At 59.5% G+C, this 57,671-nt stretch carries 45 protein-coding genes, 1 tRNA gene and 1 pseudogene (1 of these 47 running past the window's edge); 27 read left to right on the forward strand and 20 right to left on the reverse strand.

Annotated features, from left to right (window positions below; genetic code table 11):
* Positions 1–84 precede the first annotated feature (84 nt).
* Both IWX87_RS16465 and IWX87_RS16470 read left to right on the forward strand, forming a co-directional pair.
* Complete coding sequence (locus IWX87_RS16465) at positions 85–198, forward strand: DUF3024 domain-containing protein (RefSeq protein ID WP_196864610.1); 114 nt, start codon at positions 85–87, stop codon at positions 196–198.
* Positions 191–589: pseudogene (locus IWX87_RS16470) on the forward strand (DDE-type integrase/transposase/recombinase); the annotation flags it as partial. The gene IWX87_RS16465 and the pseudogene IWX87_RS16470, both read left to right, overlap by 8 nt.
* 185 nt (positions 590–774) lie before the next feature.
* Here the strand turns inward: IWX87_RS16470 and ppx are convergent.
* Entirely contained in the window at positions 775–2,280 is a 1,506-nt protein-coding gene (ppx, locus tag IWX87_RS16475; RefSeq protein WP_196864663.1) for an exopolyphosphatase, read from the reverse strand.
* Between the two features lie 644 nt (positions 2,281–2,924).
* Here ppx and pstS point away from each other — a divergent pair.
* From pstS to phoR, 7 genes are all read left to right on the forward strand, one after another.
* Entirely contained in the window at positions 2,925–3,968 is a 1,044-nt protein-coding gene (gene pstS, locus IWX87_RS16480; protein ID WP_196864611.1) for a phosphate ABC transporter substrate-binding protein PstS, read from the forward strand.
* A gap of 114 nt (positions 3,969–4,082) precedes the next feature.
* Complete coding sequence (gene pstC / locus IWX87_RS16485; protein WP_231374866.1) at positions 4,083–5,048, forward strand: phosphate ABC transporter permease subunit PstC; 966 nt, start codon at positions 4,083–4,085, stop codon at positions 5,046–5,048.
* Positions 5,045–5,917, forward strand: a complete 873-nt coding sequence (pstA, locus tag IWX87_RS16490) for a phosphate ABC transporter permease PstA (protein WP_196864613.1) — start codon at positions 5,045–5,047, stop codon at positions 5,915–5,917. The genes pstC and pstA overlap by 4 nt, the downstream gene beginning before the upstream one ends.
* Positions 5,918–5,972: 55 nt before the next feature.
* On the forward strand, positions 5,973–6,752 hold the full coding sequence (gene pstB, locus IWX87_RS16495; RefSeq protein WP_231374865.1) for a phosphate ABC transporter ATP-binding protein PstB: 780 nt from the start codon (positions 5,973–5,975) through the stop codon (positions 6,750–6,752).
* A 22-nt stretch (positions 6,753–6,774) separates the two neighbouring features.
* A complete protein-coding gene (phoU, locus tag IWX87_RS16500) occupies positions 6,775–7,479 on the forward strand; it encodes a phosphate signaling complex protein PhoU (RefSeq protein ID WP_196864615.1) in 705 nt (234 codons plus the stop codon).
* Between the two features lie 6 nt (positions 7,480–7,485).
* Complete coding sequence (gene phoB / locus IWX87_RS16505) at positions 7,486–8,211, forward strand: phosphate regulon transcriptional regulator PhoB (protein WP_196864616.1); 726 nt, start codon at positions 7,486–7,488, stop codon at positions 8,209–8,211.
* Positions 8,208–9,554 (forward strand): phosphate regulon sensor histidine kinase PhoR, encoded by a 1,347-nt coding sequence (phoR, locus tag IWX87_RS16510; protein WP_196864617.1) that lies wholly within the window; start codon positions 8,208–8,210, stop codon positions 9,552–9,554. Before phoB ends, phoR begins: the two co-directional genes overlap by 4 nt.
* Here the strand turns inward: phoR and IWX87_RS16515 are convergent.
* The 5 genes from IWX87_RS16515 to trxA all read right to left on the reverse strand — a co-directional run bounded on the left by IWX87_RS16515 (position 9,542) and on the right by trxA (position 15,054).
* Positions 9,542–10,909: an MATE family efflux transporter gene (locus IWX87_RS16515; RefSeq protein ID WP_196864618.1), complete on the reverse strand. Its 1,368-nt coding sequence runs from the start codon at positions 10,907–10,909 to the stop codon at positions 9,542–9,544. The two genes, phoR and IWX87_RS16515, sit on opposite strands and share 13 nt — an antisense overlap.
* Positions 10,906–12,672 (reverse strand): hypothetical protein, encoded by a 1,767-nt coding sequence (locus tag IWX87_RS16520; protein ID WP_196864619.1) that lies wholly within the window; start codon positions 12,670–12,672, stop codon positions 10,906–10,908. Before IWX87_RS16520 ends, IWX87_RS16515 begins: the two co-directional genes overlap by 4 nt.
* A 132-nt stretch (positions 12,673–12,804) precedes the next feature.
* Complete coding sequence (locus IWX87_RS16525) at positions 12,805–13,098, reverse strand: type B 50S ribosomal protein L31 (protein WP_196864620.1); 294 nt, start codon at positions 13,096–13,098, stop codon at positions 12,805–12,807.
* 93 nt (positions 13,099–13,191) lie between these two features.
* Positions 13,192–14,454 (reverse strand): transcription termination factor Rho, encoded by a 1,263-nt coding sequence (gene rho / locus IWX87_RS16530; RefSeq protein WP_196864621.1) that lies wholly within the window; start codon positions 14,452–14,454, stop codon positions 13,192–13,194.
* Positions 14,455–14,721: 267 nt separating this feature from the next.
* On the reverse strand, positions 14,722–15,054 hold the full coding sequence (gene trxA, locus IWX87_RS16535; protein WP_196864622.1) for a thioredoxin TrxA: 333 nt from the start codon (positions 15,052–15,054) through the stop codon (positions 14,722–14,724).
* A 168-nt stretch (positions 15,055–15,222) separates the two neighbouring features.
* Between trxA and IWX87_RS16540 the strand changes: the two genes are divergently transcribed.
* From IWX87_RS16540 to IWX87_RS16555, 4 genes are all read left to right on the forward strand, one after another.
* Positions 15,223–17,757 carry a PD-(D/E)XK nuclease family protein gene (locus IWX87_RS16540; RefSeq protein WP_196864623.1) on the forward strand — a complete coding sequence of 845 codons (2,535 nt, stop codon included), beginning with the start codon at positions 15,223–15,225 and terminating at the stop codon, positions 17,755–17,757.
* 275 nt (positions 17,758–18,032) lie between these two features.
* Positions 18,033–21,305, forward strand: a complete 3,273-nt coding sequence (locus IWX87_RS16545; protein ID WP_196864624.1) for an exodeoxyribonuclease V subunit beta — start codon at positions 18,033–18,035, stop codon at positions 21,303–21,305.
* 94 nt (positions 21,306–21,399) lie between these two features.
* Positions 21,400–22,032 (forward strand): hypothetical protein, encoded by a 633-nt coding sequence (locus IWX87_RS16550; RefSeq protein WP_196864625.1) that lies wholly within the window; start codon positions 21,400–21,402, stop codon positions 22,030–22,032.
* A gap of 245 nt (positions 22,033–22,277) precedes the next feature.
* Positions 22,278–23,585: a TIGR03862 family flavoprotein gene (locus IWX87_RS16555; protein WP_231374869.1), complete on the forward strand. Its 1,308-nt coding sequence runs from the start codon at positions 22,278–22,280 to the stop codon at positions 23,583–23,585.
* Between the two features lie 229 nt (positions 23,586–23,814).
* Here IWX87_RS16555 and IWX87_RS16560 read toward each other — a convergent pair whose 3' ends face one another.
* Both IWX87_RS16560 and argA read right to left on the reverse strand, forming a co-directional pair.
* Complete coding sequence (locus tag IWX87_RS16560) at positions 23,815–24,519, reverse strand: dienelactone hydrolase family protein (protein ID WP_196864626.1); 705 nt, start codon at positions 24,517–24,519, stop codon at positions 23,815–23,817.
* A gap of 236 nt (positions 24,520–24,755) precedes the next feature.
* Positions 24,756–26,105: an amino-acid N-acetyltransferase gene (gene argA / locus IWX87_RS16565; RefSeq protein WP_196864627.1), complete on the reverse strand. Its 1,350-nt coding sequence runs from the start codon at positions 26,103–26,105 to the stop codon at positions 24,756–24,758.
* Positions 26,106–26,315: 210 nt separating this feature from the next.
* Between argA and hrpA the strand changes: the two genes are divergently transcribed.
* On the forward strand, positions 26,316–30,263 hold the full coding sequence (hrpA, locus tag IWX87_RS16570) for an ATP-dependent RNA helicase HrpA (protein WP_231376561.1): 3,948 nt from the start codon (positions 26,316–26,318) through the stop codon (positions 30,261–30,263).
* 63 nt (positions 30,264–30,326) lie between these two features.
* Here hrpA and IWX87_RS16575 read toward each other — a convergent pair whose 3' ends face one another.
* From IWX87_RS16575 to lptF, 6 genes are all read right to left on the reverse strand, one after another.
* Positions 30,327–30,485, reverse strand: coding sequence for a DUF3309 family protein (locus IWX87_RS16575; protein ID WP_084181217.1), 159 nt, complete (start codon positions 30,483–30,485; stop codon positions 30,327–30,329).
* 89 nt (positions 30,486–30,574) lie between these two features.
* Entirely contained in the window at positions 30,575–31,738 is a 1,164-nt protein-coding gene (locus IWX87_RS16580; protein ID WP_196864666.1) for a pyridoxal phosphate-dependent aminotransferase, read from the reverse strand.
* Positions 31,739–31,776: 38 nt separating this feature from the next.
* The gene (locus tag IWX87_RS16585) at positions 31,777–32,721 is read right to left on the reverse strand and encodes a CysB family HTH-type transcriptional regulator (RefSeq protein ID WP_196864628.1); all 945 of its coding nucleotides are present in this window, start codon (positions 32,719–32,721) and stop codon (positions 31,777–31,779) included.
* Between the two features lie 63 nt (positions 32,722–32,784).
* A complete protein-coding gene (locus tag IWX87_RS16590; RefSeq protein ID WP_196864629.1) occupies positions 32,785–33,201 on the reverse strand; it encodes a sirohydrochlorin chelatase in 417 nt (138 codons plus the stop codon).
* 35 nt (positions 33,202–33,236) lie between these two features.
* Positions 33,237–34,370: an LPS export ABC transporter permease LptG gene (gene lptG, locus IWX87_RS16595; RefSeq protein WP_196864630.1), complete on the reverse strand. Its 1,134-nt coding sequence runs from the start codon at positions 34,368–34,370 to the stop codon at positions 33,237–33,239.
* Positions 34,367–35,488: an LPS export ABC transporter permease LptF gene (gene lptF / locus IWX87_RS16600; RefSeq protein WP_196864631.1), complete on the reverse strand. Its 1,122-nt coding sequence runs from the start codon at positions 35,486–35,488 to the stop codon at positions 34,367–34,369. Before lptF ends, lptG begins: the two co-directional genes overlap by 4 nt.
* A gap of 66 nt (positions 35,489–35,554) precedes the next feature.
* Between lptF and IWX87_RS16605 the strand changes: the two genes are divergently transcribed.
* The 4 genes from IWX87_RS16605 to IWX87_RS16620 all read left to right on the forward strand — a co-directional run bounded on the left by IWX87_RS16605 (position 35,555) and on the right by IWX87_RS16620 (position 39,191).
* Positions 35,555–37,075 (forward strand): leucyl aminopeptidase, encoded by a 1,521-nt coding sequence (locus tag IWX87_RS16605; protein WP_196864632.1) that lies wholly within the window; start codon positions 35,555–35,557, stop codon positions 37,073–37,075.
* Positions 37,072–37,512 (forward strand): DNA polymerase III subunit chi, encoded by a 441-nt coding sequence (locus tag IWX87_RS16610; protein ID WP_196864633.1) that lies wholly within the window; start codon positions 37,072–37,074, stop codon positions 37,510–37,512. The genes IWX87_RS16605 and IWX87_RS16610 overlap by 4 nt, the downstream gene beginning before the upstream one ends.
* Positions 37,509–37,853: a hypothetical protein gene (locus IWX87_RS16615; protein ID WP_196864634.1), complete on the forward strand. Its 345-nt coding sequence runs from the start codon at positions 37,509–37,511 to the stop codon at positions 37,851–37,853. The genes IWX87_RS16610 and IWX87_RS16615 overlap by 4 nt, the downstream gene beginning before the upstream one ends.
* A 207-nt stretch (positions 37,854–38,060) precedes the next feature.
* Positions 38,061–39,191: a branched-chain amino acid ABC transporter substrate-binding protein gene (locus IWX87_RS16620; RefSeq protein WP_196864635.1), complete on the forward strand. Its 1,131-nt coding sequence runs from the start codon at positions 38,061–38,063 to the stop codon at positions 39,189–39,191.
* Positions 39,192–39,760: 569 nt separating this feature from the next.
* Here the strand turns inward: IWX87_RS16620 and IWX87_RS16625 are convergent.
* From IWX87_RS16625 to IWX87_RS16640, 4 genes are all read right to left on the reverse strand, one after another.
* Positions 39,761–39,850, reverse strand: a tRNA-Ser gene (locus tag IWX87_RS16625).
* A gap of 65 nt (positions 39,851–39,915) precedes the next feature.
* On the reverse strand, positions 39,916–40,290 hold the full coding sequence (locus IWX87_RS16630; protein WP_196864636.1) for a DUF2237 family protein: 375 nt from the start codon (positions 40,288–40,290) through the stop codon (positions 39,916–39,918).
* Between the two features lie 39 nt (positions 40,291–40,329).
* Entirely contained in the window at positions 40,330–41,241 is a 912-nt protein-coding gene (locus tag IWX87_RS16635; protein WP_196864637.1) for an SPFH domain-containing protein, read from the reverse strand.
* Positions 41,242–41,314: 73 nt separating this feature from the next.
* The gene (locus tag IWX87_RS16640; protein ID WP_196864638.1) at positions 41,315–41,743 is read right to left on the reverse strand and encodes an NfeD family protein; all 429 of its coding nucleotides are present in this window, start codon (positions 41,741–41,743) and stop codon (positions 41,315–41,317) included.
* Positions 41,744–42,054: 311 nt separating this feature from the next.
* Here IWX87_RS16640 and IWX87_RS16645 point away from each other — a divergent pair, with 311 nt between their 5' ends.
* On the forward strand, positions 42,055–44,343 hold the full coding sequence (locus IWX87_RS16645) for an arginine/lysine/ornithine decarboxylase (protein ID WP_196864639.1): 2,289 nt from the start codon (positions 42,055–42,057) through the stop codon (positions 44,341–44,343).
* A gap of 87 nt (positions 44,344–44,430) precedes the next feature.
* On the opposite strand, the gene IWX87_RS16650 is transcribed toward IWX87_RS16645, so the two are convergent.
* Entirely contained in the window at positions 44,431–45,324 is an 894-nt protein-coding gene (locus IWX87_RS16650) for a DNA ligase (RefSeq protein WP_196864640.1), read from the reverse strand.
* 82 nt (positions 45,325–45,406) lie between these two features.
* A complete protein-coding gene (gene fabI / locus IWX87_RS16655; protein ID WP_196864641.1) occupies positions 45,407–46,204 on the reverse strand; it encodes an enoyl-ACP reductase FabI in 798 nt (265 codons plus the stop codon).
* 112 nt (positions 46,205–46,316) lie between these two features.
* On the opposite strand from fabI, the gene IWX87_RS16660 reads away from it, so the two are divergent.
* From IWX87_RS16660 to rbfA, 8 genes are all read left to right on the forward strand, one after another.
* On the forward strand, positions 46,317–48,143 hold the full coding sequence (locus IWX87_RS16660; protein WP_196864642.1) for an extracellular solute-binding protein: 1,827 nt from the start codon (positions 46,317–46,319) through the stop codon (positions 48,141–48,143).
* 15 nt (positions 48,144–48,158) lie between these two features.
* Complete coding sequence (locus tag IWX87_RS16665; protein WP_196864643.1) at positions 48,159–49,193, forward strand: microcin C ABC transporter permease YejB; 1,035 nt, start codon at positions 48,159–48,161, stop codon at positions 49,191–49,193.
* Between the two features lies 1 nt (position 49,194).
* Complete coding sequence (locus IWX87_RS16670; protein ID WP_370583940.1) at positions 49,195–50,355, forward strand: ABC transporter permease; 1,161 nt, start codon at positions 49,195–49,197, stop codon at positions 50,353–50,355.
* Positions 50,352–51,956 (forward strand): ABC transporter ATP-binding protein, encoded by a 1,605-nt coding sequence (locus IWX87_RS16675; RefSeq protein WP_196864644.1) that lies wholly within the window; start codon positions 50,352–50,354, stop codon positions 51,954–51,956. The genes IWX87_RS16670 and IWX87_RS16675 overlap by 4 nt, the downstream gene beginning before the upstream one ends.
* Before the next feature lie 203 nt (positions 51,957–52,159).
* On the forward strand, positions 52,160–52,768 hold the full coding sequence (gene rimP, locus IWX87_RS16680) for a ribosome maturation factor RimP (protein WP_196864645.1): 609 nt from the start codon (positions 52,160–52,162) through the stop codon (positions 52,766–52,768).
* Between the two features lie 22 nt (positions 52,769–52,790).
* Complete coding sequence (nusA, locus tag IWX87_RS16685) at positions 52,791–54,311, forward strand: transcription termination factor NusA (protein ID WP_196864646.1); 1,521 nt, start codon at positions 52,791–52,793, stop codon at positions 54,309–54,311.
* A 28-nt stretch (positions 54,312–54,339) separates the two neighbouring features.
* A complete protein-coding gene (infB, locus tag IWX87_RS16690; RefSeq protein WP_196864647.1) occupies positions 54,340–57,330 on the forward strand; it encodes a translation initiation factor IF-2 in 2,991 nt (996 codons plus the stop codon).
* A 78-nt stretch (positions 57,331–57,408) separates the two neighbouring features.
* On the forward strand, positions 57,409–57,671 hold the 5' portion of the coding sequence (gene rbfA / locus IWX87_RS16695; protein WP_196864648.1) for a 30S ribosome-binding factor RbfA. The gene runs 103 nt beyond the window's last position; only the first 263 of its 366 coding nucleotides appear in the window; its start codon is at positions 57,409–57,411; its stop codon lies off the right edge, out of view.

Raw genomic sequence — 57,671 nt, forward strand, 5'->3', positions numbered from 1 at the left:
AGTTGATTCGTTCAGAATTGTCGCCAGCGGTCAGCAGGAGTTGGGCAGCCGACTCCTTTCCAATCGAGTTGCACGCCAGAAGATTTGGGGCCAGCAGACCTGAAGTGGCACCGCTATGGGCCCAATGCTGGGGTCAACACGTTGAAAGAGTTCTTGTGTACTGTTGACCGTGATGAGCACGAATGCTTTTTTTGCTGACCGAGTCGTGGGCTGGCGCAATAGCAGTTCCATGCGAACAGACTTTGTTTTCTGCACGGGCACATTGGAGCAGGCCTTGTATGACCGCCAGCCTGAGCGCGCCGGCGCGCTGATTCACCATAACGACAGGGGTTCGAAATACGTGTCCATTCGGTACAGCGAGCGGCTTGCAGAAGCAGGCATTGTGCCCTCTATGGGCAGCAAAGGCGACAGTCATGACAACGCTTTGGCTGAAACCAGCAACGGCCTGAACAAGACCGTATTAATTCACCTTAGGGCGCCTTGGAAAACCAAGCAATCACTGGAACTTGCCACGCTTGATTGGGTGTCCTGGTTTAATCATCACCGACTACTGGAGCCTATCGGATACATTCCCCCTGCCAAAGCTTAAGAAAACTACTCTCAGCAATTAGCCTGTCAGGCCGTCATGTAGGTCTGAATTACCCCAACGGGCCTTCACGAAACTGAACTGACCCCCAGAAGTTGGACAAACTTCAAAGGGGTTTATGAGGAAGTACAAAACGGAGTTCAAGCTTCAGGTCGTTAATAGCTTTTTGGCCGGTGAAACCGCTCCAATCAACATTGCAATCCGGAAACGAGCAGTGACCAGGGTGTTTTTTGCCACGCCAGAACTTCTTCCTGGAGCAAATACGCAGATTGAGGAAAAGCTTGAACCCAACCTGCGCGGCACGTCAGGCAAAAGCGTCGACCTGGCTCGTCATCCCATTTGAGTTGCAGTCCCTTGAGATCTGGATCTCGCCTGGCATGGCACAAAATCACCGCCAGGCGCAAGCAAAGCAATTGCTGGACGAACAGCCTGTCATCGAAATCAGCTTCCAGCTTGCGCAACTTACCCCGGTGGCCAAGCACCAAAAGGCTCAGGCGGTGCATTTCATGCACTGCAAAGCCTGGTGCATCGGCGTTATCAAGAATGTATGCGCCGTGCTTGTGGTAATAATTGTGCGAAATCTGGCAGCCAACTTCATGCAGTTGCGCCGCCCAGCCCAAGTTGCGCTGGGCATGCTGTAAGTGGACATCAGGCATGCCAGTACTCGCCAGTTTGAACAGGTGCAACGCCACCTTGCTCAAGCGCGCCGACTGCACAGTGTCAGTGCTAAAGTTGTGGGCCAGCCTCTGCACACTCGTGCTGCGCACATCCGCAACGCCTTCATCACGGTCAACCAGGTCATAAAGCACACCATGACGCAGTGCACCTTGCGCAGCTACCATCTGGTCAATGTCCAGCAGGTCGAACACTGCCCTGAGTACACTGATTCCACCGCCTATGACGGGCCGTCGGTCTTCCTTCATGCCTTCAAGTTTCAGACGTTCGGCTGTTTGTGCCTTGATCAAGCGATCCAGCAGCCAATCGAGGCCTGCGCGCGTTACGACACCGGGCGGCCAGCCTGCAGCAGTGAGCATCTCGCAGACCGCGTTTATTGTTCCAGACGAACCATATGCCGTATCCCAAGCGCCTGAATGGTATGTGTTTATGGTTTCATCAAGTACCGCCTTGGCGGCAATTTGAGCCTGTTCGAAGGCGCTTGCAGTGAACTGGCCTTCAGGGAAATAGCGCATCGACCAGGCCACACTGCCTACTTGATATGACTCCAGGATATGGGCTTGCAGGCCCTGACCAAGAATCATTTCGGTCGAGCGTCCGCCAATATCGATCACCATGCGGCGCTCGTCTGACTGGGACAGCAAATGTGCGACACCTTGATAAATTAACCGGGCTTCCTCGCGGCCAGCAATCACGTCGATTGGAAAACCAAGCAGTTTCTGGCCGCGTTTGATGAAGTCGTCGCGGTTGACGGCTTCGCGCAGCGTCTGCGTGGCTACTGCGCGGACCTGATCTTTTTCGAATCCTGCCAGGCGCTCACCAAACCGAGCCAGGCAGTCCCAGCCACGTTGCATGGCGTCTTGTGACAGCCTTCGCTCGGCGTCCAGTCCGTTGCCCTGGCGCACAGTTTCCTTGAGGTATTCAATGCGATGGATACGGCCATGGTCTAACCTGCCGATTTCAAGGCGAAAGCTGTTGGACCCCAAGTCCACAGCGGCAAGCAGTGTTCCGTTTTGCATGTTCAGGTTTTTTGATGAAAAGTCAGCATAGCATTCAGGCGACGGCCATTTTTGCTCCGTCACGCGGGCATGAAGCGGGTTGTCTGCCGATCAGGGGGCCATCCGGTGTCAGGATGCGTCGCATGGCTGCAACCCATTGGCACCGCTTGATGATGCAAGACGGCAGGGGCATGATGATGTCTCAGTGATTGGGAATGCGTATTTATTTGCTATAAATTAAGTAGCTTAAAGTGTAATTCCATTAAGCGCTTAGCCCATAAATCATGATAAAAAGGTGTGTCTAAAACCGCCTCTGCCTGCTACGACTGTTCGTAGTCGTTAGACAAGCATGATGCCATTTGGTCGCCACAATGTCGTGTGTCTGCGTCAGCGCTTTACCGCACGTCACAAAGTTATTCGTCTTGAATATTAATAGCGCAGCTCGACTGCGTGACTTGTCACTGCGGTTTTACATCATTGCCATGAAGCAGGGCAGCCAAAAGTTTAGGCAGAATTCATGACCGCGCGATGACAAAAATTTGACAATTTCAAGATACGTATTTGTTGCGCCAACGCGCGCAAGGCGACTGCACGGCTGTCACAAATTTGTCACACAAGGCTTTTAAAGTGAAGACATCTTTCTTACCAACTGCAAAGGTGTTCTGATGAAATCGACTTTCAAAGCTTCCGTGACCCTGACCATGGGCGCCGCCCTGATGTCATTTGCTGCATTTTCAGCCGCACAGAATGTGACCGGTGCAGGCGCTACCTTCCCGGCGCCCCTGTACTCCAAGTGGGCTGCCGATTACAACAAGGCCACCAATATCAAGATCAATTACCAGTCAGTCGGTTCGGGCGCTGGAATTCGACAGATCGAGGCCAAGACTGTGGATTTTGGTGCGTCGGACATGCCGTTGAAGGACGAAGAACTGGCCAGCAAAGGCCTTATGCAATTTCCTACCGTGATTGGCGGCGTGGTTCCCGTGGTGAACATCAAGGGCATTGCGCCTGGCCAGCTGAAATTGACTGGTCAGGTGCTGGGCGACATCTACCTGGGCAAGATCACCCAATGGAACGATCCGGCCCTGAAGGCGCTGAACCCGGGCCTGGCTTTGCCTGACGCGGCCATTGCACCGGTGCGACGCGCCGACGGTTCTGGTACCAGTTTTATCTTCACCAACTACCTGAGCAAGGTCAATTCCGAGTGGAAGTCCAAGGTGGGCGAGGGCACGGCGGTCAACTGGCCTGTCGGTGCCGGTGGCAAGGGCAACGAGGGCGTTGCCGCTTTCGTTGGCCGTTTGCCGAACTCGATTGGCTACCTGGAATATGCCTACATCAAGCAAAACAAGCTGACGTATGCACTGATGAAAAATGCAGACGGCAATTTTGTGTCACCCGATGATGGCTCGTTCAAGGCCGCCGCCGCGGGTGCCCAGTGGGCCAAGAGCTTTTACCAGATCCTGACCGAGCAGCCTGGCAAGGACGCTTGGCCCCTGACCGGCGCCACGTTCATCTTGATGCACAAGGCGCAGGACAAGCCGGAGCAAGCCGCCTCGTCGCTGAAGTTTTTTGAATGGGCCTATAAAAATGGCGACCAGACCGCTGCCGCGCTTGACTATGTGCCAATGCCTGACAGTGTGAAAAGCGTTATTGCAAAATCCTGGGCCGAGGTGAAGGACACGTCTGGCAAAGCCATTGCCTATAAATAAGTAAAAAAAAAACGGTTTCGCGCCTTTACCAATACAGGGGTTTATTTCGTGTCCTCTACACTTCCGGCACACCGGGCCACTTTGGAGTTTCCGGCAACAGCAACCGGACGCGCCATGACCAATCCTCCCCCTGTCAGACCTTTAAAGCGAAGCCCGCTGCCCGACAAAATTTTTGGCTGGGCAGCGCTGGGCGCCGCATTGATCACGCTTGCTTTGTTGTTTGCCATTCTGTTGTCACTGGTCATTGGCGCCTGGCCGGCCATCAGCAAGTATGGCCTTGGTTTTCTGACCAGCAGCGTCTGGGACCCGGTTAAAAACGAGTACGGCGGGCTGGTGATGATCTATGGCACGCTGGCCACATCCTTCATTGCGCTGTTCATTGCAGTGCCGGTGAGCTTTGGCATTGCACTGTTCCTGACCGAGCTGTCGCCGGCCTGGCTCAAGCGTCCGCTGGGAACGGCCATCGAACTGCTGGCTGCCGTCCCCTCAATTGTCTACGGCATGTGGGGGCTGCTGGTGTTTGGCCCGATCCTGGCGACGTATGTGCAGCAGCCGCTGCAAGCCATGTTCAGCGACGTGCCTTACCTGGGCGCCCTGTTTTCAGGTCCGCCGGTTGGCATTGGCATTTTGTCTGCCGGCATCATCCTGGCGATCATGATCATCCCGTTTATCGCGTCGGTGATGCGTGACGTGTTTGAGGTCACTCCGGTGCTGCTCAAGGAATCAGCTTATGGCCTGGGCGCCACGACTTGGGAAGTGGTGTCCAAGGTCGTGCTTCCCTACACCAAGGCTGGCGTGATGGGCGGCATCATGCTGGGGCTTGGCCGTGCATTGGGCGAAACCATGGCGGTGACGTTTGTCATCGGCAACTTCAACCAGCTCGATTCCCTGAGCCTGTTCCAGGCAGCCAACAGCATCACGTCGGCGCTGGCCAACGAGTTCGCCGAGGCCGGCGAAGGCCTGCACCAGGCGTCATTGATCTATCTGGGGCTGGTGTTGTTCTTCATCACTTTCGTGGTGCTGTCGCTGTCCAAGCTGCTGCTGTCGCAGTTACAGAAAAATGAAGGAGTCAAGACATGAGCGCCGTCATGCAAAACCCTGCGCAGGCCGCGCGCCTGGCGCGGTTTGCCCAGCGCAAGCGCGTCAATCAGGTTGCGCTGGTGCTGTCGTTCGGGGCCATGTGCTTTGGCCTGTTCTGGCTGTTCTGGATACTGTGGGAAACCGTCAGGCTGGGTATCGGCGGCATCACGTTGGCCACCTTTACCCAGATGACGCCGGCGCCGAACGAGGAAGGTGGAATTGCCAATGCGATTTACGGCTCGTTTTTGATGGTGATGCTTTCGACCTTTGTCGGCACACCGATTGGCATCATGGCTGGCATCTACCTGGCCGAGTACAACACCAAGGGCTGGCTTGCGTCGGTGACGCGCTTTGTCAACGATATTTTGCTATCGGCGCCATCCATCGTCATCGGCCTGTTTGTCTATACGGTTGTAGTGTCGCGCTTTCATTCATTTTCAGGCTGGGCTGGCGTCATCGCGCTGGCACTGATCGTGATTCCGGTGGTGATCCGTACCACCGAGAACATGCTGCAGCTGATTCCACCGGGGCTGCGTGAAGCCGCCTACGCGCTGGGCGCGCCGAAGTGGAAAGTGATCACCCAGATCACCTTGCGTGCGGCCCGGGCTGGCGTGGTCACCGGCATCCTGTTGGCCGTGGCGCGCATTGCCGGTGAAACCGCCCCCTTGCTGTTCACCGCGCTGAGCAACCAGTTCTGGACCTCGAACCTGAGCGAGCCGATGGCCAGCCTGCCGGTGACGATCTTCAAGTTCGCGATGAGCCCGTATGAAAACTGGCAAAAACTGGCCTGGGCCGGTGTGTTCATCATCACTATGGCGGTGTTGGGCTTGAATATCCTTGCGCGCGTCCTGACGCGCAAAAAAGACTGATTGTCCGGCCAACCCCGGCCCGGCGTTGAACAAGCTCTCCAAGACTAGGCAAATGATGGAAACCCTGAACGCAATCCGCGAAAAATCAAAAATTTCAGTCAAGAACCTGAATTTTTACTATGGCAAATTTCATGCCCTGAAGAACATCAACCTGGAAATCCCCGAGCACAAGGTCACCGCCTTCATCGGTCCTTCGGGCTGCGGCAAATCGACGCTTCTGAGGGTTTTAAACCGGATGTACGCGCTTTACCCGGAGCAGCGCGCGCAGGGCGAAGTGCTGCTGGACGGCACCAACCTGCTCAGCTCCAAAGAGGACGTGGCACTGCTGCGGGCCAAGGTCGGTATGGTGTTCCAGAAACCCACGCCCTTCCCGATGTCGATCTACGACAACATCGCCTTTGGCGTAAAGCTGTTTGAAAGCCTCAACTCGTCCGACATGGACGAACGGGTCGAATGGGCCTTGCGCAAGGCAGCGCTGTGGAATGAGGTCAAGGACAAGCTCAACCAGAGCGGCTCCAGTCTGTCGGGCGGACAGCAGCAGCGGTTGTGCATTGCCCGGGGCATTGCCATCAAGCCCGAAGTGCTGCTGCTCGACGAGCCGTGTTCGGCACTGGACCCGATTTCCACCGCCAAGATCGAAGAGTTGATTTCCGAACTTAAAAACGACTACACCGTGGTCATCGTGACGCACAACATGCAGCAGGCGGCGCGCTGCAGCGACTACACCGCCTATATGTACCTGGGCGACCTGGTGGAATTCGGCGTTACCGAAGACATTTTCTTCAAGCCAAAGCGTCAGGAAACCGAAGACTACATCACCGGCCGTTTCGGCTGAACACACGCACAGGAACTGCATCATGGTTGACAAACATTTATCCACCCAGTTCGACAGCGAACTCAACGCCGTCTCATCCCGCGTAATGGAACTCGGCGGGTTGGTGGAATCGCAGCTACGGCTGGCGATTCATGCGCTGTCCCAGTACAGCGCCGAATGCGCCAACCAGGTCATCGAGACCGAGCTTCGCGTGAACAGCATGGAACTCGACATCGACCGCGAGCTGTCTTCGATCATCGCCCGGCGCCAGCCAACGGCGCGCGACTTGCGCCTGCTGATCGCGATTTCCAAAACCACTGCCAACCTGGAGCGTGCCGGAGACGAAGCCACCAAAATCGCGCGCATGGTCAAGTCCATCATGCAGAACGGCGCGTCGCGCACGCTCCCGTCGTCGGATTTGAGAGTCGCTGCTGACCTGGCTTCGGGTCTGCTGCGCAAGGCACTGGATGCCTTTGCCCGACTGGACACGACGGCGGCGGTGTCCATCTTGAAGGAAGACGACCTGATCGATGCCGAGTTCGATGGTTTCGTACGCAAGCTCATCACCTACATGATGGAAGACCCGCGTACTATTTCGGCCAGCCTGGACCTGTTGTTCATTGCCAAAGCCATTGAGCGCGTGGGCGACCATGCCAAGAACATCGCAGAATTCATCATCTACATCGTCAAGGGTGCCGATGTGCGGCACAGCCCGATGGAGCAGGTCGAGTCAGTCGTCAAGTCCTGAGCCACCATGAAGCACCTGCCCCGCGTATTGATCGTCGAGGACGAACCTGCCATTGCCGAACTCATCCAGGTCAATCTGAAGCATGGCGGTTTCATACCGGTACTGGCCTACGACAGTGTGGCCGCGCAGCGGGAACTCGACGCCGAATTGCCCGACGTGATCCTGCTCGACTGGATGCTGCCTGGCCAGAGCGGCCTGAGCCTGGCGCGTCACTGGCGCAAGCAGGAGCGCACCAAAAGCATTCCTATCCTGATGCTGACCGCGCGCGGCGATGAACCCGACAAGGTTGCCGGGCTGGACGCCGGCGCCGACGACTACATCACCAAGCCCTTTTCAACGCAGGAACTGCTGGCCCGCATCCGCGCCGTGCTGCGCCGGCGTGCGCCCGAAGCACCAGGCGACCGGGTGACCGTGGGAGCGTTGGTGCTTGACGCTGCCACGCACCGCATCGCCTGGCAAAGCCAGGAGCTCAAGCTGGGGCCGACTGAGTTCAAGCTGCTGCACCACCTGATGAAACATCCGGAGCGGGTTCACAGCCGCGCCAGCCTGCTTGACAAGGTTTGGGGCGACCATGTGTTTATCGAGGAACGCACGGTTGATGTCCATGTCAAGCGCCTGCGTGAAGCGTTGGGACAGGCTGGCGCCATGGTGGAAACCGTCCGGGGGGCGGGCTACCGGCTGACCGGTAGCATGGCCAAACCTTCTGCTGCTCTGGCATCCCCGGAGTCATGATCGGCCGCTGGATTGTCTGGATGGTTTTTGCGCTGGCGGGCGGGACACTGGGCTGGTGGCTGGCGTCGCGCGAAGGTCTGGCCTGGGGATTGCTGCTGGGCGCTGCTGTCTGGCAATTTATGGACAGTTTTTATGCCCGGCGACTGTTGAACTGGCTTCGCTCTGAGCAAAGCAACGAAATGCCAGTGCTGATGGCCGGTCCCCAGCCGCGACTGCCCGGTGTTTGGGGCGAGTCGGCCGACCGGGTACGCCGCCTGCTGAAAAACCGCCACCAACAATACCGCGAAAGCCAGGCCCGTCTGGATGAATTCCTGGCGGCCCTGCAGGCGTCGCCCAATGGCGTGGTGTTGCTGGACGCCGAAGGGCGCATCGAATGGTGTAACCAGACGGCGGCTCAGCATTTCGGTTTTGATGCCCGGCGCGATCTCCAGCAGCATATTGCCAACCTGGTGCGCGACCCGGCTTTCAGTGCCTACATGACGGCTGCCAGTTTCGCGCATGAAGTACAGTTTCCGGGAAACTTCAACACCGCCGGCCGGCCGGTCAGGCTGTCGGTGCATGTGCATCCTTATGGCAAGAACAAGAAACTGCTGGTGTCGCGCGACATTACCGCGCTTGAGCAGGCCGAAGCCATGCGGCGCGATTTCGTTGCCAATGTGTCGCATGAAATCCGCACACCGCTGACGGTGGTAGCCGGTTTCATCGAGACGCTGCAAAACCTGCCACTTAAAAAACCCGAGCGTGACCGTTGCCTGGCGCTGATGGCCCAACAGTCGCAACGCATGCAGACTTTGGTAGATGATTTGCTGACACTGTCGCGGCTGGAGGGTAGTCCGCTGCCTGGTACCCATGAATGGACCGCTGCCCACTTGTTGTTTTCGCAGTGCGAGCAGGAAGCCCGGGCGCTGTCCAGTGTGATGTCGCCGCAGGGGCATCAAATGGTGTTCGATGTCGGTCCAGCTTGCGACCTTGCAGGCATCGGGCGCGAACTCGGCAGCGCCTTGTCGAATCTTGTAAACAATGCCGTTCGCTACACGCCTGAGGCCGGTTTGATCCGCGTCACCTGGACGCTGCTGCCGGATGGACGCGGCAGCTTTTGCGTCAGGGATTCAGGACCGGGTATTGCCGCTGAACACCTGCCGCGGCTGACTGAACGGTTTTACCGCATTGACCGCAGCCGTTCACGAGAGACTGGCGGAACTGGCTTGGGGCTGGCCATTGTCAAGCACGTAGCGCAGCGGCATGGGGCTGAACTGCAAATCGAGAGCCAGGTGGGGCAGGGTTCACGCTTTTGCATCATTTTTCCTGCAGCCCGGGTGCGTCGGCATCTTCAGCCAGTCTGAAGTCTGTCTGGGTAGCTTTGCTGGCTGCGGCTTACCGCCTGCATCAGAATGCCCAGCAATGCCATGGCCACCAGACCAATGGCCACGGTGCTGGCAACCCAGAAACTGCTTGCGGCCTGTGTGGCCGGGTGCCCGGCCAGACCCACGTAAGCCAATTGGTAGCCGCCATACAGGCCGAGTCCCCAGAGGAGCAGCCCGTATAGCGCCAATGGTGCAATGGTGATGCGGTAGCAACGCAGCAAAAAGGCACACAGCGCTTGCAAGGCATCGGCGACATGGTAAAGCGCCACCCACGGCAATAACACGGATGCCAGGGCCACGACTGCAGGACTTGCTGAATACCAACTGGCCAGCGTGGGTGTTGCTATGTAAACAGTAGCTGAAAACGCAAGCGCAACAAGCGCTGTAAGCATAAAACCTATATAAACTGCATGTCTTGCCTGGTCTGGACGGTCCGCGCCCAGCCAGAAGGAAACGCGGGCGCTGCAGGCCACCGCTATGGACAGCGGCATCATGTACAGCACGGTAGCCACGCTGGCCGCAATCTGGTGGCTGGCTGACGCAACAGTACCCAAGCGGGCGATAAACAGAGCCATCAGGGTGAACGAAGTGACTTCCACCAGATAGGCCAGACCCCCGGGCAGGCCGAGCCGCAGAAAGGCGCCGAGTTGTCGCCAGTCGGGTCGTTCCATGCGCTGCCAGAGCTGGAACGGTTGGTAGATATCTTGTGTGCGCAGCATCACCACGGCAAGCACCAGCAGCACGTAGTTGACAACCAGGGTTGCCCAGGCGCAGCCGACCACTCCCATGGCCTCGACGCCAGCGCCGCCCGAGACCCACCAGATTGACAATGGAATCTTGATTGCCAGCGCGCTAATCTGCAGCCACGTCACCAAGCGCGGCTTGCCTAGTGACTGGTTGAACGTGGCGTAGAGCTTGAATAGGAGCGAAGGCGCGAAGGCAAAGGCCAGCACGCCCAAGTAGCGCTGGACTTCGTCCAGCATCGCCACCGGCACCTCAGCCCAGCGCAGCAGCGGTCCTGGAAACAGAAGGGCGGTCATGCCTATAAGGCTGATGACGCCACACAGATAGACGCTTTGGCGCAATGAAGGGCCAACGGCCGCAGGCCGCCGCGACCCCAGCATTTCAGCCCATATGGGGAGCAGCGCCTGCACAATCCCCATCAAGCCGACATACACACTGATGTAAATTGCCGAGCCGACAGAAAGGGCAGCCAACGCTGCTTCGCTGTGTCGCCCGGCAATCAAGGTGTCGGCAACGCCAAAGGCCATCACCGCCAACTGGCCGACCAGGATGGTTCCTGCATGGCGGCCGATGCGCCGCATCTCACTCATGGGCTGCGCGGGACAGCCGCTGTTGCAGGGGCTGCCCCGACGCTGACGCGCTTGTACACCAGCATGTTTTCGGTCTTGTCGGTTGGTTTGCGCACCGTCGCCTGGAACGCCCAGTCGGGCAAGTTGACGGCGCTGCCCAGACGCGCCTGGGCGTTGACGTCCACCACCAGGTAAGGGCAGCTTGCTTGCGGCGTTGCCTGGCGCAGTTCAAGCTTGCCGTGGTATTGCAGGGCCGCCGCTTGGGCGCTTTCGACGCCGAAAATTTCAACACACTCATTTTTGTCGACCAGGCTGGCCACTTGCCGCGACAGCGGCGCAAAGCTGCGCGCATAGTCCAGCAAGGGCATCCAGAGGGTCATCAGCAATAGCCAGCACAGGGTAGTACCGCCGGCAGGCAGCACGAGCGATTTCCAGATGGCGGCCCGATGCGCGCCGGTGCGCCAGCGCACCAGCCAGGCCCAGGCCAGTGTGGCCGCTACCGCGCTGACAAATGCCAGCAGCGAAAAGCTCGGCTCAAAGCCTGGCGCCAGTTTGACGACATTTGCCGCCGGTTGCCGGGGAAAGCCGGTCTGCATGGCAATCCAGATCACCCAGATGGCAATCGCACACGTAGTGAAAAACAGCAATGTGAACCAGTCGATCAGCGAAGCCACACTGCGCTGGAGTGTCGGAAGGGCAAAAGCGGCCAGCGCTGCCAGCGGCGGCAGGCTCAACAGCAGGCTGCGGTCTGAAGCATCAGTGGTGAACGCCGACACCACAGCCATGCCGGCAAACCACATCGGCAGTGCCACATGGCGGCTGGTGAGTTGCCGGCGCCAGCGCCACAGAGTCCACAAGGCCAGCGGTCCGGCGGGCCAGGTAAACCACAGCAGCAGGCGTCCCAGGCTTTCCCAGTCGCTCCAGGTGGACTGGCTGTTGGAGCCTGGCAGTTCGATCCGCCAGCGCCACAGATTCAATCCGGAGCTCATCAGCAAAACGGCCACTGTGATGCCGGCGATCAGCAGCACCCAGTGCCAGGACTGCTGGTCGCTCGCGGCGTCCGAATGCGATGAAGGATTCCATCGCTTGTGCGACCATTCAACCAGCGTGCCACCCACGCCCAGTAGCAGGGCCAGCGTAGGCGCACCACTCAAGGCCAAGCCTGCCAGGCCGATCAGCAGGCCCAGCGCCGGACCGGCAAGCCGTGTGGCGCGGCGGTACGGGCTGGCGGCCATGGCGTAGAACGCCAGCGACGTAAACCCCAATTGCGCCAGGGCAGGTGTGGTTTCGTGTGAAAACTGCGCCAGGCCCAGGCAGGCAATCAACGCCAGCACACCACCGTCGGCAATCGCCCTTGCATAGTCCACTGGATTGGCTTCGCCGCCAAAGGCAAACGCCACGGGTTGCGCCTGCGGGCTTTTGGCCAGGTAATACACCGCATACCAACTGGTCAGCAGTGTCAACGCCAGCAGGAGCATGTAGGGAATGCGCACCGCCATGGCAGGATCAAGAAAAGGCTGCAGTTTGATGGCCAGCGCGCCAAGCCAGTAAGGCAGCAATGCATCAAAGCCGGTGAACTGGCCGAGAAGTTGTGGTTGCAACCAGTTGGCGGCCGAAGAGGCGAGTTCGCGCATCACGCCAAAGGCTGTGATGTCCTCGTTTTTCCACGGGCTGCGTCCAAGGAACCCCGGAAGGATGTAGGCCGCGCAGAACAGCAGCAGTGCCCGCCGCGGCAGGCGCCGCACGGCAGACTGGGCAATGATGGCAGGAGAAGGTTTGTTCAAAACAGCTTGACGATGGAGCTAGACGGTGGAAAAGGGCCGAATTCAACGCGGCCGAAGCAGGAAATTTAGCCGAAAAAAAAGCAGCCTGAACCTCAGGCTGCTTTTTTGCTGGCGGGCAGTAGCTGGAGCAGCTTACTCGGCAGCGGCTGTTGCAGCTTCGGGAGCGGTTTCCTTGGCGGCAGTTTTGCCGAAACGGTTGCGGAAACGCTCGACACGGCCACCCATGTTGTCCACGGATTTTTGCGTGCCGGTGTAAAACGGATGCGATTCGCTGGACGTGTCAAGCTTGTACAGCGGCAACTCGCGGCCGTCTTCCATTTTCACCATTTCTTTGGTGCTGGCGCATGAGCGGGTCACGAACTTGAAGTTGTTGGACATGTCCAGGAAGCAAACTTCGCGGTAATTGGGGTGAATGCCTGTTTTCATGATTTTTCCTTTTTCATTGTTTTGGTAGCCACCCGGACCAGTTCCAGGCACTTTCCATGAAGCCCATTATTATCACATTAAATGGCAACAGAGTCAGCCGCCCCGGCGCATCATGTCGAAGAACTCATGGTTGTTTTTCGTGGCTTTCATGTTTTTCAGCATGAGTTCCATCGATTCGATCTCGTCCATGTTGTACATGAACTGGCGCAGGATGCGTGATTTTTGCAGGATTTCAGGCGCCAGCAGCAACTCTTCCTTGCGGGTGCCGCTGCGGTTGAGGTTGAGCGCCGGGAACACGCGCTTTTCATACAGGCGGCGGTCCAGGTGGATCTCGCAGTTGCCGGTGCCCTTGAATTCTTCAAAGATCACTTCATCCATGCGGCTGCCGGTATCGATCAGCGCGGTGCCGATGATGGTCAGGCTGCCGCCTTCCTCGATCTTGCGGGCGGCGCCAAAAAAGCGCTTGGGGCGCTGCAGTGCATTGGCATCGACGCCCCCGCTCAGCACCTTGCCCGAGGAGGGCAGCACGTTGTTGTAGGCACGCGCCAGACGGGTGATGGAGTCAAGCAAAATCACCACGTCCTTGCCGAGTTCGACCAGGCGCTTGGCGCGCTCAATCACCATTTCGGCCACATGCACGTGGCGCGCGGCGGGCTCGTCAAACGTTGATGAAATCACTTCGGCGCGCACGCTGCGCTGCATTTCGGTCACTTCTTCCGGGCGTTCGTCCACCAGCAGCACCATCATGACCACTTCGGGGTAGTTGGCGACGATGGCGTGGGCGATGTTTTGCATCATCACGGTCTTGCCGGACTTGGGCGGCGCCACCAGCAGGGCGCGCTGGCCTTTGCCGATGGGCGCGATGATGTCGATGATGCGGCTTGTCAGGTTTTCTTCGGCCTTGATGTCGCGCTCAAGCTTGAACTGCTCGCGCGGGAACAGCGGCGTCAGGTTCTCGAACATGACCTTGTGCTTGTTGTCCTCGGGCAGGCCGTCATTGATCTTGTCGAGCTTGTTCAGCGCAAAGTAGCGCTCGCCGTCTTTCGGCGTGCGCACTTCGCCTTCGATCATGTCGCCGGTGTGCAGGTTGAAGCGGCGAATCTGGCTCGGGCTGATATAGATGTCATCGGTGGACGCGGTGTAGCTCGAATCGGGCGCACGCAAGAATCCAAAACCGTCGGGAAGCACTTCCAGCACACCATCTGCGACGATGGTTTCACCAGTTTTCGAGCGCTTTTTGATGATGGCGAACATCAATTCCTGCTTGCGCATACGGCCGACGTTTTCGATCTCAAGGGCTTCGGCCTGCTTGAGGACTTCAGACACGTGCAGCGCCTTGAGTTCGTTTAAGTGCATGGGGGTGACTCCTCGCGGAGTTGATTTGGAAAAACGGGGGAGGTTTGAAAAGAAGCAGCTTCTTGACAAGAAGGCTGACAAACCGGGAACTCGAACCCGCTGGCAGCAACCGGCGGGTGAATAAAACTGATTATGACAGGAAATTTTTGCGCTGATGCCTGGGTTTGCCAACAACGTCAGCAGACAAGGGCAAATGGGATGATAAGAAAGAGTGCCTCATAAAACCGCTGGAGAAAGCCGTCAGGCCTTTTCCAGCGGTGAGAAAGATCAGGCCAGTTGCTGGTCGATGAAGGCGGTCAGTTGCGACTTGCTCAGCGCGCCGACCTTGGTGGCGGCCAGTTCGCCGTCCTTGAAGATCATCAGCGTCGGGATGCCGCGAATGCCGAACTTGGCAGGAATCTCGCGGTTCTCGTCCACATTCATCTTGGCAATCTTCAATTTGCCTTCGTAACCTGTAGCCACGTCGTCAAGAATCGGGGCGATCATTTTGCAGGGACCGCACCACTCGGCCCAGTAGTCAACCAGCACGGGGGTGGTGGACTTGAGCACATCGGCGTCAAAGGTGGCATCGGTGGTATGTTTGATCAGTTCATTGGCCATGATGGCTCCTTGGGTCTGGTTACGATAGGAAAGAGTAGAAAACGTTGCGTTTATTGTGGCAGAAACAAGGGCCAAGGGCGCTGTCCAGCCACTATCGCACCGATAGACTGCCGCTGCGGGGCCGCAGGCGGCTCTTTCGTCGATTGAAAAAACCCGGTTTCCTCTTTTATGACTACTTCACCTTCCCTTTCCGAGCGCTGCTGGTGTCAAGCCATCCAAGGACTGGCCGAGATCATAGCGTCGCGCGGCCTGCATCCTTCCGAGGTTGTTGTGCTGCTCCCTTATGCCCAGTTGATTCAGCAGGCGCGCCAGACCTGGGCTGAAAACGCTGGCGACACGTTTTTCGTGCCTCGCTTTGAAACCACCATGAACTGGGCCAGCGGCCTGGGCGGCACGCTGGGCATGTTCACGCCATCGGGTTTTGATCTGCGGATGGATGTGTCGGTTGACATGCTGACCGCCACATCGCTGCTCGGTCAGGCAGGGCTGGAGGCGCAACAGGATGCGCTTGCCGGCCGGCTGGTCGAGTCCGCCTGGAGCCTGAGCCGCGTGGCCGCCAGCGTGCTGCCCGCCGAACGCCAGGCCTGGAGCGCGTCGCTTTCCGAGGCCCTGGGCGTTGGGCTGGACTCGCCGGTGCTGGCGCTGGAAGCAGCCGTCGGGCGCATTGCGCTGGCCTGGGTGGCGGCTTCGAGTTACGCATCAGACAGGCTTTTCCAGGCCGCGCCGGCCCTGCTGGTGGTGGTCGAGGGTTTCCAGGCCGAGCCGGTGACCGAAGCGCTGCGGCTGCATTTTGGCGAGCGTGCATTGTCAATTGCGCTGTGCCTGCCCGAAGACGAACCCGAGGCCTCGGGCGCGCCGCTGCCCGCACTGCATGCGGCGCTTGACGCCGAAGACGAGGCATGTCGCGCCACGGCCTGCGTCCTGGCGCACCTGGCGCAAGGCCGCTGCCCGGTGGCGCTGATCGCCCAGGACCGGCAGTTGACCCGCCGCGTGGCCGCAATGCTGTCCGAGCGCGGCATATTCATGCGCGATGAAACCGGCTGGAAGCTGTCCACCTCGCGTGCTGCAGCCGGTCTGATGGTGCTGCTGCGCGCCTTGCCCTGGGACGTGTCCACCGACGCCGTGCTCGACTGGCTGAAAAATGCGCCGGCCTTTGCCCCTGCCACTGTCACGCAGGCGGAAGCCGAGGTGCGCAAGTTCGGTGCGCGCGCCTGGCGCGACCTGCCGACGGCGCCGATGGAGGCGCTGGCCATTGCCCAGCCTTTGGTGCGGGAGGTAAACCGGCAGCGCGATGCACTGGCTCGCCCCCGCTTGTTGGCCGCCTGGCTGCGCGACCTGCGCGGCGCGCTGCAATTGGCTGGCCAGTGGGACCTGCTGGCGCGCGATGAGGCCGGCCAGCGGGTGCTGGAAACGCTGCGCCTGCACGAAGGCGCCGACACCGAGTTTGCCGACGCCCCGGTGATGAAGCTCAGGGAATTCACCAGCTGGGTCAACCAAGCGCTCGAAGCGCAAACATTTTCTCCCGAGCACCCAACGCACGAGCAGGTCGTGATTTTGCCACTGGCGCAACTGCTGGGCCGCTCGATGCAGGCGGTTGTACTGCCCGGCTGCGACGAGGTTCGCCTGCCGGTGTCGCCCGACCCGCCAGGCCAGTGGACACCCAGCCAGCGCGAACTGCTTGGCCTGCCGTCACGCGATGCGCTGGCCCGTGTGTCGCGCCGTGCCTGGGCTTATGCCTTGCAGCTGCCGCATGTGGACCTGCTGTGGCGGCGCAGCGAAGCCGGCGAGCACCTGATGCCCAGCGGTTTCGTGCAGGAACTGCTGCTTGGTCGCCGGCTTGTGTCTGACCTGGCAGACGACCCGCGCAGCCTGCGTGCCGTGCCAGTCTGCCCGACGCCCCGGCCGCAGCCCACCGGCGAGGCGCTGCCCGTTACGCGGCTGTCGGCCAGCAGCTATGGCGATTTGCGCGCCTGTCCCTACCGTTTCTTTGCGCTGCGCCAGTTGGGCCTGCATGAATCGGACGAACTGGAAAGCGAGTTGGGCAAGCGCGATTTCGGCAACTGGCTGCACAGCCTGCTTTGCATCTTTCATGAAGCATTAAAAGAGGCTCCTGCGCACGACCAGCTTACACGAATAGCTATGATTAATGTAGCGGCGGAGCAAGCCAGGAAAAAGCTGGGCCTGAGCAGCAGCGAGTTTTTGCCATTTGCCGCCGCCTGGGTGCCGGTGCGCGATGGCTACCTGGCGTGGCTGGCCGCACACGAGGCCACCGGTGCCTGCTTCGACAGTGCCGAGCAGTGGCGCGAGATGCCTCTGGGCGAACTGACGCTGATCGGCCAGATCGACCGCATCGACCAGCCGGCAGGTGGCGGGCTGCTGCTGATCGACTACAAGACCGAGCCGCGCACCACCACCGCCGAGCGAATCAAGCATGGCATGGAAGACACGCAGCTGGCTTTTTATGCGGCCTTGACCGACGACGACACGCTGGCCGCCAGCTATGTCAACCTGGGTGAAAAGGAGCCGACCCGCACCTACGACCAGCCCGATATCGTCGAGTTGCGCGATGCACTGATCGACGGCATTCTGAGCGATATGGCCCGCATTGCCGAGGGCGCGTCGCTGCCAGCGCTTGGGGAAGGCAAGGCCTGCGACTATTGTTCGGCACGCGGCCTGTGCCGAAAAGACTTTTGGAGTGAGTAAGGCCCCCACGCTCCCCACTTCATGTGGTTCGCTGCCCCCCGAGGGGGCCGCCCCGCCTGCGGCCTGGCAGAGCCAGTTCCGCTGCGGGAACTTGCATGGACGGGGAGGATGACGCTCCCACGCTTGTCCTTTCGCATATTGCGCTGCGCCTGCAGCCCGGCGAAGCCGGTTCTGCGGCCCCCGGCTGGTTCGGATACTGTATGACCCACGCTTTGTGACCCGCGTTTTGTTTTTCCGTTTGATGCATGCTTTCCAATGACCAAGAGAGACCTTTCATGACCGCCGCCTACGAATGCAACGGCCAGCCCGTTTCCGCCGATGCCTTTTACGCCATTGCCTGCGATCCGCGCCGCAGTGTGGCGGTCGAGGCTTGCGCGGGTGCGGGCAAGACCTGGATGCTGGTCTCGCGCATCGTGCGGGCGCTGCTCGATGGCGCGAACGCCTCGGACCATGCCGACGGCACGCCGCGCGAGGCGGTGCGGCCACATGAAATCCTGGCCATCACTTTCACCAGGAAGGCGGCTGGCGAGATGCGCGAGCGGCTGGATGAATGGCTGAAAAAGTTCACCCATGCCGACGACGAAACCCTGCGCCAGGAACTGGTGATGCGCGGCGTTTCAAGCCAAAAAAGTTTGCAATCCAATGCCGACATGCGCCGGCAGCTGTCAAACTTGTACCGCTCCATGCTCGCCAATGGCCGTTCGGTGCAGATACGCACCTTTCATGGCTGGTTTGCTGCATTGCTGCGCAGCGCGCCGGTAGCCGTGCTGCACCAACTGGGCATGCCGGTGAATTACCAGTTGCTAGAAGACGATGCGCCTGCCCGGGCGCTGGTATGGCGCCGCTTTTATGCGGCGATGGCCGGCAATCCACCGCTGCAGGCTGACTTCGAGGCGCTGGTGCTGGGCCACGGCCGCTTTCAGGCCCACAAGGCGCTGCACACCGCACTGGACAAGCGGACCGAGTTCGTGCTGGCCGATGAAAAATGCGTGGTCGATGCGTCGGTACAGCCGTTTGCGCTGCAGTTTCCAGAGTTCGCCGAACTCGCCACGCCGCAGGACTGCCTGGCGCCTGCCGGTCGGGGCCACGCCTTGCTGGTCCATGCCGCCACAGCTCTGGGACGCGCCAGCGCGCCGTCGTTTTCCGCCAAGGGCGCCGAACTGGAGCAGGCCTTGAGCCGACTGGACCTGCCCGGCATCTTCAGCGCGCTGCTGACCGACAAGGGAACGCCGCGCAAGTTCGGCGAAAAAATCAACGGCATCGACACGGTGCGCCAGGCTCAGGACCTGGTGCTGCGGGTGCAGGCTGCCTGCCAGCAGCACGAGGCGTGGGTGCATCAGCAGCGCATGGCCCGGCTCAGCCGCTTGTTGATTGCACAGTACAACCAGCTCAAGCGCGAGCAGGGCTGGGTGGACATGAACGATGTCGAGCGCGCTGCGCTGGTCATGCTGGGCGACCCGGTGCTGGCCGGTTGGGTGCAGGAGCGGCTGGATGCGCGCATCAAGCACCTGATGATCGACGAGTTCCAGGACACCAACCCGCTGCAGTGGCAGGCGTTGTCGGCCTGGCTGAGCGGCTACGGCGGCGCGGGCTCGGCCCCCAGCGTGTTTCTGGTCGGTGACCCGAAGCAGAGCATCTACCGCTTTCGCCGCGCCGAGCCGCAGGTGTTTCGTGCCGCGCAGGTTTTCGTGGTCGAGGGGCTGGGCGGTGACTTGCTCAGTTGTGACCACACCCGGCGCAATGCGCTGGCGGTGATCGAGACAGTCAATGCGGTGATGGGCCATGCGCGCACGGCGGACGGCTACGACGGTTTTCGCGACCACAGCACCGATTCGACGAAAGCCGGTGCCACCGGCTGCCTGCCGGCGATTCCCCGGCTGGGGGCGAATGCCGATGCCAGCATGCCGCCCGGCGAAGGCTGGCGCGACAGCTTGACGACGCCGCGCGAATTGCCCGAAGAAACACTGCGAACGCTGGAGGCGCGCCAGGCCGCCGCCTGGATTTCCCGGCAGATTGCCAGTGGCCTGGCACCGTCGGATGTGATGGTGCTGTCGCGCAAGCGGGCCGGCCTGCTGCCGGTGCAGGAGGCCTTGCGGGCACTGCATATTCCCGCGCAGATAGGCGAGAAAACCGACCTGATCGACTGCTGCGAAGTACTGGACATGGTGGCGCTGCTCGACGCACTGGTGTCGCCGCAAAACGATTTGTCGCTGGCCAGAGCCTTGCGTTCGCCGCTGTTCGGCCTGCTCGATGCCAGCCTGGTGAAGATCGCGCTGCTGCAGCGCGAGCACAAGCTGCCGTGGCACGATTTGCTGCAAAAAACAGAGCTGCTGGCGCCTGAGCTGCAAGGGCTGTCGGCCAAATTGTCGCGCTGGAAGGGCTGGCTGGACAGCCTGCCGCCGCACGATGCGCTGCAAGGCATCTACGACGATGGCGATGTGCTGGCACGTTTTGCCGCAGCAGCCCCCGCCGCCCGGCGCCTGTCGGTGCTGGCCAACCTGCGCGCGCTGCTGGCCGTGGCGCTGGGTCGCGATGGCGGCCGCTTTGCCACCCCCTACGGCCTGGTGCGCGCGCTCAAGGCGGGCGGCCTGCTGGCGCCGGTAGCGGCCAACGACGCTGCGGTGCGTCTGTTGACCATCCACGGCGCCAAGGGGCTGGAAGCCGAAGCGGTGCTGCTGCTGGACACCGACACGGCCGAGCGCAACGCCGACAGCATGGGCGTGCTGATCGACTGGCCAGGCGAAGCCACCGAGCCGCACAAGCTGGTGTTCCTGGTCAGTGAAGCCAAGCCGCCGGCCTGCGCGCAGGACACGCTGGCCATCGAACAGGCGGCCCGCAAGCGCGAGGAGCTCAATGCCCTGTATGTCGCCATGACGCGCGCCCGCCACACGCTGGTCATCTCGTCGATCACGCCGCACCGCACGACCACCGACAGCTGGTGGCAGCGGCTGCAGGGCCTGCTGCCGCCGCTGGCCGCGCCTAGCCCCGCCGGCGAGTCCGCCAGCCAGGACACGCCCGGCGTGTTTTACCTGGCCGAGCTGGCGGTATTGCCCGACACACCGTTACCCAAGCCGCTGCCGGAAACACCGGCGGACGAAGACCCGGCGATTGCCCGCATCGGCAAGGCCATGCACCGCCTGCTGGAGTGGGGCGGTCCGACGTCGGCCGAGCATGTCGGCGCGGTGGCGCGCGAGTTCCGGCTCAGTCCGGCGCAGTCGGCCGAGGCGTCTGTCTTGGCCCAGCGCATCATCCAGGGCGACGGGGCCTGGGCCTGGCAAGAGGACATTCTGGCCTGGCAGGGCAATGAAGTGGACCTGGTGTTCCAGGGCCAGGCCTTGCGGCTCGACCGCCTGGTCCAGCGCAAGGACGCCGGCCATGAAGGCCAGTGGTGGGTGCTGGACTACAAGTCAGCGCCAAAGCCCGAACTGCAACCCGAGTTGCTCATCAAAATGCGGATCTACCGTGCCGCCGTGCAGCGAATCTACCCGGGCGCACCGGTGAAAGTGGCCTTCCTCACAGGGCAAGGAACTGTTGTGGCGCTTGACTGATCACAAAACAGCAGCGCTGGATGCAGCGTTGCTGTTGATTTCATGTTGCAACCCAGGCTGGCCAGGCCGGCTTATTTTTGAAAGTACCGGATTTATGTACAAATCGCTTGCTGTTTCGCTGGCGCTGCTGGCCTCGACCACTCTGGCGCTGGCCCAGATGCCTGCGCCTTCAAACCCTTCGGTGCGGTTGCGCGCCACGATCCAGACGGTCGAGGCCGGCAGCCTGACGGTCAAGGATCGCAGCGGCGAAGTCATCACCCTCGCGCGTCCTGCCGACATGGGTGTGTCCGAGGTGTTTGCGATCACCCTGGCCGATATCAAGCCCGGCAGCTATATCGGCACCGCCGCCATGCCGCAGGCCGATGGCAGCCAGCGGGCGCTCGAAGTGCTGGTGTTTCCCGAAGCAGCGCGCGGCACCGGAGAAGGCCACTTTGCGTGGGACCTCCAACCCGAAAGCACGATGACCAACGCCACCGTCGCAGACCTGGTCGAAGCGCCTTCCAGTGTTCCGGGCGGCAAAATGCTCAAGCTTAAATACAAGGACGGCGAAAAAACCGTCATCGTGCCATCTGGCACGCCGGTGGTCAGCTTCAAGCCAGCCAAGGACGATGAAAAAGCGCTGCTGGTGCCGGGGGCCAGAGTGTTGATCACCGCGCAGGAAAAAGAAGGCAAGCCGACAGCGCTGCGCGTGATCGTCGGCCGCAACGGGTTTGCGCCACCGATGTAACTGCAATAATCACTGTCCTCGCAAGCCGGCCTGAAGTCCGCTCCGCACATGAATTCCAGGCTATTGCACGGCCAGCCCAATATTGGCGGGCGTTGCCGGCTATTGATTACAGGGCACAGCTTGCCTGCTTGCCGGTTTTAACTTTTAATTGCACACAGGGTGCAGACGGATTTTTTTTGAACACTACAAGCTCTCCTGTCCAACCGCTACGCATAGCCGTCATTGGCGGCGGTCCCGCCGGCCTGATGGCAGCCGAAACGCTGGCCATCGCCGGCCCGGCGGTTTGCGTACAGGTGTATGACGCCATGCCGTCGGTTGGCCGCAAGTTTCTGCTGGCCGGCAAGGGCGGGCTGAACCTGACGCACTCCGAACCCGCAGAGATTTTCCTCAAGCGCTACGGCGAGCACAGCTTGCCGCTGCAGACGCTGATGGCCGCTTTTGGACCGGCCGAACTGCGCGCCTGGACCGAAGCGCTGGGCATCGAAACCTTTGTCGGCAGTTCGGGGCTGGTGTTTCCCAAAGACATGAAGGCCGCGCCGATGCTGCGCGCCTGGCTGCACCGTCTGCGCCAGTCAGGCGTGAAGTTTTCCATGCGCCATCGCTGGCTGGGCTGGGCCGACGACGGCGCCTTGAAGTTTTCAACGCCCACTGGCGAATTGCTGGTGCAGGCCGATGCCGTGGTGCTGGCGCTTGGCGGTGGCAGCTGGAAACGCCTGGGTTCGGACGGCGCCTGGGTGCCCTGGCTGGCCGAGCGCGGCGTGGCGGTGGCGCCGCTGCAGCCGTCGAACTGCGGCTTTTACGTGACGGCCCGCCCTGCGCTGGAGGCTGCCGGTCACGGCGAAACCCGGCGAGATTTTCTGCGGGAACTGGTCGGCCAGGCGCCGCAGCCGCAACCGGGCTGGAGCGAACACTTTGCCAGCCGCTTTGCCGGCCAGCCCTTCAAGTCGGTGGCGATCCGCTTCACCGACTCGCAAGGCCGCGCCTTCAGCCGCAAGGGCGAATTCGTCGCCACGGCTACTGGCATTGAAGGCAGCCTGGTGTACGCCGCCTCCAGTCTGCTGAGGGAAGAAATCGAAGCCCGAGGCAGCGCCACCTTGTTTCTCGATCTGCTGCCCGACAAGACGCCCGAACAGGTGCTGGTCGAAGTGCGTCATCCGCGCGGCTCTCGCTCGCTGTCGAGTCACCTGAAAAGCCGCCTGAATCTGGACGGCATCAAGGCCGGCATGCTTTACGAACTGCTGGGCAAGGAAGCCATGGCTGACCCGGTGACGCTGGCTGCCGGCATCAAGGCGCTGCCGCTGAAGCTGGTGGCGGTGCGTCCGATTGACGAAGCCATCAGCAGCGCCGGCGGCGTCCGGTTTGCGGGGCTGGATGCGAACCTGCAAATCGCCGTGCCCGCCGACCTCACGCCCCCGCTGTTTTGCGCTGGCGAAATGCTCGACTGGGAAGCGCCCACTGGTGGTTACCTGATGACGGCTTGCTTTGCCACCGGCCGTGCGGCCGGGCAGGGTGTTCTGCGGCATTTCGGCCAAGCGCTGCCGAACGGCGCCTGAACGGCTGGCGCCTTAGGTGCAGCAAAACTTGTTTGACTGGTTCTCACGCTTGCAGGATATTCAAGGTTTTGCTGTCACTGCCCGGTGCCCTTAAAGCAGCTGGGATTCACTTTTGTCACCGCGGACCTGATCTGCAATCCATGACCCTGGGGCAGAAGGCATGGTTCCCGGGTCGAGCCCGGGATGACAAAAAAGGTGAGAAACAGCATGAATTCCTTGATTTCCACCTTCAGGCCTTGACGGGTGGCGCATGTTCCGCTTCCGGTGCGCCCAGATGGGTCGCGAACCACTCAACCGCCAGTTTGACCACGGCTTCCAGTGTCCCTTTTTCTTCAAACAAATGGGTGCTGCCTTCAACGATCGACATGCGCTTTTCTCCGCGCAGGTGCGTCAGGGAATCCTCGTTGAACTGCATGACGCCCTGGTCGGCGCTGTCGGCGATTAACAGCGTTGGCGCGGTGACGGCCGCCAACGCCACCGGGCCGGCCAGGTCGGGCCGCCCGTCAAGCAACACCACGGCGGCAACCTGCCGGCCCAGCCGGGCAGCGGCAATGATGGCGGCGGCACTGCCGGTGCTGTCGCCGAAGTAGCCCAGCGGCAACTTCGCCAGTTCGGGTTGCGCCGTGGCCCAAAGCGTGGCATCCTGCAGGCGCCCGGTGAGCAAGGCAATGTCAAAGCGGTGTTGGCGGGTGTGAACGTCGATTTGCTCTTCTTGCGCTGTCAACACGTCAAACAGCAGCGTGGCAATGCCGGCCTGCTGCAATTGTTCGGCTACCAGCCGGTTGCGCGCGCTGTGCCGGCCGCTGCCGCTGCCATGGACAAACAGCACCAGCCCGATGGCGCCGTCCGGCACCGTCAGATCGCCGTAAAGCCTGGTGTCGCCGCAGGGAATGCGGACTTCGAGCGCAGCAGAAACATGAAGAGGAATTTTCATGGAGGCCCTCCATCAAAAGCAAAGCACCAGCCTACAAGAAACCGGCGCGTCGTGGCATCAGACTTTGCCATTTTTCTTGTCATCCAGCACACGCAGGCAGATTTTTAAGTAAAAACCACTGCTTGTGCATGCCCAGCAAGCGCTGAATGCTATAAAAATAGCACCATATCAATACATTAGATCGCTTCGCGGTTTGCCGGGCTGCTCACCCCACACGGCGGTGTAATCGCTCTTGATCAACTCAGTTTCTTTACCAGCACCAGGCTCTTGCGGTCCCAGTTGTATTTGCGCTTGCGGGCGTCGGGCAGCCAGTCGGGCTCCATCTGCACGAAGCCGCGCTTGATGAACCAGTGCATGGTGCGCGTGGTCAGCACAAAAATGCTTTGCAGGCCGGCGGCTTTGGCGCGCTGCTCGATGCGTTTGAGGATTTTCTCGCCGTCGCCCTGACCCTGGCTTTGCGGCGACACCGTGAGGGCCGCCATCTCGGCGGTCCTGGCCTCGGGGTAGGGGTATAGCGCTGCGCAGGCAAAGATCACGCCGTCATGCTCGACGATGGTGTAGTGGTCAGCGTCGCGTTCGATCTCGGTGCGGCTGCGCTTGACCAGCGTGCCGTCTTTTTCAAACGGCTCGATCAACTGCAAAATGCCGCCTACGTCGTCGGCGGTGGCTTCACGCAGCTCTTCGAGCTTTTCATCGACCACCATGGTGCCAATGCCGTCGTGCACATAGATTTCCAGCAACAGTGCGCCATCGACCGCGAACGGGATGATGTGGCTGCGCTCGACGCCCGCCTTGCAGGCCTTAACGCAGTGCTGCAGGTAAAACGCCGTGTCGCTAGGGCGCTGGGCGGCCGGCACCTGGGCCAGCAGACTTTCGGCGGCGGCCAGTGGCAGTTCGGTGTCGATCGGGTTGTCTTCGCTCAGGGGCTCGTCCGGATTGCTGCGGATTCCGGGGATTTCGGTGACAAAAATCAGCTTGTCGGCCTGCAGCGCAATCGACACGCTGGTCGCCACTTCTTCCATGGTCAGGTTGAAGGCTTCGCCGGTCGGCGAGAAACCGAAAGGCGACAGCAGCACCATCGCGCCAAAATCCAGCGTGCGGGAAATGCCGGCCACATCAACCTTGCGCACCAGCCCTGAATGCTGGAAATCCACGCCATCGACAATGCCGACCGGCCGGGCGGTGATGAAGTTGCCCGAGATCACGCGAACCGTCGAGCCGGCCATGGGCGTGTTGGGCAGGCCCTGGCTGAAGGCGGCCTCGATTTCATATCGCAGCTGGCCGGCCGCTTCCTGCGCGCAGTCGAGCGCCACGCCGTCGGTGATGCGCATGCCGTGCGAGTATTTCGCCTCGTGGCCCTTGGCGCTGAGCTGCTCATTGACCTGCGGCCGAAAGCCATGCACCAATACCACCTTCACGCCCATGCTCTGGATCATGGCCAGGTCTTGCGCCAGGTGCGGCAGCTTGCCGGCCGCAATCGCCTCGCCGCAGACGCCGACCACGAAAGTCTGGTTGCGAAACTTGTGGATGTAGGGCGCCACCGAGCGGAACCAGGGGACAAAGGTGAAGTTGAATACCGTGGACATGGCGCGCTTTCGGGTTCGGGCATGGGCCGGTGAAACGCCAGGCAACACGCAAAGTCGACTGTCGCTGCATTTCACCGCAAACAAAAAAATAAGCAGTCAGTGTAAAGGCGTGCCCGGCGTCGACAGGCGCACCGGCGCCTGAAAGCCCGTCAGGCCAGTCCTGAGCGGGCAGAACGCCGATAATCAGCAGCTTTGACTGCTGGGTTCTCCTTGGCTTCCTCTGCTTCCTCTGCTTCCTCTGCTTCCACCTTGTCTCCTCTGGCCATCACCTTTCCCGAGTCGCTGCCGGTTTCCAGCCGGCGCGACGACATTGCCGCAGCGCTCACGGCGCACCAGGTCATCATCGTCTGCGGTGAAACCGGTTCGGGCAAAACCACGCAACTGCCCAAGATCGCCCTGGCGCTGGGGCGCGGCAAGCTCAACTACCCACCCGGCCAGGGCAAGCTGATTGGCCACACGCAGCCGCGCCGCATTGCCGCTTCCAGCGTGGCCAAGCGCATCGCCGAAGAATTGCAGACGACGCTGGGCGACGTGGTCGGCTACAAGGTGCGTTTTCAGGACCGGCTGAGCCGCGATGCGTCGGTCAAGCTGATGACCGACGGCATCTTGCTGGCCGAAACGCAAACCGATCCGCTGCTGCGCGCCTACGACACCATCATCATTGACGAGGCCCACGAGCGCAGCCTGAATATCGATTTTTTGCTGGGCTACCTTCGCCAGTTGCTGCCGCGCCGCCCGGATCTGAAGGTCATCATCACCTCGGCGACCATCGACGCCCAGCGGTTTGCCGATTATTTTGCGTCCAGCCAAGGGCCCGCGCCCGTCATCATGGTGTCGGGCCGGATGTTTCCGGTCGAGCAACGCTACCGGCCGTTCGAAGAGTCGCGCGAGCATGACCTGAATGATGCAATTGCCGATGCGGTCGATGAACTCTGGATGAGTCCGCACAGCGCTGGCGACATCCTTATTTTTCTGCCCGGCGAACGCGAAATCCGCGAAGCCGCTGACCATTTGCGCAAGCACCTGGCGCACCAGCCCCTGACGCGCAATGCCGAGGTGTTGCCGTTGTTTGCGCGACTTTCCCAAGCCGAGCAGGACAAAATTTTTGATGGCCACAGCGGCCGGCGCATCGTGCTGGCGACCAATGTGGCGGAAACGTCGCTGACGGTTCCAGGCATCAGATATGTCATTGACGCCGGCACGGCGAGGGTCAAGCGCTACAGTTTCAGGAACAAGGTCGAGCAGTTGATGGTCGAGCCGATCAGCCAGTCGGCCGCCAACCAGCGCGCCGGGCGCTGCGGCCGGGTGGCTGACGGCATCTGCATCCGGCTGTACGATGAAGCCGATTTTCTCGGCCGGCCGCGCTTTACCGATCCCGAGATTTTGCGCAGTTCGCTGGCCTCGGTGATCTTGCGCATGAAGTCGCTGCATCTGGGAACGATTGAGAGCTTTGCCTTCATTGAGCCGCCCCAGGGCCGCGCGATTGCCGACGGCTACCAGTTGCTGGCCGAACTCGGCGCGGTGAACGACGACAACGAACTCACGCCCGTTGGCTGGACGCTGGCCAAGCTGCCACTGGACCCGCGTGTCGGCCGCATGATCCTGGAGGCGAAAGACCGGCAGGCGCTCGACGAGGTGCTGGTGATTGCCAGTGCCCTGAGTGTGCAGGACGTGCGCGACCGTCCGATGGACAAGCAGACACAGGCCGACCAGGCGCATGCCAAGTTCGACGACGAAAAAAGCGAATTTGTCGGCTTTTTGAAATTGTGGAAATGGCTGGGCGACTCACGCGGCGGCCATGACGCGGTGCACAAGCTGACGAACCGCCAGTACGAAGGCCTGCTGCGCGAGAATTTTGTCAACATTCGACGCGTGCGCGAGTGGCGCGACATCCATTCGCAATTGTTGGCAGTGGTCAAGGAGCAGGGCTGGCATCTCAACACGCAGCCGGCAAGCTACGACCAACTGCATTTGTCACTGCTGTGCGGCTTGCTGGGCAATATCGGCCTGAAAAGCGAAGAAGACGACTGGTACCTGGGCGCGCGCGGCATCCGCTTTTATCGCCACCCCGGCGCACGGCTCAGCAAAAAGCCGGGCCGCTGGATCGTCGCCGCCGAGCTGGTCGAAACCACGCGTCTGTTTGGCCGGGGCATTGCCAATATTGACCCGCAGTGGATTGAGCAAGTCGGCGGGCATTTGCTGAAAAAGCAGTTGCTCGATCCGCACTGGGAGAAAAAAGCCGCGCAGGTCACGGCGCTGGAACGTGCCACGCTCTACGGCTTGGTGGCCTACAACGGGCGGCGCGTCAACTTTGGCCGCATTGATCCGGTCTCGTCGCGAGAAATCTTCATCCGCGAAGCGCTGGTGGCTGGCAATTGGGACACCCGGCTGCCTTTTCTGGCGGCCAACGACAAGATGATCAGGCATGTCCAGGAGCTGGAGCACAAGGCGCGCCGGCAGGACGTGCTGGTCGATGACGAGCTGATCTACGCGTTTTACGACCAGCAGTTGCCGGCCGATATCTGCTCAGGCGCCGGCTTTGAGAGCTGGTTCAAGGCCGAGGTCAAAAAGCAGCCCCAATTGCTGCTCTTGACACAAGACGAGCTGATGCGCCATGAGGCGGCCGGGATCACCACGCAGGCGTTTCCCAAGACGTTGCGGCTGGGCGGCGTCGATTGCATGGCAACCTATTTGCACGAGCCCGGCGACGCGCGCGATGGCGTGACCGTCGAGGTGCCGATTTTTGCGCTGAACCAGGTCAACGAGGAACGCTGCGAATGGCTGGTACCCGGCATGTTGAAAGACAAGATCCAGGCGCTGATCAAGACCTTGCACCAGCGCCCGCGCTCGCGCCTGGTGCCGCTGCCCGACACCGCCGCGCGGATGGCGCAGGAACTGCTCGCAGCAGAGAAATTCGGCGCGCTTTCGCTGACCGAGGCGGTGCTGAAATGGGTGCGCGACGCGACCTCGCTCGACATCAAGCGGGCCGACCTGAAGCTCGACATGCTGGCGCCGCACCTGTTCATGAACTTCCGCGTGGTCGACGAACACGGCCGCCAGCTGGGTGCAGGCCGCAACCTGGCAGCGCTCAAGGGCGAGCTGGGCTCGCAGGCGCGGGGAGCGTTTCAGGCCCTGGCGGGGCTGAAAAACCTGGGCCGGGCGATACCCGCTGCGCTTAATGTGACTCCGGCCAGTGCCTCGGACCGAAATAAAGCATTAAATAAGCCTCTAGCGCAGGCAGGACGGGCGCAAGCAGCTCCTGAAAAGATAGTGGCCAAGGCTGCTGAGCGCTACACCAGCTGGACGTTTGGCGAGCTGCCTGAACTGATGGAAATCGGCAAGGGCGCGCAGACGCTGATTGGGTTTCCGGCGTTGATCGACTTGGGCGATGCGGTGACGATCGAGGTGTTCGATGAGCCCGATACAGCAGCCATCAAGCACCGCGCAGGCCTGAGGCGGTTGTTCTCGCTGCAGATCAGGGATGCGCTGAAATACCTGGAAAAAAATCTTCCCGACCTGCAGAAAACCGCAACGTCGTACATGCTGGTCGGCCGCGCTGCCGACAACTCGGGCGGCGGCACGGTGGACGAGTTGCGCCAGCAGATCATCGAGGTCGCACTGGACCGGGCGTTCTTGCTCGATCCGCTGCCGACGAACGAGGCCGACTTCAAAAAGCGAATCGATGACGGACGTGGACGCCTGACGCTGATTGCCAGCGAAGTGGCGCGCCTGGCGTCCAGCGTCCTGATCGAGTTTGCCGCGGCGCAGCGAAAGATCAAGGACACCAAAAACGCCACCGATGCTGCGGCCGATGCGGCCCAGCAACTGCAGCGCCTGGTGCCCAAGCGTTTCCTGACGACCACGCCTTACGCGCAGCTCCAGCACTTTGCGCGTTATCTGAAAGCCATCACCCTGCGTCTGGAAAAATGGCGCGCCGACCCGGCCAGAGACGCCGCCCGGCTGGCCGAATTGCGCCCGCACGAACAGCGCTACTGGCGGCTGCTCGCCGAGCGCAAGGGTGCGGTTGACCCGCGCATGCAGGAATACCGATGGTTGCTCGAGGAACTGCGGGTGAGCTTTTTTGCGCAGGAACTGCGCACGCCACAGCCGGTCAGCATCAAGCGGCTGGACAAACTCTGGGCGCAACTCAACAGCTGACGCCGACAATAAAAAAAGGACCTTGCCAGGCAAGGTCCTTTTTTCAGGGAAACGGGGCAGGAACTAGATCCGGCCCATCAACAGCAGCACGATCAGAATGATCACCACCAGTCCGATGCCGCCGCTGGGGCCGTAACCCCAGTTGCGACTGTGGCCCCAGCTGGGCAATGCGCCGACCAAAATCAGGATCAAAACGATCAGCAAGATAAGCGACAGGGACATGAAAACTCCTTTTTGTATGTGCCTGTATTCTTGCCCTGCGCTTGCTCGCATCAAGCAGGAAAGTGGCTGATACAGGCGTCAGGAGGCGCCTACAGTCGGGCTAGGCGCTCCAGCGCCAGGTGCAGGGTTTCGTCTTTCTTGGCAAAGCAAAAGCGCACGACACGCTGGTCAAACCCGTCGCCGTAAAACGCCGACAGGGGAATTGCCGCCACGCCGATGTCGCTCGCCAGCCAGTGGCAAAAATCATTCTCGCCCAGGTCGCTGACCTCTGAAATATCGACGCACTGGAAAAAGCTGCCTTCACTGGGCAGCAGCTTGAAGCGCGTGTTTTCCAGACCGCTGCGGAATAAATCGCGTTTTCGCTGGTAAAAAGCCGGCAGTTCCAGGTAAGGCTGGTCGTTGGCCATGTACGTGGCCAGGCCATGCTGCACCGGCGTGTTGACGGTGAACACATTGAACTGGTGCACCTTGCGGAACTCTGCCATCAGGCTGGCGGGCGCCGCGACATAGCCTATCTTCCAGCCTGTGACATGGTAGGTCTTGCCAAAGCTGCTGACGATAAAGGCGCGCGCCGCCAATCCTGCAAAACGTGCGGCGCTCTGGTGAAGGTGGCCCAGGTAGGCGTCGAACACCATGTGCTCATAAACCTCGTCGCTGATCAGCAAGACATCAGTGGGGGCCAGGAGGTCCTGAAGCTGCAGCATTTCGGCCTCGGTCCAGACCGTGGCGCTCGGGTTGTGTGGCGAATTGACGATGATGGCGCGCGTGCGGGTGCTGAAGGCTGCCTTGATCTTGTCAAAATCCGGACGAAACGTTCCGGGCGTCAACGGCACGCGGACGACGGTGCCTCCGGCCAGTTCGATGTTCGGTACATAGCTGTCGTAACACGGCTCCAGCACGATGACCTCGTCGCCCGGATGCACGATGGCCAGAATGATGGTGAGGATGGCCTGGGTGGCGCCCGCCGTGATGGTGATCTCGCTGCCCGCGTCATAGTTGCGGTCGTACAGCGCCGCCAGCTTGGCCGCAACGGCTTCGCGCAGCGCCAGGATGCCGGCCATGGGCGGGTATTGGTTCAAGCCGCGCTGCATGGCGCCGGTGACGGCTTCGACCAGTTGTGGGTCGCAGTCGAAATCCGGAAACCCCTGGCCCAGATTGACCGCGCCTTTTTCAGCGGCCAGCGCCGACATGACGGTGAAAATCGTGGTGCCCACCCTTGGCAGACGGCTGTCAATCGCTGGTGTTCGCGGCATGCTGGCGTGTGAATGAATCGGTGAATTCGGCGTCATGTTCAAACCTCGTCGTCGTTGAGGCGACCTGCCATGGCCCTGGCCACCAGGTCGCGGTTGAGCTTGCCGCTGAGCAGTTCAGTGAACTTGTAGACAAAATTGCGCAAATAGGCGCTGCGCTTGAAGGCCACGCGGGCCACATTGACACCGAACAGATGCCCTGCCGGCAATGCAATCAGGTCGGCATTGGTGCCGTCATCCCTGACAGCCATTTCCGCCACGATGCCCACGCCGAGCCCCAGCCGTACATAGGTCTTGATCACATCGGAGTCGATTGCTTCCAGTGCAATACGCGGATGCAGGTGCCGGGCGGCAAAAGCCAGGTCGATCTTGGTGCGGCCGGTGAACGACGGGTGGTAGGTGATCAGCGGTTCCTGTGCAAGGTCTTCCAGCGTGATGTGTTCCTTGCGCGCCAGCGGATGGTCTTTAGGCATCACCAGCATGTGCTGCCATTCGTAGCAGGGCAGCGTCACCAGGTCGTCGTATTGTGTCAATGATTCAGTGGCAATGCCAATTTCGGCGACTTCTTCAAGCACCATGCGCGCCACCTGGTCGGGCGAGCCCTGGTGCAGGCTGACATTGACTTTGGGAAAGGCCTCGCGCAACCGGGCCACTGGCTGCGGCAATACATAACGGGCCTGCGTATGGGTGGTGGCAATCGACAGCGTTCCACTGTCCTGCGCCGAAAACTGCTCGCCGATGCGCCGCAGGTTGCCGACTTCCCGCATGATCAGCTCAATGCTTTTGAGCACATGTTCGCCGGGCTCTGTCACGCGTTTGAGCCGCTTGCCGTGGCGCGCGAAGATTTCCACGCCCAGTTCCTCCTCCAGCTCAATGATGGCCTTTGAAACACCGGGTTGCGAGGTGTGCAGTGCACGCGCGGTCTCGGTCAGGTTCAGGTTGCGACGGACAGCTTCCTGGACAAAGCGGAATTGGTGCAGATTCATATGAAATTAATACTTGTTTTTGATTTTATGGTGCGTGAAATTTACTAAGACAAGCGGGGCGAATCAAGCGTTTTTCGCCTCCTCAAGTGCTGCGCTTGCGCCGTCGGCCAGGGCAATGTCCGCCATCAATGCGGTCATCTGCGCATATTCCCCAGCCGCTGGCAGCAGTTCAATGGCGATATCGGGATGCGCGGATTTGAGTTGTTCGATGAGCAGCGGCAGGTCTTCACGCGCATGCTTGCCCACACCCAGAAACAGCGGAAAAACTCTCAACTGGCGTGCTCCTGCGGCGACCAGCAAATCGGCTGCTTGCGTCAGGGACGGCTCGCAAATTTCTAGGTAAGCGCAGCGCACCAGAGTACCGGGCTGCCTCTCGCTGATCTGCGCGGCAACCGCTTCGATCGGCAAGCGCCACAGCGGATCGCGCGAACCGTGGGCAAACAGGACAATGCCGCATGGCGCGGGTAGGGTAATGGTCATAGGTCGTTGGAAAAGTGAAAATAACTAACTCGATGTCATCGCCTGAGCACCAGCCAGCCGAAGGCACCCATGGAAATGGCCATGTAGATCAGCCCCGGGGTGGCCGCTGCCAGCCAGGGCTGCCAGTTGCGCAGGTTGCCGATGTAGCCGAACACATTGTTGAGCAGAAAAAAGCTGATGCCGATCATGACGCCGGCAAATACGTAAGCAGTGATGCCCCCGGAGCGGAAATGCAGGTAGGCAAAGGGCAGGGCCAGCATCACCATGACCAGGCAGCTGAGCGGATAAAACACCTTGCGCCAGAACTCGATTTCGTAACGCTGGGATGTCTGGCCGTTGGCTTCCAGATGGCGGATGTAATTGAACAGGTCGATCGTGGCCATCCCGTCGGGCCTCAGCAGCGCGACAGACACCATTTCGGTACTGATTTCTGTAGGCCAGCGAAAACTGGCAACAGTGGTGCGATTCACCCGGGCTTGCTCAGGAACTGCGTTTGCACCACTGGACACGGCGAACTCTGTCCGCATGGCATTGCTCAGCAGCCAAGCGGTGCCTGATGAGAACGCCGCTTTGGGTGCTTCGGTGGTCGAGACGATCAGTCCTTTGTTGTCGAACTCGTATACACGCACGCCACGCATCTCGTTGTCCGGTGACAACTCGCTGACGTTCACGATGAAGCTGCTGCTGGCCTGCTTTTCCTTTAGCCAGGCGCCCGTCTGTCCGACCGTGATCTTGCTCTGGTAACGCGCCTTGAGCAACTGCGCCGCTCGCTCGCTGGCGGGTGAGATGTAGTCGCCCACGACAAAGCTCAGCGCGACGAAAATGGCGCCAAGCCACAACAGTAATTTGAGCGCCCGCCATGGGCCAAGGCCACTGGTGCGCAAGATGGTGTATTCCGAGCTTTGGGCCAGTCGTGCCATGACGAAAATACTGCCAATCAGCACTGAAATGGGCAGAAGTTCATAAAGGTGGTTGGGAATCAGGAGGGTGACATACAACAGGGCATGCCTAATCTGGTAGGTGCTGTCACCCGCCAGCCCGTTGTTTTTCCCCAGATACTGCAGTTCGTCAACCAGGTCGAAGAAAAAGAACAGGGCCAGAAAACCCATGGCCACCAAGGCTATCGATGTCAGGACTTCGCGGTAGATGAGGCGGCGTATGGTCTTCATGCCCGGCCTCCGGCTTGGACTGGAGACGCCGCAACGCGTGCGCGGAGCCTGCGCCCGAAGTGCCAGTTCATGTGCCGCTTGGCCAGCCATGCCAGTGACAACAGAAGAACTCCGCCATGCAGGGCCAGCAAAAGAGGGCCAAAGCCGATCAGTCCGACAAAGATCCAGTTTTGTCCCAGATTGACCAGGTTGTTGTAAACCACAAAAGCCAGCACGACAAAAATCATGTTGATGCTGCGCCCGCCACGCGGGTTGACGTTGGACAGTGCCAGGGCAACGATCACCAGATTGATGGCGGAAAGTGCCAGGCCCAGTCGCCATGCTAACTCGCCCAGATTGCTGCGCGTCGGGTCCTTGATCAGTGCACGGCTGGACATCAGCTTGGCTTCTGGCAGCGTTTCGCCCAGCAGTCCGGAATCACCGGTCTTGACGCCATATTCCTTGAAGTCACTGATTTTGAGCGCTGAACTGCCAATGTCATTCTCAAGTCGCTGGCCATTGGAAAGCATCAGGAACTGCGCATCGCCACGGGTTTCAATGCGGCCGGACTGCGCGGTGGTAATAGAGGTTTTTCCCTTTTCGGTGGCGGCAATGAAAACATTGTTACTGGCCTGCTCGCCGGCCAGGTCACGGTCAATGAAAAACACCCGGTTGCCATTGGAGGACTCCTGAAAAACGCCGGGTGTGATGCGGTCCAGATCGCCGCGCTGCTGGTAGCGGCTTTGCATGTCCTTGGTTTGCTGGTTGGTCCACGGCCAGACAAAAACCGCCATCAGGCTGATGACGATCAGCACCGGCCATGAAAAGTGAAAAAGGGGCCGCAAAAAGCCGGCCAGTCCTTGGCCGCTGGTGAACCACACGACCATTTCGCTGTCGCGGTACATACGGCTCAAGGTGCTTACCAAAGCGATGAACAGCGCAAGCGTCAAGATGGTCGGCAGGCGGCCCAAACCTGAATATGCCATGTAAAGCATCACATCCTGTGGGCTGATGGAGCCGCGCGACGCTTGGCCCAGGGTGCGTATCAGCACGATGGTCATGACGATGGTGACCAGCACCACCAGCGTGGCACCAAAACTGCGCGCCAGTTCCTTGCGTATTGAAGATTGGAATAACATTGACTGAATGGCTGCCTTGCTAGGCTGTATTTTGTGTAAGCTGGTTTATCTACCTAACCCTGAATTATGGACTTTGAACTTAAAACCCTTAACCGCGCCCTTGCCTGCTGTGAAAAAACCGATGCGCTGATTGTGCTTGTCCCTGAAGGCCTTGCGGTCGGAGGCGACGCCTTGTCCGTCCTTGCCGCACTGGCCATCAATTCAGGCGATCTGGAATCCAAGCCAGGCAAGCTGCTGAATGTCTACCGCACGCCCGGCATTGAGGCTACGCGGGTGGTGCTGGTGGGCGCAGGCGATGCCAGCGAAAAAAACGTCCGTACCGCTGTCAATGCCGCCATAGGCGTGTTGAAGACCAGCAATGCCCAACGCGCCGTTCTTTTCCTCGGCTTGCTGGGCAATGTCCAGCCCGAGACGGTACGAGCTGCCGTCGTCGCGTGTGCCGACGCCAGCTATGCATACACCACGACAAAGTCCAAGCCCGTGGCGGCAAAACTGCAGAAGCTGGCAGTTGCTGTCGACAGTCTTGCCCTTGTTCAGGCAGGTTTTGACAAGGCCATCGCACTGGTCAAGGGTATCGAGCTGGCCAAGGAATGGGCCAACCGGCCTGCCAACCATTCCACGCCGATTTTGCTTGCGGGCGCTGCCAAGGAGCTTGGCAAGCTGAAACGCATCAAGACTGAAATCCTGGGCCACAAGGAAGTCGAAAAGCTCGGCATGGGCGCATTTCTGGCAGTGGCGCAGGGCACGGCCGAACCGCTGCGCTTCATCGTGCTGCGTTATGACGGCGGCTCCAAGGACGAAGCGCCCATCGTGCTGATTGGCAAGGGCATCACCTTTGACACCGGCGGCATCTCGATCAAGCCGGCCGCCGAAATGGACGAAATGAAATTCGACATGTGCGGCGCTGCCAGCGTGCTGGGTACATTCCGGGCCCTGGCCGAACTGCAGCCGGCCCTCAACGTGGTGGGGCTCATTCCGGCCTGTGAAAACATGCCCAGCGACAGGGCTGTCAAGCCCGGAGACGTGGTGACCAGCATGAGCGGACAAACCATTGAAATCCTCAACACCGATGCCGAAGGACGGCTGGTGTTATGCGATGCCTTGACCTATGCAGCGCGCTTCAAGCCCAAAGCCGTGGTGGACATTGCCACGCTGACGGGCGCCTGCGTGGTGGCACTCGGCGGCGTGCGCAGCGGGCTTTTTTCAAGCAATGAGCCACTGGCCGAATCGCTGGCCCGGGCTGGTGACACGTCGCTCGACCTGTGCTGGCGCATGCCGCTGGATGACGATTACGCCGATGGCCTGAAAACCAATTTTGCCGACGTCGCCAATGTGGCCGGGCGTGCCGGCGGCGCGGTGACAGCTGCCAAGTTTTTACAGCGATTTGCAGCTGACTTTGCCTGGGCGCACCTGGACATTGCCGGCACCGGCTGGAAAAGCGGCCAAGCAAAAGGCGCCACCGGGCGTCCCGTGCCGCTGCTGCTGGACTTTCTGCTGGCACAGGCAACGCCCGTCGCCACGTCGCCTGCTGCGTCCAAGGCAAAGGTGGCTAAAGCACGCGCAACCGTTGCCAAAACCAGGGCATGACCGACATTGCTTTTCATTTCAACACGGCCGACAAGCTGACCTATGGCTGTCGGCTGTTGCGCAAAATCTATCTGAGCGGCATGAAAGTCGCTGTTACGGCGGAACCAGCCGTGCTGGACGAACTCGATACGCTGCTGTGGACTTTTTCTGGGGCTGATTTCTTACCCCATTGCACGCCGGCGGCATCGCCCGCCACGCTGGCGCTCACCCCGGTCGTGCTGGCGGCTTCGCCAGCTGGTTATTTTCGACAGGGCATTTTGATAAACCTGGGTAATGAACTTCCTGCCGGATTTGAGGGATATGAACGGTTGATCGAAGTAATTTCTCTATCACCGGAAGATGTACAGGCGGGGCGCAGCCGTTGGAAACATTACGCAGCACGCGGCTATGCACTGAAAAGACACGACCTAGCCCACCGGGCAACGCGCGCGTCATGACACGTTTTCACGTGCCGTCCACGAACGTGCCCACGCTGACGGACATCGTGCATCCCGAAGTCGTCCCTTCTACTCTTTCCGGCACAACAAACGATGAAAGCGCAGAGGCCAAAATTGCCGCTGCAACAAACCTGCAAGCGCTGATGGTTCAGCGGGTTGTGGGGCATGCCAGCGGGGTGCTGGAGAAGCGCTTGCCTGAATTCACCGAGCAACTGATCCGCGCGCATGTCCAAGTCCTGATGCCTCTGTTGATCGTTGAAATTGAACGGGTCGTGCGAGAGTCGGTTAGCCAGGCATTTGAGCAAGAGGTGGCTGTGTCTCATGGGCAGAAAGAAACTTAGAAATCTATGTCGTCGCGGACCTTGCATGTATAAATTTCTTACATAAAAGTTACATAAAAGTTACAAAAAGTTAGGGTAAACCCTCTAATCAATCAGAACCTAGGGACGTTGCTATGGTGCAGGCCTAGAAATTGCGTTATGTTCTGCCCAGTTGAGTAAAAAAATGTTCTCAACATTCACAGGTAATTTTCTAACCGGAGTTTTTTTATGCAAATGAAATTGAAATTGACAGCGTTGGCAGCACTTGCGATGGTGGGCGGCTTGGCTTCAGCTCAGGATGCTGTCGTGAAAATTGGCCATGTGGCGCCGATGTCCGGTTCACAGGCGCATTATGGAAAAGACAATGAAAACGGCGCACGCATGGCTGTTGAAGAGTTGAATACCCAGAACATTGTCATTGGCGGCAAGAAAATCAAGTTTGAGCTGGTGGCGGAAGACGATGCTGCTGATCCAAAACAGGGCACAGCAGCTGCACAAAAACTGTGCGACTCCAAGGTTGCCGGCGTGGTTGGACACCTGAATTCGGGCACGACGATTCCTGCATCCAAGGTCTACAACGATTGCGGTATCCCGATGGTGACGGGTGCAGCTACCAACCCCAGCCTCACCAAGCCAGGTTACAAGACAACCTTTCGAATTATTGCGAACGACAACGCCCTGGGTGCGGGTCTGGCCTTTTATGCAGCCGACGCGCTGAAACTGAAAAAAGTTGCCATCATTGACGACCGTACGGCCTACGGCCAAGGCGTTGCCGAAGTGTTCAAGAAGACCGCCTTGGCCAAGGGCATGACCGTGGTCGACGAGCAGTTCACCACCGACAAGGCAACCGACTTCATGGCTATCCTGACGGCTGTGAAATCCAAGAATCCGGATGCTATCTTCTTTGGCGGAATGGACCCACAGGGTGGTCCGATGTTGCGTCAGATGGAACAATTGGGCATGAGCAATGTCAAGTATTTCGGCGGCGACGGTATCTGTACGGCAGAACTGGCTCGTTTGGCTGCAGGCGCAAAAACCATCGGCAATGTGGTATGCGCTGAAGGCGGTGCGTCCTTGGCGAAAATGCCTGGTGGCGAAGCCTGGAAAAAGCGTTATGACGCTAAATATCCCAACCAGTTTCAGGTCTACAGTCCATACACTTATGACGCAACCTTCTTGCTGGTCGATGCTATGAAGCGTGCCGACTCAACCGATCCCAAGGTTTACACGGCCGAGCTGATCAAGTCGAATTTCAAAGGTGTCACGACTACCATCGGCTTCGAGCCAAACGGTGAGTTGAAGAACCCTGCCATCACCTTGTACGTCTACAAAGACGGCAAGAAATCGGCGCTGAACTGACTTTTGTTCTGGCCTCCGGTGGCCAGTTGACCAGGATGAGGCAATAGTTCCGCCTTTCCAACGCCTTGTGCAATATTTTGCGCAAGGCGTTTTCAATTGCCTTTCTGCATATTTCACACTGTCATATGGATAGCTCTTTCTGATCACGTAAGTATCAGAAAAAAAATAATCAAAGATCGTAGACAGCCGCTTAACAAGGCGCCAGCTTTTCCCCATCAAAATGAAAGCTATTTCAAGCGCAGACCGTACCGTTATCAGAATCGCGAAATTTTAAGTGACAGGCAAGGCCAGCTTATTTCCCAAGCCGTCGTCACCAGTCCTTTTTGTCGAGTTCACTGGACCGAATTCCTAAAAAATGGCTCCTCGCTAACGTATATTACCGCTGATAAAAACCAAATTAAAAAGACTGATCCTGCTTGCTGTATATGCTCTAGTAGCTATTAATTAGATAGCAAAAAATGTTGAATTTATTGTGCCGAAATTTGGCGGCGCAGCTTGAAGCGTGAGCAGTTCAAGAATGGACAGGCAAGAAAAAACCCCAAGTAATTCAATTACTTGGGGCTGAATCGTGGCGGAAGAGGCGGGATTCGAACCCGCGGTAGGTATAACCCTACGCACGCTTTCCAGGCGTGTGACTTAAACCGCTCATCCACCCTTCCGCGAAGCTCTAAATTATAGCAGTCGCCCGGAGCGGCTTTGCCGGTCAGGTGCAGGAAATTGCCGGTTAATGCACCGTCCCTTGAAAGCGGTGCTTTTCGAGTTGCGCCATGGTCACGAACTGAAGTGCATTTGCATGCGTGGCATCCAGGATCACAGGCGGTGCCACACCGGCCTCCAGCGCTTCGCGCCAGCGCAGGGCGCACAAGCACCAGCGGTCCCCCGGGTTCAAGCCGGAAAAACGGTACTGGTGCATGGGCGTGACCAGGTCGTTGCCTGCAGCCTTCGAAAAATCCAGGAATTGCGCCGTCACCCGGACGCAGATCAGGTGCGAGCCGTGGTCGCTGGCGTCGGTGTTGCAGCAGCCGTCGCGTAAGTATCCAGTCAGCGGATCGTAAGAGCACGAAGCGAGTTCAGTGCCCAGAACGTTTTTTGCTTTCATCGTTGTTTCCCTTTCCAAAAAAACCTGGCCAGACAGCACTCAGGCCTGGCTGGACTGCACCATTTTCATGGCTGAGGTGATCAGCGTAGAAACTTCGGTCATATTGCTGGGAACGATCAGCGTGGTGGTTGCATCGCTGGCGACCTGCGAATACGCCGCGACTGCTTTTTCTGCCACTTTCAACTGCACAGCCAGCTCGCCGCCGGGTTGACGAATCGCAAGGGCAACGAGTTCGATGGCCCTGGCATTGGCTTCTGCTACAGCAAGGATGGCTGATGCCTCGCCTTGTGCGTTGTTGATGGCGGCCTGTTTTTCACCTTCAGAGCGGGCAATGAAAGCTTCGCGTTCGCCGGTTGCAATGTTGATCTGCTCCTGCTTTCGGCCTTCGGATGCGGCAATCAGTGCGCGTTTTTCACGTTCCGCCGTGATTTGCGACTGCATGGCGTGCAGAATTTCCTTGGGTGGCGTCAGGTCCTTGATCTCGTAGCGCAGCACTTTTACGCCCCAGTTCAATGCTGCCTCGTCAATCGCCGCGACTACCTGCGCATTGATGATGTTGCGTTCCTCGAAAGTCTTGTCCAGCTCCAGCTTGCCGATGACCGAGCGCAGCGAGGTCTGGGCCAGTTGGGTCACGGCCACAAGGTAGTTGGACGAGCCATAGCTGGCCCGCATGGCATCGGTCACTTGGAAATACAGGATACCGTCCACTTGCAACTGCGTGTTGTCGCGGGTGATGCAGACCTGACTGGGCACATCAAGCGGGATTTCCTTCAAGCTGTGCTTGTAGGCCACGCGGTCAACGAAAGGAATCAGAAAGTTCAGGCCAGGCGGCAAGATACTAAGGTATTTACCCAAACGTTCGACGACCCAGGCATTTTGCTGCGGCACCACTTTGATGCTCTGCACGACAAAGATGCCCGCCAGGATGAGAAAGACAATTGCAATTTCCATGAAATACCCTTTACTTTGAATTCAGGTGAGGGGCCTTCCGTGGGTGGCCCTGGATCCGACCCATATGCTTTTTTTACAGTGGTTCGATAACCAGGCGATTGCCGCGCATTTCCTTGATGCGGAAGTTTCCCGGGCTTGATGGCTCTCCGGGATCAGCAGCAATGGCAGTCCACTGTGCTCCGCGGAAATGCACAATGGCCGTGCCGTCTGCATTCCACCGCACCACGTGAACCGTTTCACCAATGTCCAGGTTAACGTCCTGATTGAACCTGGCCGCCAGGGGGGCAGGGCCCTGACGGCGGCTCCAACGCCATGCTGCCACAGCGCCGCCGCCAATGGCGCCCGCTATCAGCATCTGGCCTGTCAAGGCAATGCCCAGCGTTGCCGCCAGCGCACCAGCCACCAGTCCGGCGGCAAGCATCAGAAGATAAAACGTGCCTGTCATAAGTTCCACGGCGACCGCTGCGCCTGCCAACAGCCACCAGATGCCTGCTTCGCCCATGATGTTTCCTTTTTATCAGTTGTTCTCTCTATTTTGAGCCAGATCAACGCGGTGCAACCTGAAGGACACAATACATCCTTACACTTCGCAGTCTGAAAAAAGTCTTTTCATCTTGGAAAATTGACCACTCAAGAGATAAGCGAAAATTCAGCTTCTGCATGCACAAGGAATTGCGCGGCTTTCATTGCTTGCCCGTGTGCGCTTCGTGCTTTTCTCATCCAACCGTTCAGGCTCAACCTGTCTATGCCTTTTGAACGTTTATTTTCATGCCCTCCGACAGGTTCAGGGCACCCTCAACCGCTGCATACGCCATGAAATTTCGCTTTCCGATTGTCATCATTGACGAGGACTTCCGTTCCGAAAACACTTCTGGCCTGGGCATCCGTGCGCTTGCCCAGGCCATTGAAACCGAGGGCTTCGAGGTACTCGGTGTGACCGGCTACGGCGATCTGTCGCAGTTTGCGCAGCAGCAAAGCCGTGCCAGTGCGTTTATCTTGTCGATTGACGATGAAGAATTCACGCCCGGTCCCGACCTGGACCCTGCCGTGCTGGACCTGCGCAAGTTTATTGCCGAAGTGCGCCGTAAAAACCTGGACGTACCCATTTACGTCTATGGTGAAACCAAGACCTCGCGGCACATTCCGAACGACATCTTGCGCGAACTGCACGGCTTTATCCACATGTTCGAGGACACGCCCGAGTTCGTGGCGCGCCACATCATCCGCGAAGCCAAGAGCTACCTGGAAGGCGTGCAGCCGCCGTTTTTCAAGGCGCTGCTGGACTATGCCGAAGACGGATCATATTCGTGGCATTGCCCTGGCCATTCCGGCGGCGTGGCGTTCCTGAAAAGCCCGGTTGGCCAGATGTACCACCAGTTCTACGGCGAAAACATGCTGCGTTCGGACGTTTGCAATGCGGTCGAGGAACTGGGCCAGTTGCTGGACCACAACGGCGCCATTGGTGCCAGCGAGCGCAATGCGGCACGCATCTTCAATGCCGACCACTGCTTTTTCGTGACCAATGGCACTTCGACGTCGAACAAGATGGTCTGGCACCACACGGTGGCACCGGGCGATGTGGTGGTGGTGGACCGCAACTGCCACAAGTCGATTCTGCACGCCATCATCATGACCGGTTCAATCCCGGTGTTTTTGAAGCCAACGCGCAACCATTTCGGCATCATTGGTCCGATCCCGCAAAGCGAATTCGAGCCTGACGCGATTCGCGCCAAGATTGCGGCCAACCCCTTGCTCAAGGGCGTGGACGCGGCCACCGTCAAGCCGCGCGTGTTGACGCTGACGCAATCGACCTATGACGGCGTTCTCTACAACACCGAGACCATCAAGAGCATGATCGACGGCTACATCGACAACCTGCATTTTGACGAAGCCTGGCTGCCGCACGCTGCATTTCATCCGTTCTATGGCACCTACCATTCGATGGGCAAGAACCGCATTCGGCCGAAAAATGCTGTGGTGTACGCGACCCAGTCGATCCACAAGTTGCTGGCCGGTATCAGCCAGGCCAGCCATGTGCTGGTGCAGGACTCGCAAAACGTCAAGCTCGACAGGCACCTTTTCAACGAGGCTTACCTGATGCACACCTCGACGTCGCCGCAGTACAGCATCATCGCCAGTTGCGACGTCGCAGCCGCCATGATGGAGCCGCCCGGCGGCACCGCGCTGGTCGAGGAAAGCATTGCCGAGGCGCTGGACTTTCGCCGCGCCATGCGCAAGATCGCCGAAGAATATGGCAGCGACTGGTGGTTCAAGGTCTGGGGACCGGACAAACTGGTCGAAGAAGGCATTGGCGAGGCGAAGGACTGGATCATCAAGGGCGAGTCGCGCAGCGCCAAGACGGCCAAAAATGGCGCCAACAACTGGCACGGCTTTGGCCAGATGGCCACCGGCTTCAACATGCTGGACCCAATCAAGTCGACCATCGTCACGCCTGGCCTGGACCTGAACGGCAAGTTTTCCAAGACCGGCATTCCGGCCAGCATCGTCACCAAGTTTTTGGCCGAGCACGGCGTGATTGTGGAAAAGACCGGCCTCTACAGCTTTTTCATCCTGTTCACCATCGGCATCACCAAGGGCCGCTGGAACACGCTGCTGACCGCGCTGCAGCAGTTCAAGGACGATTACGACAAGAACCAGCCGATGTGGCGCATCCTGCCCGAGTTCTGCCAAAAGTTTCCCAAGTACGAGCGCATGGGGCTGGCAGACCTGTGTCAGCATATTCACACCCTGTATGCCAAGTACGACATTGCCCGCCTGACAACCGATGTGTACCTGAGCGACCTGGCGCCCGCCATGAAACCGAGCGATGCCTATGCGCACATAGCCCACCGCACGACGGACCGAGTTGAAATTGACCACCTGGAAGGCCGCATTACCGTTGGTCTGGTGACGCCTTACCCGCCGGGCATTCCGCTGTTGATTCCGGGCGAGGTATTCAACAAAAAAATCGTTGACTACCTGAAGTTTTCTCGCGAATTCAATGCGCAGTGCCCCGGTTTCGAGACCGATATCCATGGCCTGGTCGAGCAAACCGATGCCAAGGGCAAGGTCCGTTACTACGCCGACTGCGTCAAGTTGTAGTTAGGAGTGGCCCGCCAGATGCGCGGGTCAGGGGGGAAAGGTCGGTCCAGCGATGGCGCCAGCCTTTTTGTTGCGCGCCGGTTTTTCTTAATCTTCTCGAACCCGCATGAAGCTGGCAAAGCGCGGAATGCCGCTGTCATTGAGACCCCGAAAACGGTAGGTTATGCGTGCGCCGATGGCAGGCGGATTTTGCCGCTGGGCATCGCTGAAACCAGTGCCCAGCTTGAAGCGCTGCGCAGGTTTGTTGCCAGTCGCCGGAATTTCCACCAGCAATGCGCCCAGCTTGCCGGCATGTTTGCCTTGACCAGAAAGATGGGCCACGACACGTGCTTCGCTGTCTTCGTGGGTCTTGAGCTTGAGCAGGTCGTCGCTGCGCATCCCCTTGTAAAGCGAGGTGCCACGGTGCAGCATCAAGCCTTCGCCGCCATTTTTAACCGTTTTGTCCAGCAGCGCGCGAAGTGCCTGCGGGCTGGCCACTTTGGACTGTGCGACTGCCTGCACCCAGAGTTGGTCAATCCGGCTCACAACGCCGTGAAGGACCGGAATCCGTTCGGTGAAGGTGCCGGTTTGCGCGGGGAGGTCGAACACCATGAAACGCAGCTTGTGCCAGGCGGCGTCCTGGGGTGTTTGCTGGCGCACGGTGGAAACGGCTCTGGCGAACTGCCCATGCCCTGCCCAGAGTTCGCCATCCATGGGCTCTTTTGGCCAGCCGGCTGTGAACCAGGCCGGGGCAGCCACATGTTCACCGCCCCGTGTCCAGAGGGCCTGGCCGTCCCAGTAGCCACGAACACCGTCATATTTTTCACTGACCCAGTAATCGGCCAGGACCGTGCCGTCGCGATACACATTGGCCAGCATCAATGACGGCGCCGGTGAATGCACTGCCAAAACCGGGGTGGTTTGGGCAGGGGCCGCCGCAGGATACAGGAGCGACGCGGCAAGGGCCAGACTGATCAAGGACAGAAGGAAACGCCGCTGCATCATGAACCGTTTGATGAATGCTATGTATTAAATAGCTGTAAGCGCAGGCTGGACGTGCGCAAAAGGTCTATTTTATATAAATTCAGGCCACCGACTCGCTGTCGCGGCTGGCGCCTGCCGTGGCGTTAAAGCCGCAGTCCACATAGGTGATCTCGGCAGTCATGCCTGACGCCAGATCGCTCAGCAGGAACGCGGCCACATTGCCTACATCGTCGATCGTGACATTTCGGCGCATTGGCGAAGCCGCTGCCACCATGCCCAGCAACTTGCCAAAGTCCTTGATGCCGCTGGCCGCCAGGGTCTTGATCGGGCCGGCACTCAGGCCGTTGACGCGCATGTCCCGAGGGCCGAGCGATTCAGCCAGGTAACGCACTGATGCTTCCAGGCTGGCCTTTGCCAGGCCCATGGTGTTGTAGTGCGGAATGATCCGGTCTGCGCCCAGGTAGGTCAGCGTCAGCACAGCCGATTTCGGGTTCAGGTAGGGCAGAGCCGCCTTGGTCATGGCTGGAAAGCTGTAGGCGCTGATGTCATGCGCAATGCGGTAGTTCTCGCGCGACAGGCCGTCAAGGAAGTCGCCGGCAATCGCTTCGCGCGGCGCATAGCCGATGCTGTGCACAAAGCCGTCAAAGGTCGGCCAGGTCTTGGTCAGGTCGGCAAAAAGTTTGTCGATCTGCTCGTCTGAGCCAACATCGCAGTCAAAGATCAGGGTGGAGTCAAAATCGGCCGCAAATTCGGTGATGCGGTCCTTGAAACGCTCGCCCACGTAACTGAACGCCAGTTCGGCGCCCTGTGCGTGGCAGGCCTTGGCAATGCCATAGGCGATAGACCGGGTGGACAGCACGCCCGTGATCAACAGTTTTTTGCCAGCGAGAAAACCCATTTTTATGCTCCAGTGTGTGCGTGTGGTTCGGCCACAGTTTTGCGCAGGCTGGCGTTTGGCGCCTGCGCAGGCTGCAAAAAATTGGCCGACTTAAGTAGTGCAGAATTGTCGCATGCGGGATTTGATTTATTTACGGGCCTTGGTTCTGGTCTGCGTGGCTGGCCTTGCCCCGCAAAGCCGGGCCGCCCATGCCTATGCGCAGTTTGGCGACATCAAGTACCCGGCAGGTTTCACGCACTTCGATTACGTGAACCCGGCAGCGCCCAAAGGCGGCGAAATCCGCATGGTGCCGCCGACCCGTCCAACCAATTTCGACAAGTTCAACCCCTTCACTCTGCGCGGGACAGCACCCTATGGACTTGGCATATTGCTAATCGAAAGCCTGCTGACGGGAAATTCGGAAGAACCAACCACCGCCTACGGACTGCTGGCTGATGACGTTGCGGTCGCGCCCGACAAACTCTCGGTGACGTTCCGCCTGAATGGCAAGGCGCGTTTTCATAATGGCGCACCGGTGCTGGCGGCCGATGTGCTGCATTCCTTCACCCAACTGACCAGCAAGCTGGCCGCACCGCAGTACCGCACGATTTATGCACAAGTGAAGGGCGTCACTGTCGTGTCCGACCGGGTGGTGCGGTTTGATTTCCTGACGCCCAATCCGGAACTGCCGCTGGTGGTGGGCGGCATGCCAGTGTTCAGCCGCGACTGGGGAAAGGTCGATGGCCAGGCCAAGCCGTTCGACAAGATCGTGTCCGACATTCCCATCGGCTCGGGCCCTTACAAGATCGCCAACCCCGCCATGGGCCGTGACATCACCTATGTGCGCGACCCGGCTTACTGGGGCGCCGACTTGCCCAGCCGCAAGGGTCAGTTCAACTTCGACCGCATCAGCTTCAAGATATACCTTGACGAAACCTCGCGTTTCGAGGGGCTGAAGGCTGGAGAATTCGATTTCCTGCGCGAATTCATCTCGCGCAACTGGGCACGGCAGTACACCGGCAAGGCGTTCACGTCAGGCGAGTTGGTCAAGCGTGCCTTTGAAAACCGCAACCCCGGCGATTTCCAGGGCTATGTGTTCAACCTGCGAAACCCAAAGTTCCAGGATGTCCGGGTGCGGCGTGCCATTGGACTGGCGATGGATTTCGAGTGGATGAACCGGCAAATGTTCTATGGCCTGTACAAGCGCGTCAACGGTTATTTTCCCAACAGCGAGTTTCATGCTGAAGGCCTGCCCAAGCCTGATGAACTGGCCCTGCTGGAGCCCTTGCGCGCCCAACTCAAGCCTGGCGTCTTCGGCTTGGTTCCGGTTTCGCCGACGACCACGCCACCGGGCAGCCTGAGGGAAAACCTTCGCCAGGCGCAGGCGCTGCTGCGCGAGGCGGGCTGGACCTACCGCGATGGCGCGCTGCGCAATGCACAGGGTGAGGCTTTCACCATGGAATTTTTGAACGACCAGCCTTCGCTGGTGCGCATCGTCGGGCCGTTCCAGAAGGCGCTGGAAAAGCTCGGCATCACCATGACCTACCGCATCGTCGATTTCTCCCTGGGCAAGCAGAAGATGGATGCGTTTGACTTTGAGATCAGCACGCTGCGCCTGCCCGGCAGTACCGCGCCCGGCGGGGAATTGCTGGAATTGTTTGGCTCGAAGGCGGCCAGCACGCCGGGTTCTTCCAATGTTTGGGGCATTGCCGATCCGGCAGTTGATGCGCTGCTGCAAAAGGTCGTGACTGCCAGTACGCGTCCTGAATTGGGTGCGGCAATGCGGGCGCTGGACCGGGTGCTGACACATGGTTATTATTCGGTTCCACAGTATTACGGCGATGCTTTTTTAATCGGCTACCGGCCTCAGCGCTTCGTGTTGCCCGACTCGGTTCCGCCGTATTACCAGCCCGACACCTGGGCCATGAGTGCCTGGTGGGCATCCCCATCCAACAAGTAGGAAGCTAAACCTCCAATGGCCAGCTACATCTTCAAGCGCCTGCTGCTGATGATTCCAACTTTATTCGGGGTTCTGTTGCTGACCTTCGCCATGGTGCAGTTCGTGCCGGGCGGGCCGGTTGAGCAGATGGTTGCGCAACTGCAGGGCCGCGATTCGGGCGGTGAACGCGCTGTCAGCACCGGGGCTGGCTACCGGGGCCGGCAAGGCGTCGATGCCGAGCGCATCGAGGAGATCAAGGCGCTGTATGGATTTGACAAGCCGGTGCTTGAGCGCTTTGTTCAGATGCTGGGCCGCTTTGCCCGGTTTGACCTGGGAAACAGCTTTTACCAGCACAAGGATGTCTGGCAACTGGTCAAGGAAAAGCTGCCGGTGTCGGTAAGCCTGGGGCTGTGGACCTTTTTCCTGAGCTATTTGATTGCTGTTCCTCTGGGCGTCGCCAAGGCGGTGAGGGCAGGCAGCCGCTTCGACTTCTTGACCACGCTGGTGGTGCTGGTTGGCTATGCGATTCCAGGTTTCGTGCTGGGCGTGGCGCTGCTGGTGGTGTTTGGCGGACAACTGCAGTGGTTCCCCCTGCGCGGGCTGACTTCGGCCAATTGGGAAACACTTAGCTGGGGCGCCCGCATCACGGATTACCTGTGGCACATCACGCTGCCGGTCACGGCCATGGTGCTGGGCAGCTTTGCCGTGACAGCGGTGCTGACCAAGAATTCGTTCCTGGAGGAAATCCGCAAGCAGTATGTGCTGACGGCCAGGGCCAAGGGGCTGAGTGAACGCCAGGTGCTGTGGAAGCATGTGTTTCGCAACGCACTGATTCCCATCATCACCGGCTTTCCAGCCGCGTTCATCGGTGCCTTTTTTACCGGCTCATTGCTGATCGAAACCCTGTTTTCACTTGATGGGCTTGGCCTTCTCAGCTATGAAAGTGTTATCCGGCGCGACTATCCCGTGGTGCTGGGCACGCTGTATTTGTTTACCCTGATTGGCCTGGTGACCAAGCTGATCAGCGACCTTTGCTATGTGTGGGTGGACCCTCGTGTCAAATTCGACTGACATGGCCAGTACTTCCCATTCCAATACTGCGGTGGATCCCGCTTTAACCCAGCAGGGACCGCGGAACCGGCACAGCCGGGCCTCAGGCGCAGCAGCCCCCTCGGGGGGCAGCGAAGCACACGCAGTGGGGAGCGTGGGGGCAATATCGCCATCGCGCCGCGCCTGGCAACGCTTTCGGCGCAACCGACTGGGCTACTGGAGCCTGCTGCTGTTTTGCATGCTGGTGGTGCTCAGCCTGTTTGCCGAAGTCCTGTCCAACGACAAGCCGCTGGTGGTGCGCTATGAGGGAACGCTGTATTTTCCGATCGTCAAGGACTATTCCGAAAAAACCTTCAAGGGCGATTTTGAGACGCCAGCCGATTATCTTGACCCTTTCATCCGTGACAAGTTGACACAGAGCGGCAACTGGGCGATCTACCCACCCAATCCCTATGGGCCGCGCACCATCAATTACTTCGCCAAGGAGCCGAATCCTTCGGCACCGTCGCGCGACAACCTGTTCGGCACCGACGACCGGGGGCGAGACCTCCTGGCGCAATTGATCTACGGCTTTCGGCTCAGCGTGCTGTTCGGCTTGGCGTTGACGTTTATTGGTGTGGTGATGGGCGTGATGGCAGGCGCGATTCAAGGCTATGCCGGAGGCAAGACCGACTTGGTCGGCCAGCGCTTTATGGAAATCTGGGGCTCCATGCCCGAGCTTTACCTGCTGATTATTTTTAGCGCCATCTTCGCGCCCAGCGTGGGGTTGCTGCTGCTACTGCTCAGCCTGTTTGGCTGGATGGGGCTGTCAGACTATGTGCGCGCCGAGTTTCTGCGCAATCGCCAGATGGACTATGTGCGGGCGGCCAAAGCGCTGGGCGTAAGTAATCTACAGATTATGAGGCGACACATATTGCCAAACAGCCTGACGCCCGTGGTGACGTTTCTGCCGTTTCGCATGAGTGCGGCCATTTTGGCGCTGACCTCGCTGGATTTTTTGGGGCTGGGCGTGCCTCCCGGAACGCCGTCGCTGGGCGAACTGCTGAGCCAGGGCAAGGCCAACATTGACGCCTGGTGGATTTCGCTGTCGACCTTTGCCGTACTGGTCATCACCTTGCTGCTGCTGACATTCATGGGCGACGCGTTGCGCGATGCCCTGGACCCCAGAAAGGTGGACCAATGAGCCTGCCGCTGCTGGACGTCAAGGGGCTTCGCGTGTCATTTGGTGGCAAAGAGGTGGTGCGCGGCATCGACTTTTCCATCGCGTCCGGAGAAAAACTGGCGCTGGTTGGCGAGTCGGGTTCGGGCAAGACGGTAACAGCGCTCAGCCTGCTGCGGCTGGTTCAGGATGCGGCGATCAGCGGAAAAGCGGTCTTTGAAGCGCCCGGCGGCCAGGGTGATTTGCTGTCCATGCCAGAGCGGGCGCTGCTGGGGATTCGTGGCAGGGACATCGCCATGATTTTTCAGGAACCGATGACCGCGTTGAACCCGCTGTTCACCGTGGGTGAGCAAATTGCCGAGGTTTTGCAGTTAAAAGAGGGTGTTACGCAAGCTGCATCTGCACAGGCTGCTATTGAACTGTTAGCAAGCACCGGTATTCCAGAGCCTGAGCGGCGGGCCAGGTCTTTTCCGCATCAGTTGTCCGGCGGTCAGCGCCAACGCGCCATGATCGCCATGGCATTGGCTTGCCGTCCCAAACTTCTTTTGGCTGATGAGCCGACGACCGCGCTGGATGTCACCCTGCGCGGCCAGATTCTGGACCTGCTCGGTGATTTACAGCGGAAAAACGGCATGGCCGTGCTGCTGATCACCCACGACCTGAATCTGGTGCGACGGTTTGCCGACCGGGTGGCGGTCATGGAAAACGGCCACATCGTCGAGCAGGGCAAGGTTCTCGATGTGTTTGCCCGACCGCAACATGCCTACACCCGCAAGCTGATCGACAGCAAACCCGTGCGCGATGTCAATGAAGGCCGTCCGAAAGCCGAGCAGCTCCCGCCGATCATGCGGGCCAGCCAGTTGCGCGTTGCCTATCCGGTGGCGGTTCCCGGTATCCGGGGCTGGTTCAAGAGCGGCGAGTTTGTCGCCGTCAAGGAGGCAAGCTTTGTCATTGCACCAGGAAAAACGCTCGGTATTGTGGGCGAGTCGGGTTCTGGCAAGTCCACGCTGGCGCTGGCCTGTCTGGGGTTGCTAAAGTTTTCTGGCCAGTTGCAGGCGGCGGGGCAGTCGTGGAGCCGGCAGGCTGCCGGCAATAAAGCCATTCGCAAGGTGGTGCAGGTGGTATTTCAGGACCCGTTTTCCTCGCTGTCGCCGCGCATGACGGTTGAGGCGATCGTCGAAGAAGGCTTGCTGGTGCACGAGCCTTTGCTGAGCCAGGTCGAAAGACGAAAGCGTGTTGAACAATCGCTGGCCGATGTGGGCATGGACGAAGCGCAGTTTTCGGGGCTGCTGCGGCGCTATCCGCATGAATTCTCGGGAGGGCAGCGCCAGCGGCTGGCCATTGCCAGAGTGCTGATCATCAATCCCGGCCTGCTGGTGCTGGATGAACCTACCAGCGCGCTGGATGTGACGATTCAAAAACAGGTGCTGGGGTTGCTTCAGCGGCTGCAGCGGGAGCGCGGCCTGAGCTACCTTTTAATTACACACGACATCGACGTGATTCGCGCCATGGCCCACGATGTCATGGTCATGAAAGACGGGGAAATCGTTGAATCGGGTACTGTGCAGTCGGTGCTGGACCGGCCGCAGCATCCTTACACAAAAATTCTGGTGGCACAGGGTTGACACTTGGCCCGGGGAGCGAAAATTTTCTGAGTTTTGAAGGGGGAGAAGGTACAAAGTTGGTTGCATCACAGCGTCCTTTGCGCTAGAATACGCACTTCACACGACCAAATGGGCGGGTTTTTACCGCCCATTTTTTTTGGGCGTTTGTTTTTGCACAGGGCAGACGAGCAGCTGGCAAATCGCTAAAAGGAACGAAAGACTGAATGGCTTTGCAAGAGACGATTGAGCAAACGGTAACGGGGCTGGGCTACGAACTGGTAGAGATCGAGCGAACCAGCGGCGGCTTGCTGCGTGTCACGATTGACATGCCTTACCTTGCCGGAACGCCGGCCGAGGCCGTGCAGTTCATCAACGCCGAAGACTGCGAGAAGGTGACCCGCCAATTGCAATTCGTGCTTGAAGTCGAAGGCGCAGAGTATTCGCGCCTTGAAGTCAGTTCCCCCGGCATCGACCGGCCGCTGCGCAATGAAAAAGATTTTGACCGTTTTGTGGGGGAGTTGATCGACATTACCCTCAAAGCACCGATTGGCGTGGCTGCAAGTGCGGGTTCGACCGTTTCGGCCACCCGCAAGAAATTCCGCGGAACGCTCGAACAGGCTGAGCCTGTTGGCGCCCAACCGTCATGGCAAATCGTCTGGAGCGATGAGCCTGCCGTGAAGCCTGGGCAGAAGGTCAGCAAGAAACGAATTCCTGCACCCCTTCAGGCGCTGGGGTTCACGCTGGATGAAATCCAGCAGGCGCGTTTGGCGCCCGTGGTTGATTTCAAGGGCCGCAGACCCAAACCTGTTGACGATACATCCATAAAAATATAATTTAGAAAGGCAGGCTTGTGAAATGAATCGCGAACTGTTGATGCTGGTTGATGCCATCTCGCGTGAAAAAAACGTTGAGCGCGACGTGGTGTTCGGTGCTGTCGAGCTTGCGCTCGCTTCGGCGACCAAGAAAGTTTATGCCGATGGCGTGGATATCCGTGTCGTGGTGGATCGCGACAGCGGGACGTACGAAACCTTCCGTCGCTGGCTGGTCGTTGCCGACGAGGCTGGCCTGCAAAACCCCGAAGCCGAAGAGTTGGTGACTGATGCGCGCGACGAAATCGCCGACATCGAAGAGGGTGACTACATTGAGAAGCCGGTGGAAAGCCTGCCGATTGGCCGTATTGGTGCGCAAGCGGCCAAGCAGGTTATTTTGCAGAAAATCCGCGATGCCGAGCGTGAAATGCTGCTCAATGACTTCATGTCACGCGGCGACAAGATATTTGTCGGCACTGTCAAACGCATGGACAAGGGCGACCTGATCGTCGAGTCCGGCCGGGTTGAGGGCCGTCTGCGCCGCAGCGACATGATTCCGAAGGAAAACCTGCGCACCGGTGACCGTGTGCGCGCCATGATCATGGAAGTCGACACCACGCTGCGTGGCGCGCCCATCATCCTGTCGCGAACCTCGCCCGAATACATGATCGAGCTGTTCCGCCAGGAAGTGCCTGAAATTGAGCAGGGTTTGCTCGAAATCAAGACCTGCGCCCGTGACCCGGGTTCACGCGCCAAGATTGCCGTGCTGTCGCATGACAAGCGCGTCGATCCCATTGGAACCTGCGTCGGCGTTCGCGGAACCCGTGTCAATGGCGTGACCAATGAACTGGCTGGCGAGCGCGTTGACATCGTGCTGTGGAGCGAAGACCCTGCCCAGTTTGTGATTGGTGCGCTGGCGCCTGCCAACGTGTCGTCGATCGTGGTCGATGAAGAGCGTCATGCCATGGATGTGGTGGTGGATGAAGAAAATCTTGCAATCGCCATCGGCCGTGGGGGCCAGAACGTTCGCCTGGCGTCCGAGTTGACCGGCTGGAAGATCAACATCATGGATGCCAACGAGTCGGCCCAGAAGCAAGCCAGTGAAACCGACAGCAGTCGCAAGCTGTTCATGGCCAAGCTAGATGTCGACGAAGAAATCGCCGATATCCTGATTGCCGAAGGTTTTACCAGTCTGGAAGAGGTGGCTTATGTGCCACTACAAGAAATGCTCGAGATTGAGTCTTTCGACGAAGACACCGTCAATGAGTTGCGCACGCGCGCCAAAGATGCACTGTTGACGATGGAAATCGCCCAGGAAGAAAATGCCGGCGGTGTTTCGCAAAATCTGCGGGACGTCGAAGGCTTGACGCCCGAGCTGATTGCCAAATTAACCGAAGCGGGTGTTGCCACCCGTGACGACCTGGCCGATCTGGCCGTGGATGAGCTTACCGATATAACCGGCCAGTCTGCGGACGAGGCCAAAGCCCTGATCATGACTGCACGCGCCCATTGGTTTACCGATGACGCTGGCGACGCTGCTGCGCCCGCAGCAGCCCAAGAGCAATGATCATGGAGGCCAGTCAGGAAAACCAAATATGTCCAGTACCACTACCGTCGCTGAATTCGCAGCTGAATTGAATAAATCTCCCGCTACCCTGATCGAGCAATTGACCAGCGCAGGCGTTGCAAAATCGCAGGCCAGCGATCCCTTGTCGGAATCCGACAAGCAAAAGCTGCTCGGCTACTTGCATGCCAGCCATGGCACTGTCGCGGCCGATCGAAAAAAGATCACCTTGATGAAGAAGTCGACTTCGGAAATCAAACAAGCCGATTCCACGGGCAAGGCCCGCACCATCCCCGTTCAAACCATCAAGAAGCGCACCTTCATCAGACGTGAAGACGAAGCCGACCTGCCAGTTGAAAACGCCCAATCAAGCATGTCTGCAAATGCTCCGCAGATTCAGGCTGCCGAAGATGCCGAGCTGGTTCGCCGTGAAGACGAGGCTAACCGTAATGCCGAGCTATGGCGCCTTCAGGAAGAAGAACTGACGGAAAAGCGCCGTGTCCGCGATGAGCAGGCCGCGCAAGACGCAGCTCGCGAACAGGAACGCGAAGCCGCTGCACAGAAAGCTCAAGCCGAGGCGCAAGCCCAGCAGGCTCAGGCGCAAGCGGCGGCCCAAGCCGCTGCTGCTGCCGAAGCGGCAAAAAAGCCCAAGCCGACCATTGGCAAAATATTCAAGCCGGCGCCCGTTGCTCCGGTTGCTCCAACTGTTACCGAGGAAGCACCAAAGACCGTGGACACTGCCGCAGCAGAAAAAATCAGCAAGGCTGCCGAGGCTGCAAGCGCCAAGGCTGCTGAAGCCGCAACCCTCCAGGCGGCTGCCAAAGCCAAGGCCACTGCCGAATTCCAGGCGGATGCGGCCAAGGCCGTGGATCTGCAGGAACGCCGCCGCAAGGCCGAAGCAGAAGCTGCTGGCATTCGCGCCATGCTGTCTGCGCCCAAACGTGTGCTGGTTCCCCATGTCGACCCCAAGGTCGCGATGAAGGGAACGCTGCACAAGCCGGTGGTTGCCCCGGGTGCTGCCAAGCCTGCTGCTACGGGTGCGGCGGGTGCACCAGCTGCGCCAGGCGCCGCCGGCAAGAAGGAAGTCAAGTCAGAAAATTTGTCTTCGACTTGGAAAGACGACGCGGCCAAGAAAAAAGGTATTCCGAGCCGTGGCGCTCCGGTGGTACCGGGTCGCGGCAATTTCCGTCCTGGTGCGCGCGGCCGCCGCAGTGGTGGACGCGAGGTGCGTCCGGAATCGAATTTTGTCGCTCCGACCGAATTCAAGGTGATCGAGGTCCATGTGCCCGAAACCATCACCGTGGGTGAACTGGCGCACAAGATGAGCGTGAAGTCGTCCGAGGTCATCAAGCATTTGATGAAGCTGGGCCAGATGGTCACCATCAACCAGCCGCTGGACCAGGACACCGCCATGATCGTGGTGGAAGAAATGGGCCACAAGGCTCTTACGGCAGCGCTGGACGATCCGGAAGCCTTCACCGACGACGACGTGCAGGGCCAGCAGTCCGAGGCACTTCCGCGCGCACCGGTGGTCACCGTCATGGGTCACGTTGACCATGGCAAGACCTCGCTGCTCGACTACATCCGGCGCGCCAAGGTGGCCTCCGGTGAAGCCGGCGGCATTACCCAACATATCGGTGCCTATCATGTCCAAACACCGCGCGGTATGGTGTCCTTCCTGGATACCCCGGGCCACGAGGCGTTCACCGCCATGCGTGCCCGTGGCGCGCAGGCTACCGACATCGTGATTTTGGTGGTTGCAGCGGACGACGGTGTGATGCCGCAGACCAAGGAAGCCATCAAGCACGCCCGTGCCGCTGGTGTTCCGATCGTTGTGGCAATCAACAAGATTGACAAGCCTGGCATCAACATGGAACGCGTCAAGGGTGAGCTGGTCACCGAAGGCGTCGTCCCCGAAGAGTTTGGCGGCGACTCACCGTTTGTGCCAGTCTCGGCGCATACCGGTGCAGGTATCGATGAACTGCTCGAACAGGTGCTGCTGCAGGCTGAAGTGCTTGAGCTCAAGGCATCGGTGGACTCCCTGGCCAAGGGCCTGGTGATCGAAGCGCGTCTCGACAAGGGCCGTGGTCCGGTTGCCACCGTGCTGGTCCAGTCCGGAACCCTGAAGGCGGGCGACGTGGTGCTGGCGGGCTCGACCTATGGCCGCGTGCGCGCCATGCTCGACGAAAACGGCAAGCCGATCAAGACCGCTGGTCCTTCGATTCCCGTCGAAATCCAGGGCCTGACGGAAGTGCCGCAAGCCGGCGACGACTTCATGGTCATGACCGACGAACGCCGTGTGCGCGAAATCGCCACCTACCGTGCTGGCAAGTTCCGCAACACCAAGCTGGCCAAACAGCAGGCGTCCAAGCTGGAGAACATGTTCTCCGACATCAACGCTGGCGAAGTCAAGTTGCTGCCCATCATCATCAAGGCTGATGTGCAGGGTTCGCAGGAAGCGCTGGCGCAGTCGCTGCTCAAGCTGTCGACTGACGAGGTCAAGGTGCAGCTGGTGTACTCGGGTGTTGGTGGTATTTCCGAATCCGACGTCAACCTGGCGATTGCTTCGAAAGCGGTTCTGATCGGGTTCAATACCCGGGCCGATGCCCAGGCGCGCAAGCAGGCCGAGAACAACGGCGTTGACATTCGCTACTACCAGATCATTTATGACGCGGTGGACGAGCTCAAGGCTGCCATGTCCGGCATGCTGACACCTGACAAGAAGGAAGAAATCATCGGTAATGCCGAGATTCGCAACATCTTCAAGGTCAGCAAGATCGGCTCGATTGCCGGCTGTATGGTCACCGCTGGTGTGGTTCGCCGCACCGCCAGGTTGCGCTTGCTGCGCCAGAACGTGGTCATCTTCACCGGTGAACTCGACTCGCTCAAGCGCTTCAAGGACGATGCCAAGGAAGTCAAGGAAGGCTTCGAGTGCGGCTTGAACCTGAAGAACTACAACGACATCGAAGTCGGCGACATCCTGGAGTTCTTCGAAATCAAGGAAGTGGCCCGGACCTTGTAAGCACATGACCATTCGCCAGCCCAAAGGCTGGCGAATGGCCTGCTCGAAACAAGGACTGCAACTTCAGATTCCCAATACATGCGTAAAAAATCATCTACCCCCAACCGCAGCTTTCGCGTAGCCGACCAGATCCAGCGTGATTTGACGGAACTGATCGCGCGCGAGTTGAAGGACCCGCGCGTCGGCATGGTGACGGTCCAGTCAGTCGAGGTCACGCCCGACTATGCCCATGCCAAGATTTATTTCAGTGTGCTGGTCGGCGACCCGAAGGAGTGCGAAATCGCACTCAACCAAGCGGCAGGTTTCCTGCGCAACGGCTTGTTCAAGCGCTTGATGACCCA

Origin of the sequence: Polaromonas sp. CG_9.7, from assembly GCF_015752205.1 — a bacterium.
Classification (GTDB): domain Bacteria; phylum Pseudomonadota; class Gammaproteobacteria; order Burkholderiales; family Burkholderiaceae_C; genus Polaromonas.

What these genes read in the sequence shown, in the direction of transcription:
- IWX87_RS16635 (WP_196864637.1), bottom strand. Translation starts at nt 41,241, where the DNA reads ATGGAAATTGCAATTGTCTTTCTCATCCTGGCGGGCATCTTTGTCGTG.
- rho (WP_196864621.1), bottom strand. Translation starts at nt 14,454, where the DNA reads ATGCACTTAAACGAACTCAAGGCGCTGCACGTGTCTGAAGTCCTCAAG.
- IWX87_RS16650 (WP_196864640.1), bottom strand. Translation starts at nt 45,324, where the DNA reads ATGCAGCGGCGTTTCCTTCTGTCCTTGATCAGTCTGGCCCTTGCCGCG.
- IWX87_RS16605 (WP_196864632.1), top strand. Translation starts at nt 35,555, where the DNA reads ATGGACTTTGAACTTAAAACCCTTAACCGCGCCCTTGCCTGCTGTGAA.
- IWX87_RS16670 (WP_370583940.1), top strand. Translation starts at nt 49,195, where the DNA reads ATGGCCAGTACTTCCCATTCCAATACTGCGGTGGATCCCGCTTTAACC.
- IWX87_RS16585 (WP_196864628.1), bottom strand. Translation starts at nt 32,721, where the DNA reads ATGAATCTGCACCAATTCCGCTTTGTCCAGGAAGCTGTCCGTCGCAAC.
- IWX87_RS16575 (WP_084181217.1), bottom strand. Translation starts at nt 30,485, where the DNA reads ATGTCCCTGTCGCTTATCTTGCTGATCGTTTTGATCCTGATTTTGGTC.
- IWX87_RS16665 (WP_196864643.1), top strand. Translation starts at nt 48,159, where the DNA reads ATGGCCAGCTACATCTTCAAGCGCCTGCTGCTGATGATTCCAACTTTA.
- infB (WP_196864647.1), top strand. Translation starts at nt 54,340, where the DNA reads ATGTCCAGTACCACTACCGTCGCTGAATTCGCAGCTGAATTGAATAAA.
- IWX87_RS16660 (WP_196864642.1), top strand. Translation starts at nt 46,317, where the DNA reads ATGCGGGATTTGATTTATTTACGGGCCTTGGTTCTGGTCTGCGTGGCT.
- IWX87_RS16610 (WP_196864633.1), top strand. Translation starts at nt 37,072, where the DNA reads ATGACCGACATTGCTTTTCATTTCAACACGGCCGACAAGCTGACCTAT.
- phoR (WP_196864617.1), top strand. Translation starts at nt 8,208, where the DNA reads ATGATCGGCCGCTGGATTGTCTGGATGGTTTTTGCGCTGGCGGGCGGG.
- phoU (WP_196864615.1), top strand. Translation starts at nt 6,775, where the DNA reads ATGGTTGACAAACATTTATCCACCCAGTTCGACAGCGAACTCAACGCC.
- pstS (WP_196864611.1), top strand. Translation starts at nt 2,925, where the DNA reads ATGAAATCGACTTTCAAAGCTTCCGTGACCCTGACCATGGGCGCCGCC.
- IWX87_RS16590 (WP_196864629.1), bottom strand. Translation starts at nt 33,201, where the DNA reads ATGACCATTACCCTACCCGCGCCATGCGGCATTGTCCTGTTTGCCCAC.
- pstB (WP_231374865.1), top strand. Translation starts at nt 5,973, where the DNA reads ATGGAAACCCTGAACGCAATCCGCGAAAAATCAAAAATTTCAGTCAAG.
- IWX87_RS16550 (WP_196864625.1), top strand. Translation starts at nt 21,400, where the DNA reads ATGTACAAATCGCTTGCTGTTTCGCTGGCGCTGCTGGCCTCGACCACT.
- IWX87_RS16630 (WP_196864636.1), bottom strand. Translation starts at nt 40,290, where the DNA reads ATGAAAGCAAAAAACGTTCTGGGCACTGAACTCGCTTCGTGCTCTTAC.
- IWX87_RS16560 (WP_196864626.1), bottom strand. Translation starts at nt 24,519, where the DNA reads ATGAAAATTCCTCTTCATGTTTCTGCTGCGCTCGAAGTCCGCATTCCC.
- ppx (WP_196864663.1), bottom strand. Translation starts at nt 2,280, where the DNA reads ATGCAAAACGGAACACTGCTTGCCGCTGTGGACTTGGGGTCCAACAGC.
- lptF (WP_196864631.1), bottom strand. Translation starts at nt 35,488, where the DNA reads ATGTTATTCCAATCTTCAATACGCAAGGAACTGGCGCGCAGTTTTGGT.
- lptG (WP_196864630.1), bottom strand. Translation starts at nt 34,370, where the DNA reads ATGAAGACCATACGCCGCCTCATCTACCGCGAAGTCCTGACATCGATA.
- rimP (WP_196864645.1), top strand. Translation starts at nt 52,160, where the DNA reads ATGGCTTTGCAAGAGACGATTGAGCAAACGGTAACGGGGCTGGGCTAC.
- IWX87_RS16645 (WP_196864639.1), top strand. Translation starts at nt 42,055, where the DNA reads ATGAAATTTCGCTTTCCGATTGTCATCATTGACGAGGACTTCCGTTCC.
- IWX87_RS16525 (WP_196864620.1), bottom strand. Translation starts at nt 13,098, where the DNA reads ATGAAAACAGGCATTCACCCCAATTACCGCGAAGTTTGCTTCCTGGAC.
- IWX87_RS16675 (WP_196864644.1), top strand. Translation starts at nt 50,352, where the DNA reads ATGAGCCTGCCGCTGCTGGACGTCAAGGGGCTTCGCGTGTCATTTGGT.
- pstC (WP_231374866.1), top strand. Translation starts at nt 4,083, where the DNA reads ATGACCAATCCTCCCCCTGTCAGACCTTTAAAGCGAAGCCCGCTGCCC.
- IWX87_RS16640 (WP_196864638.1), bottom strand. Translation starts at nt 41,743, where the DNA reads ATGGGCGAAGCAGGCATCTGGTGGCTGTTGGCAGGCGCAGCGGTCGCC.
- IWX87_RS16580 (WP_196864666.1), bottom strand. Translation starts at nt 31,738, where the DNA reads ATGCCGCGAACACCAGCGATTGACAGCCGTCTGCCAAGGGTGGGCACC.
- IWX87_RS16555 (WP_231374869.1), top strand. Translation starts at nt 22,278, where the DNA reads ATGGCAGCCGAAACGCTGGCCATCGCCGGCCCGGCGGTTTGCGTACAG.
- IWX87_RS16620 (WP_196864635.1), top strand. Translation starts at nt 38,061, where the DNA reads ATGCAAATGAAATTGAAATTGACAGCGTTGGCAGCACTTGCGATGGTG.
- pstA (WP_196864613.1), top strand. Translation starts at nt 5,045, where the DNA reads ATGAGCGCCGTCATGCAAAACCCTGCGCAGGCCGCGCGCCTGGCGCGG.
- IWX87_RS16540 (WP_196864623.1), top strand. Translation starts at nt 15,223, where the DNA reads ATGACTACTTCACCTTCCCTTTCCGAGCGCTGCTGGTGTCAAGCCATC.
- phoB (WP_196864616.1), top strand. Translation starts at nt 7,486, where the DNA reads ATGAAGCACCTGCCCCGCGTATTGATCGTCGAGGACGAACCTGCCATT.
- trxA (WP_196864622.1), bottom strand. Translation starts at nt 15,054, where the DNA reads ATGGCCAATGAACTGATCAAACATACCACCGATGCCACCTTTGACGCC.
- IWX87_RS16615 (WP_196864634.1), top strand. Translation starts at nt 37,509, where the DNA reads ATGACACGTTTTCACGTGCCGTCCACGAACGTGCCCACGCTGACGGAC.
- fabI (WP_196864641.1), bottom strand. Translation starts at nt 46,204, where the DNA reads ATGGGTTTTCTCGCTGGCAAAAAACTGTTGATCACGGGCGTGCTGTCC.
- argA (WP_196864627.1), bottom strand. Translation starts at nt 26,105, where the DNA reads ATGTCCACGGTATTCAACTTCACCTTTGTCCCCTGGTTCCGCTCGGTG.
- IWX87_RS16515 (WP_196864618.1), bottom strand. Translation starts at nt 10,909, where the DNA reads ATGAGTGAGATGCGGCGCATCGGCCGCCATGCAGGAACCATCCTGGTC.
- nusA (WP_196864646.1), top strand. Translation starts at nt 52,791, where the DNA reads ATGAATCGCGAACTGTTGATGCTGGTTGATGCCATCTCGCGTGAAAAA.
- IWX87_RS16545 (WP_196864624.1), top strand. Translation starts at nt 18,033, where the DNA reads ATGACCGCCGCCTACGAATGCAACGGCCAGCCCGTTTCCGCCGATGCC.